The organism is Streptomyces sp. NBC_00012 (genome assembly GCF_045040875.1).
GTDB lineage: Bacteria > Actinomycetota > Actinomycetes > Streptomycetales > Streptomycetaceae > Streptomyces.
In genome coordinates this window covers 8,131,890-8,189,560 of the sequence record NZ_CP108309.1, presented here as the reverse complement: position 1 = coordinate 8,189,560, position 57,671 = coordinate 8,131,890, and the positions used below count along the sequence as shown (strand labels likewise).

The window sequence follows — 57,671 nt, the reverse complement described above, 5'->3', positions numbered from 1 at the left end:
CCGGCGCGCCGCGCATCGGTCGCGGGTATGACGATGCGGGCCGTCGCACAGTACGGCCCGCATCGCTGTGAGCGGGGAGGAGTTCCCGGCCGGTCAGCCGTCGGGAAGCCGCTCAGCCGTTGGGGAGGATGACCGCGCGGCCGTTGATCTTGCCGTGGTGCAGCCGCTCGTACGCCAACGGCGCCTCGTCCAGGGAGTACGTCTCCACGTGGACCTCGACCGCTCCGGCGTGGGCGAGGTCGAGCACCTCGGCGAGCTCGGAGCGCGATCCCCAGTACGGGGAGGTCACCGTCGTGTTGTACGGCAGCGAACCGAAGCCGACCGGCAGCGCACCGCCGCCGAGACCCACGATCGTGACGTCGGAGTCGATGGCGGCCGCGGCCCCGGCGGTGGCGACGGTGGGCGGCGCGCCCACGAAGTCGAGGATGACCTGTGCGCCGATCCCGCCGGTGAGCTCGCGGACCTTCGCCGCGGCGTCCTTGTCGGACAGCACGGTCTCGTGCGCACCGACGGCGCGGGCGAGGGCGAGCTTGTCCTCGGTGACGTCGAGGGCGATCACCCTGGCGGCCGTCATGGCGCGCAGCAGCTGGATCGCGACATGGCCCAGGCCGCCGGTGCCGATGACCACGGCGGTGGCACCCGGTACCAGCTTGGGCAGCGAGCGCTTGATCGCGTGGTAAGGGGTCAGGCCGGCGTCGGTGAGCGGCACGGCCTGGACCGGGTCGAGGCCGCCGAGGGGCACCAGGTGGCGCGGGTCGTCGACGATCATGTACTCGGCCATGGCGCCGGGCGCGCCGAGTCCGGGCGGGGCGATGCCGAGCTCCTTGGCGCGCAGGCAGTAGTTCTCCTTGCCCTCGGCGCACTTGACGCAGGTGCCACAGCCCCAGGGGCCGTAGACCGCGACGGACTCGCCGACCGTGAGCCCGCTCACTCCGTCACCGAGAGCGGCGACGGTGCCCACGCCCTCGTGGCCGAGGGTGAGCGGCAGCGGGAAGGGGATCTGGTGTGCGGGCCAGCTCATCACGGCGATGTCGGAGTGGCAGACACCCGCGGCGGTGACCTTCAGCATGACCTGGCCGGGGCCGGGCTCGGGGTCGGGCACGGTGACGACCTCGGGTGCCGCGCCCACGGTGCGGTACTGAACGGCCTTCATGGAATTCTCCTCACGTTCTCTGCTCCATTGGTCACCCCCGTTCCCCCGTCCGCCACTCAGGAGGCGGAGTAGCCGCCGTCCACGAGGTGGTAGCTGCCGTGGATGAAGGAAGCGCGGTCGGAGAGCAGGAAGGCGGCGAGTTCGGCCACTTCCTCCGCCTTGCCGAGGCGTCCGGCCGGGTGCAGCGAGATCAGGTGGTCACGGGCCACGCTGTCGGTGTTGCGCAGCAGCGGCGTGTCGATGAAGCCGGGGCCGACGGCGTTGACCCGGACGTTCCGGGCCGCGTATTCGAGGGCCGCCGTCTTGGTGAGGCCGACGACGCCGTGCTTGGCGGCCACGTAGGCGGGCGATCCGGCGAAGCCGTTGGTGCCGAGGATCGACGACATGTTCACGACGGCGCCGCCGCCGGCCGCGACGATGGCGGGAAGCTCGTAGCGCATCGAGTAGAAGACACCGCTGAGATTGGTGGCGACGACCCGGTTCCAGTCGTCGATCCCGTACTCACCGGTGGGGTTGCTGGGGCCGCCGATGCCCGCGTTGTTGACCGCGAGGTGCAGGGCGCCGAAGGTGTCGACGGCGAACCGGACGCCCGCCTCGACGGAGGCGGGGTCGGTCACGTCCATGGCGACCGCGGCGGCCTTGGCACCGGCGCTCTCCAGTCCGGCGACCGCCTCGCGGGCACTGGCCTCGTCGTAGTCGGCGACGACGACGGACGCGCCGCCCGCTGCAAGCCGGTGGGCCAGGGCCAGTCCGATGCCGGAGGCTCCGCCGGTGATGAGGGCGGTCTTGCCGGCGAACTCCTGGTCGGCGGGTGTGGGGGTGGTGCTCATGATTCCGTGCTTCCTTCCGTGGTGCTGTGCGGTGCCTGCCCGGCGGGGGGGCTGCGCGAGCAGCTCCCCGGCGAGGGCGTCGAATGCCTGCCCGATCAGCCGGGGCAGGTCGTCCGGTTGCCCGGCGCGTACCCAGGCGGCCTGGCCCGCGAGGAGTGCCCCGGCGCCCGCGGCGACCGTGACGGCGGGGCGGATGTCCCGTCGCGGGTCGACCCCGAGCCGGTTCGCGACGATGGCGACCGAGTCCTCCTGGGCGTCCACCCGGATGTGGTGGAACGCCGCGTAGAGGGTCGGTTCCTGTTCGGCGAGGACCAGCAGGTCGAAGATCCGCTCGCGCCGGTGCCAGGCCTGCGCTCCGGGGTCTTCGAGCCAGTCCTGGACGGCCCGGCGGTAGGCCGTGAGCGGGGGCTCGTCGGCGGGGCGGGCCCGCAGGGCGTCGTTGATCCGGTCGCCGTCGCCCCGGAGCGAGTCCAGGACCGCGGCTTCCTTGCTCGTGAAGTACCGGCTGAAGGTGCGCCGGTCGACGTCCGCGCGTTCCGCGATCTCCTCGACCGTCACATTCCTCAGACCCCGGTCGAGCACGAGCTCGAACGCGGCCTGCGCCAGTGCGTCCCGGGTTCTGCGGGCCTTACGGCTCCGCCGCTCCGGGGGCTTCCGTTCCGGATTCATAGGTGCACCGTACACCTGAAAATGTCCCGACGCGACATAAGTCTCGTCGGGACATTCGATCGAGGTGGTCCGTCCCGGCCGGTTACCGTCCGCTGAACGCGACGGCCGCCCGGCGGGCGCCGTGGTCCGCCGCCCCGGTCCGGTACGGGGTGCCGGCCGGGGCCCGGCGCAGTGCGAGTACGGCGATGTCGTCGCGCCGTACTCCGCCGGAGAACGTCTCCAGGTCCGCGTGGAGCGCCTCCAGGAGCTCGACCTGCCCCAGCTCCGCCCAGCGGCCCAGCCGGGTGTCCAGCGGGTAGAAGACGCCGGACGGGTCACGGGCCTCGGTCACCCCGTCGGTGCAGAGCAGGAGCGTGGCGTCGGCCGGGAAGTCCAGCAGTTCCGCGCCCCGCGCCTCGGGGTTGAGCTCCGCCATGCCCAGCGGGACGGAGGTGCGGCGCAGCGGGAGCGCGCGGACCACTCCCCGGTGCAGCAGCCGGGGCGACAGGTGGCCGCAGTTGACGGCCTGGACCTGGCTGCCCCCGTCGAAGCCGAGCACCAGGGCGGTGACGAAGCGTTCGATCTCGCCGGTCTGGGCGGCGAACGTGTTGTGCCGGGCGACCGCGTCCTCCAGGGCGTCGACCACCCCGGTCAGGTCGGGCTCCCGAATGGCCGCTTCCCGGAACGCTCCGAGCACGGCGAAGCCCACCCCGATCGCGGCGAGTCCCTTGCCCTGGACGTCCCCGATGATCACCCGGGTTCCGTAGGGCGATTCGACGACCTCGTAGATGTCGCCGCCGACCAGGCGGTCCTCCTCGATCGGGGTGTAGATGCCGTGGGCGAGGACCTGGTCGGTCAGGATCGGCAGTGGGCGCAGGATCTGACGCTGTAGCGCTCCGGCGGCGGAGCGCAGCCGGGCGATCTGGGTGGCGTGGCGGATCCGCAGCACGCAGGCGCCCACCCCCAGGAAACAGGCCAGCACGGTGAAGGCGACGCTGGTGGCGGTGTCCCAGAAGGTTCCGCCGTCCACCAGGCGTGAGCAGGCGACGACGACCGTGATCCAGCTGGCCACGCCGATGGTCTGCCGGACCGTTCCGAAGACGGAGACCAGGGCGGGGATGACCACCAGCAGGGGGATGAGGTGCAGGTCCTCCCCGGTCCGGAAATCCAGGAGGCCGACCAGTGCGGTCAGGAGTGCCAGCCCACCGAACAGCGCCGGGTTCCCGACCCGCTGCCTGCCCACGGCGGCCTCCCCCGGGTCCGTGGTGCCCGGAAGCGTCACTCCACGCATCACCCGTCGGCTCTGAAGCCCGATGGTCACGGCTGACCACTCCCATCCTCGGCCGACCCGGTGCCGACGTCCGGTTCCAGTCCACCCGGTTACCGGGCGGCGGATCACGAGGCTTACGGCCCGACGAGCACGGCCGAAGGTCCCCCGTGCGAAGCGGACGGGGACCTTCGGCCCGGATGTTCCGGGACGAAGGTCCCCACGGGGAACCGGGGCACGGCGCCCGGGTCAGCGCACGGCGGCCCGGCGGTCGCGGTCGCTGCGGACACCTGCCGGATCCGGCAGGCGCGCCGGCAGCGGCCGCGGTGCGAGCGCCGAGAGGAAGGACGTACGGCGGCGGAGCACGAATCCCAGGGATTCGTAGAGCCGGACGGCGTTGGTGTTGGAGGCGGCAGCGTGCAGGAACGGCGTCTCACCGCGCTGCCTGATCTCGTGGGCGACGGCGCGCACCAGCCCGGTGCCGAGCCCCTGGCCGCGTACGGACTCGTCCGTGCAGACGGCGCTGATCTCGGACCAGCCCGGAAGGTGCAGCCGTTCACCGGCCATCGCGACGAGCACACCGTCGCGCCGCACCCCGAGGTATGTGCCGAGTTCGACGGTACGGGGCAGGAACGGCCCCGGCCGGGTGCGCTCGACCAGTTCGAGCATGTCGGCCACATCGGCGGGTCCGAGCCGTACGGCCCCGGGGAAGGGCGCTGCCTCGACCCCGGCATCGACGAGCTGGACGCCCTCGGCCCGGAAGACGGTCTCCCAGTCGTCCGGCGGGGGCTCGCGGAAGGCAGTGATGGTGACGGCGCCGCCGGGTCCGACGAGCGCCGCCGCGTCGTCCCAGTCCCGGGCCCTCGGGGTGTCCGGGACCGCGACCCACGGGGCCACGTCCGGCCGGTACCGCAGGATGCGGCCACGGCGCTCGGCGAAATGGGCGTGCGGGCCGGTCAGTGCGGCGTGGACCGGGCTGTCCAGCGGGTGCACCCCACCGGCGCCGTCGGGCGCGCTCACGCGACCACCTCGATCACGATCTTGCCGAGGGTGTGGCCGCTCTCCACGGCGCGCAGCGCGTCTCCCGCCCCGGCGAGCGGGAAGGCCCGGTTCACATGGGGTCGCAGGGCGCCATTGACGACGAGGTGCGCCACCTCGTCGAGGACCGCCGCGGTGCGGGCCCGCTCGACGGCCGCACCGCCGAGCTCCACGGCCAGCGGCTTGCCCCCGGCACTGATCAGCGCGGCCGGATTTCCGAGCAGTGCGGCCGCGGCCCTCAGGGTGTCGCCGCCGACCAGGTCGAAGACCGCGTCCACGCCGTCGGGGGCCGCTGCCCGCACCCGGTCGGCGAGTCCGGGGCCGGATTCGACGTGCACCGCGCCGAGCGACTCGACGAAGTCCTTCTTGGCCGCGCCGGCGACACCGATGACCTGGATGCCCGCGTGCCGGGCGAGTTGCACCGCCGCGGCTCCCACCCCGCCCCCGGCGCCGGTGACCAGCAGGGTCGAGCCGGGCACGAGGCCGAGCTGGCGCACGCCGTCGTACGCGGTGGCCGCCGCGACCGGCAGTACCGCCGCGTCGGTGAACGACAGCCCGGCCGGCTTGTGCGCGGTCACGGCGACGGGCAACAGCGTGTACTCGGCGTACCCGCCGGTCACCGGGTTGCCGAAGACCTCGTCCCCGATCGCGAACCCTTCGACGTCCGGGCCGATGCCCTCGACGACCCCGGCGGCCTCACTGCCGAAAACGGTGGGGAAGGGCTGCAACTCACTGCCGGGCCTGATGTACCCCGTGCGCAGCTTCCAGTCGACCGGATTGACCCCGGCGGCCCGGACCGCGACAAGCAGCTCACCCGGTCCGGGCACCGGCACGTCCTGCTCGACGAGGGCCTCCACCTCCGGTCCGCCGTGGCGGGTGAACACGTACGCCTTGGGCATGAGCTCCCTCTCTCCTGCTGCACGGCACCGGCGGTCGGACGGTCGCCGGTCTCACAGCAGCAGGAAGGCGCTCGTCCGGGCACGTATTCCCCGGGCGACAGGGCGTTCATCGGACCGCAACGATCCGAATCATTCGGGGCCCGGTGATTCCGGGGTCAGCTCCTGAGGCCTTCCATCAGATCGCGCATGTCACTGATCAGCGCCGACCGGTACGGGGAGAGGTCGGAGGTGTCCGGTCCGTCGTCGGGCGGCGGTTCGCCCGCGTCGCTGTTGTACTGCGCGTAGGCGGTGAGACCCAGCGAGAGGACCGCACCGCCCTCCAGCACCCGCAGTTCCACGTTGCCGTCGTTCCGCGTCAGCACATACGAACTGTCGCCCAGGTTCGGAACCTTCTCCACCGTCACCTCGGCATCGGACCCGAAATCGGACACCCCGCGCATCGCCTCGAATTCGACCGCGGGGTCGGAACTCTTGTGCAGTGCCACGGTGATTCCGACGGAGTAGTCGGTGTACCAGCGGCTCCTGTCCGACTTCTTCGCAGCCGGTGGCTGAAGGGAGATGAAGCACGTCACCCGGTCCAGGGCCGGGTCGTTCAGGAGCTCCGGTGCGCGCCCGGGTGCGGCCTCCTTCGGTCCTATCGCCGCGCCCAGCGCCTTCAGGCGCACGGTCGGACACGGGTTCTCGTTCAGCCGGTAGCCGTGCATGTCCGGCTTCCGGTCGTCGGCCGGATTCAGGTACAACGCGCCCGCCCACACGGCCGAGGCCACCACTGCTCCGCCGACCGCCCACCACCACGGGCGGCGCGGCCGGGGTTCCCGGGCGGGCTTCCGGTCGAAGTGGCCCACCACCTCGCCCGACCCGACCGCACCGAACTCGTCCACCATCTCCGGCTCGGAAATCACCTGTGCCCCCTCGGCCGCGCCACCCGTCCACCACATGATGGTCCACAGGACCGCCGCAGAATGCGAGGGGGCGCACGGGAGCGGCTCGCCGTCCGTACGGACGCGCTGTCCGACAGCCTCCGCGGACCTGCGAAGATGTCGCGGCCCCACTGCTGCGCGTCGCCTGGGGCCGGGCTTCGGATGAAAGCGGACGAGCGGTGCGCGAGTGGGGGAAACACATGGGAGCGGCGGGCGCCGTGATGCTTCGCGGGCTGCTGTTCGGCATCAGGGCCGGGGCGATTCCGGCCGGGATCTGCGCGGTGCTGTGGGCGGCGACAGCACTGGCGGGACTGACCGGGGAGCCGCTGGACAGCACCTTCGAGAAGCCCGTGGCGGGATTGGTCGCCATGTTGGGTTCGCTCGCCGTGGGGGCGGCGCTGGGCCTGGCGACGGGCGCCGTACTGGCGGTCGCGCCTTCACGCATGCTCGGTTCCGCCCTCGTGCGTGGCCCGGCCTGCTTCCTGGTGGGGACCACGCTGGCCACGGGTGAGGTGGTGGTGATGGACGTGTCGTCCGAGGGCGGGTACGGGCCCGTGATCGTGGCCGTACTGGCGATGCCGGTGGTGGGGGCCGTCACGGCGGCGCGCAGCCGGTCCATCGCGGCCGCACGCCTCGGTGGCGGGGCCGTCGTCGGGTGCACGGACGGGGGGACGGGTCCGGGCGCGGACGGGTGCACGGGTCCGGGCGCGGGTTGAAGTTCGGATCGAGTCCTGGCGCGGGTCGAAACCCGAGGTCGGGCGCGGGCCGAAACCCGGGGCCGGGCGCGGGCCGAAACCCCGGGGCCGGGCGCGGGCCGAAACCCCGGGGGCGGCGTCATGAAGCCGCTCCTGGTCGAAGTTGCCGTCTTTCTCCCGAACGTGCGACATCAGCGTCGGAACACCGTCGATTTCAACTCAACTACCGCTGGATATGCGCCGGTCGGTCCTCATTGCCCCTCGGCTGTGGCAATCTGGTCAGCGACCGCCCCACCGGGCTCCCCCGTACCGGTGGGGCGGTTCTGCTCTTCTCACCTGCCCGGTTCGCGTGGATGCCGGGACATGACGGGGGATCACGACGAATCCCGGCCATTCGCCGCCGTGTGACGTGATCAACTCCCGCGGTCGCGCATGGGCATTCCCTCCTGGGGCATGCGCATACACCTCATGGGATACGACCTGGGGAGCGTGACGGGATGACGGCGCACACTGCGCGGACCGCCGGTACGGAGCGGGCCGGGGAGCCTCGCTCGACACCGGCGGACGTGCCGGCCGGGGACCTCGGCGGGCTGCCGTGGATCGAGGACGCGGGAAAGGTCGCCCCCGGTGACGCGCGCGAACTCTCCAGGCTCTTCTTCGGCCGTCTCCAGGCCCTGGAGGAGGGAACCGCCGCCCATCAGTACGCGCGCAACACCCTCATCGAGATGAACCTCTCCCTCGTGCGGTTCGCCGCGGGACGGTTCCGCAACCGCGGCGGCGGTGGCGACATGGAGGACATCGTCCAGGTCGGCACGATCGGGCTGATCAAGGCCATCGACCGGTTCGAGCTCTCCCGCGAGGTCGAGTTCACCTCCTTCGCGGTCCCCTACATCACCGGGGAGATCAAACGATTCTTCCGCGACACCACCTGGGCCGTTCATGTCCCGCGCCGGCTCCAGGAGTTGCGGGTCGACATCGCCAGGACCAAGGAGTCGCTCGTCACGGAGCTCGACCGTGACCCCACCGTCCCTGAGCTCGCCGAGCAGCTGGGGCTGAGCGAGGACGAGGTCACCGAGGGCATCGTGGCGGCCAACGGCTATGCGGCGGGCTCGCTGGACATGCCGGCCGATCCGTCGGAAGCAGGGCGGCGCCACGCCCCGGGGCGCACCTTCGCCGATGTCCTGGGCGGTCCGGATCCCGCCCTGGAGACGGTCGAGAATCTGCACACGCTCGCGCCGCTGCTGGGCTGTCTCGACGAACGCGAGCGTCGCATCATCGACATGCGTTTCGGCCAGGAGATGACCCAGGCCCGGATCGGCGCGGAACTCGGCATCTCGCAGATGCATGTGTCGCGGCTGATCAGCAGAATTCTGCGGAAGCTCCGCCACGGGATGCTCGTCGAGGAGTGACCCCGGACGGCCCGGTCCGGGGTCACCGCCGAACGAGGTCACCGGGCCGGCCCGTCGCGCACGCCCATGTGTCGCGGCGGCTGCGGCCGTACATTGCGGCCGAATGAATTCCCGCGCCGCCACCGAACCGCCAGGCAGCCCGTACCCGCCGGGCTCCGTACCACCGGACGAGCGTCGCCCGCGCCCAGGTCGGAGGCGGTTCGGCGGCGGAATCGAGCGCCGGCGTGACAGGTTCCGCTCGGCCGCGGCGGGCCCGGCGCCCGTACAGAGGTGCGGTTGACGCATGTGGGAGCCGCTGACACGCTCACCGCCATGCCCGCGACTTGGTCCTCGTCCCGCAGCTCCACGTCGATCCGGGACGCCTCGCGTCCGCCGCATGTCTCCGCAGTTCCCGCCGCGCCCCGCTCCGTCGAGCAGCAGAGCTGCACCGGATGTACGCATGGCCTACGAGACATGGGGCGCCGGGCACCGGACGGTTCCGACGCGGTGCTGGTGCTGCACGCCCTGACCGGTGACAGTCATGTCGCGGGGCCCGCGGGGCCCGGACGTCCCAGGGGCCGTCCGGTGGGACGCGCCGGTCGGCCCGGGGAAGGCGCTGGACACCGACCACTGGTTCGTCGTCGCGTCCAATGTGCTCGGTGGCTGCCAGGGCAGTCCGATGCGGACCGGTCCGGAATCATCCACGCGTCCCACGGGCACGACGGGTTCCTGAACGAGACCGGCCAGATCGGGTCCCTGGTACGGGAGTTGCTGTCCGTCCGGCCCGATGCCCGGGGCCGCTGATACGCCGTCGTCGTCCGGTCGTCCTCGCTCTCCTCTTCCCCTGGAGTTGTTCATGAGATCCGTACCGCCGTCCGAGGCCGCCTACGACGGGCTGCGGCTGCGTCAGTGGTCGCGTGGTGCCGCGCGGTCCGCCGGGATCGACCGGCGGGATCTGCTGCGGTTGCTGGCGGCCGCCTCGGCCGCCGGGCCCCTGGCCGGGCTCGCCGCTCCCGCGCAGGCGGCGCCCGCCGCCGCACCGTCCGTCCCCGGGATCGTGAAACCGCTGCCGCCCGAGGTGTTCACCGTGCGCGGCACCAACGCCGAGACGAATTTCGCGGCGCTGCGCCGGACCGGGCTGCTCACTCCTGCCGGCCGTTTCTTCGTGCGCAATCACACCGTCACCCCGCGGATCGACGCGGCGGCCTGGCGGCTGACCGTGTGGGGCAGTGGGCTGACGGGCCCCGCCGTGGAGTTCACCTACGACGAACTGCTCGCCCTGCCCCCGGTCACCCGCACCGCGTTCGTCGAGTGCGCGGGGAACGCCCGCAGCTTCTACGCGACCCAGCAGAACCAGCAGGTGAGCGGCACCGCCTGGACCCTGGGCGCGATCGGGACGGCCCGCTGGCGCGGGGCACGGCTCTCCGACGTGCTGCGGCGGGCCGGCATCGGCCGGGACGCGGTCGATGTGCTGCCGCGCGGCCTGGACGAGGAGGTGGTCAGCGACGGGATCCGGCTGGGCCGGGTGCGCAGGCCGCTGCCGGTGACGAAGGCGCTGGACGACGTGCTGCTCGCGTACGAGATGAACGGCCGGCCACTGCCGCCCGATCACGGCCATCCGGTGCGACTGGTCGTGCCGTCCTGGGTGGGCATCGCCAACATCAAGTGGGTCGGCGACATCGAGGTGAGTGCGGAGCCCCTGGTCTCCCCGTGGAACACCGGCCTCTACCGGCTGTTCGGCGCCGGCTATCCGCCGGAGGGCAGTGCGCCGCTGACCCGGCAGACGTTGAAGAGCGCGTTCGAGCTGGCGCCGGGGGCGTCGTTCCCGGCAGGCCGGCGCCAGGTGCTGACGGGGCGCTCGTGGTCGGGCGGGGCGCCCGTGCGCACGGTCGAGGTCAGCACCGACGGGGGTGTCCGGTGGCGGCGCGCCCGGCTCCGTGACCGGCCGAGGAGCGGGAGCTGGGTCCGCTGGTCGGCCGACTGGGTGCCGGGGGCCCCGGGGCCGGCCGTCCTGCTGGCACGGGCGACGGACCGGACGGGCCGTACCCAGCCCGAGGTCGCCGTCCACAACACTCAGGGCTATCTCTTCGATGCCGTGGTCCGGCACGAGGTGCGGGTCGTCTGACGGCTCCGGAGGCCGCCGCCCGTGGAACGCGTCGCACTCGGCCCGGCCCGCGGGTGGGGCGGCTCAGTCGCTGTCCCGCTCCGCGGCCCGGCCCGCGTAGTAGGTGGCGATCATGTCCTCGCCGCCGTGCCCGGCCGCCTCGGCTCGCACGAAGCGGTCGGCCGACGCCGCGACGAGGTCCAGCCGCACCCCCGACGCCTGCGCCGCGTCCAGGATGAGGTGGGTGTCCTTGAGCGCGGTGGACAGGGCGAAGCTCGGGGTCAGGTCACCGGAGAGCACGGCGGCGGACTTGCCCTGCAGATACGCGGAGTCCAGCGGGCCGCCCTTCATGACGTCGAGGAACGTCTGCGGATCGATGCCCAGCCCCTCCGCGAGGTTGAGGCATTCGGCGATGTTGTTGACCATGGTGATCACCCAGGTGTTGACCACGAGCTTCAGCCGCGAGGCCGCTCCCGGGACCTCACCGACCCAGACCGTGCGCTGCCCGATCGCGTCCAGCACCGGGTCGACCGCCGCGCGGACGGTGGACGGACCGGCGACGAAGACCGTCAACGCCCCCTGTTCCGCCGGCTGTTTGGTGCCGGAGACCGGTGCGTCGAGATAGACCAGGCCCAGGTCCGCGGCGCGCCGGGCGAGATCGGCGGTGGCGTCGAGCCCGACCGTCGAGCTCTGGAGCAGGATCTGGCCGTCACGCACTCCCCCGGACGCGGCGGCGAGCGCGGCGGCGACGGAGGGGCCGTCGCTGAGCATGGTGACGACGACATCCGCGCCGCGTACGGCTTCCTCGGCCGTCTCCGTGACCACGGCGCCGTCGGCGGCGAGCGGGGCCGCCCTGGACTGCGTACGGTTCCATGCGCGGACGTCGAGTCCGGCCCGCAACAGACTCCGGGCCATTGCCGATCCCATGATTCCGGTGCCGAGAACGGCGACGACCGGCCGTACCGCGGTGGCGTCCGCAGTGCTCGATGTCATGAGAGGGCTCCATTCGTCGGCCGCGCCCGGGGTCGGCTCGCGGCACTGTGGATTCTCAGGATTGCCGCAGCGCGCCTTCGAGGACGGCAGCGTGCACGGCCCTGGCGAGTCGCGCGCCCCACAGGGAGCGCGGTCCCGCGAAGGGTTCGGCGGGGCCGGGTCCCGGGGTGGGGGCGGCGATGCAGACGGCGTCGGTGGGGGTGCCCGAGCAGTCCAGGCCCGCGTCCAGAAGTGCCTGGACCTTGGCCTCGGTGGCGGTGGCGACGGCGTTGACGAGTGCGGCGTCGGAGAGCGGCACGGGGAGCGTGACGACGATGTTGACCGTGCCCGGTCCCGGCGGCCCCTCGGTGCCTTCCGCCGGGGCGGCGGCCCAGCCGCGTACGCCGAGTCCGCAGGTGGCGGTCGCCGTCACGCCCACGTCGGCCGCGACCGTGTACGCGGTGACGTCGGCGGCCGTCATCAGCCCGGCGCCGGGTCCGGTGAGGTGTTCGGCGGCGGCGATCTCGGCAAGATGCCGGTCGGGGTCCAGGCGCGGGTAGCCGCCGGGCACCTGGGCGTTGAGTATCCAGTCGCGCGGGCCGATTCCGCCGCCGAGCACGGCGCTGCCGCACACCCGCCACCCCGGCCCGAGCCGCCACACCAGGTGGTGCAGTTCCGCACCGTCCTCCTGCCGGGCCAGCAGTTCACCGCGCTGTTCGGGCAGGCGGATGCGTACGGAACTGATGGGGCACCCCCGGTGGCGCGGCAGGACGACGGCCGGCTCTCGGCCCGCCGATCAGTCGATCATATGTGCCGCCATATGTGCCGAGAGGGCGGGCCCACGCGTCCGGGCCGTCGTCATGCGCGTCCGGGGCGTGGCGGCACGTCCCAGGGGGTACGGGGCTCCGGCGCGGGAGCTACGGGCAAAGCCGCGCGGGGAGCCCCGTACCGTGCTGTTGCCGACGGAGCCCGGGTGGCGGGGGCATCGCGGTCTCCGTCGGCGGCGAGTTCGGGTTCCGGGAAGCGGCCGACCATTCGCAACGCCTTCCGTACGAAGAGGAGTTGGTGCGGGTACCGCTCGGTGCCGCACCCTTCTCCCCCGGTCGCCGATCACGCTCCCGGTGCGGCGGGGCAGGCCGTGCCGGTGCGTCGGGGGCCACCCGGCGCACCCCCTCCCCGCTTCACTCGAATGGCCCAATGCGGAGCCGGGGCGCCCACCTCCGTGGCGGGCGGTCACCACCGAACCGCCGAGCATGCGGCAGCCGGGCTCCGCGGCCCGGGAGGTTGCAGCCTCCATCCGGGTGAGGCGCGATGGAAGACGGACGCGCCTCCTCTGATGGCCTCAGCCACAGGACGCGCCCGGACGAGGAGGAATCGGTCATGGCAGCCGCTGACGGTTTCACGGATTCCGGAGAGCTCGACGGCCTGACGGTGTACGACACCGACGGCGAGAAGGTCGGCAGTGTGGGCCGGGTGTACGTCGACGACAACACCGGCCGACCGGACTGGATAACGGTGAGGACCGGCCTGTTCGGCATGAAGGAGAGTTTCGTTCCGCTCGCCGGCGCCCGCCGCGTCGGATCCGATCTGCACATCTCGCATCCGAAGGACCGCGTGAAGGACGCCCCCCGGGTGGACGCGGACGCGCATCTGTCCGTGGCGGAAGAGGAAGAGCTCTACAAGCACTACGGCCTCGCCAGGAACACCACCGCGAAGCTCGGTGACCGGCCGGGCACGGGCAGCCCGACGGCGTCCGGGACGGGCACCACGGCCATGGGAGCCGCGGGAGCCGCCGGAGCCGGGGCCACGGGCGCGTCCGGCGCCGGACGTACCACCGGGTCCGGCAGGACGGCCATGACCGGCACCACCGCCTCCGGTACGGGTACGGCCCGCACCACCTCCGCCGGGATGGCCGGCGCAGGGACCGGGACCGGCCAGGGCAGGCACCGCGACACCGGGACGGCCGGCACCTCGCGTCCTCTCGTCGGCGCCGGGGCGGGCTCCGAACGGTCCGCCGCCGACCTGGGCAGCAGGGAGGAGATGATCCGCTCCGAGGAGCAGCTCCACGTCGGCACCGAGGAGTACGAGAGCGGAACGGCCCGGCTGCACAAGTACGTCGTCACCGAGAACGTCACCAGGACCGTGCCGGTGACGCACGAAGAGGTGCGCCTGATCCGTGAACCCCTCCAGCCCGGCGAGAAGACGGCCGAACGGGCCGCCATCAGCGAGCAGGACATCGAGGTCACCCTGCACGCGGAGCGCCCGACCACGCGCAAGGAGACCGTGCCCGTCGAACGGGTGCGGATGGAGACCAAGAAGGTGACCGAGCAGAAGGAAGTCTCCGCCGAACTCCGCAAGGAGCAGATCGACTACGCGGACGACGCGGGCCTGGGTGGCAAGGACATCGGAGGCGACTTCGGCCCGGGACGCCGCCGCTGACCGCAGCCCACGCGCCGCGGTGAACCGCCGCACCCCGGAATCAAGGGCGGACCCATGCCGTGCCGGGTCCGCCCGCTCGCCGTCGCACCCCGTCCACGAGGCACCGGCCGCTCATCCGCCGGCCGCTGCCTCCCCGCCACAGCAGCACGATCCGGGTGCGCGCGACATGGACGCCGAGCGTGGTGGATTCCCTGACCCCTGCGTGGAGTTCGGCTGGCCCCGGCGAGCTGTCACACGCCTCTGCGCGGCTCACGGGCGGTGGTGGCCGGTGGTACGCCGGGCCGATTTCCCGTCGCACCACCTGCCTGCTGCCTGCGGAAAAGCCCTCAGGGACGCTGAAGGGCGATCACGGCGTTGTGGCCGCCGAATCCGAAGGAATGGCTCACGGCGCGCCTGATGGGCCGCCGCAGAGGTTGTTCGGTGACGCAGTCGATGTCGAACTCGGGCGCCGGGGCGTCCAGGTTGGCGATCGGAGGTACGACTCCGCGTTGGAGCGTGAGGACGGTCAGCCCGGCCTCGATCGCTCCGGCCGCCCCCATGCAGTGCCCCAGTACGCCCTTGGGTGCGGTGACGGGCGGCCGGTGCGGGTAGACCCGGGCGATGAGGGCGGCCTCGACGGCGTCGTTGACCGGGGTCGCCGTGCCGTGCGCGTTGACGTGCTCGACGTCCTCGGCCGCCCAGCCCGCGTCGCGCAGCGCGGCCTCCACCGCTGCCTGGGCGACCTTGCCGGAGGGACGAGGACTGATGGGGTGGTGGGCGTCGGTGGTGGCGCCGGTGCCGGCGAGCAGGGCCCGTGGGGCCGCGTCCCGGGCCCGGGCGTCGTCCGTCCGTTCCAGCACCATGACGGCCGCGCCCTCGCCCATGACCAGGCCCGCCCGGTCGGCCGCGAAGGGCCGGCACAGTCCGGCCGGGGCGCCGTCCCTCCGGGCCCCGGCCCCGGACCTGGCGAACGCGGCCATGGCTGCCGGGTAGACGATCGACTCGGTGGCGCCGGCGACCGCGACGTCGCACTGCCCGGTGACCAGCAGGTCGCGGGCGACGGACAGCGCGGTGGCGCCGGACGAGCAGGCGGTGCACGGCGCCATGCTGGGTCCGGTGGCCCGCAGCTGGATCGCGATCTCGGCGGCGGGCATGTTCGGGATGGTGAGCAGGATTCCCGACGGCGAGGTGGCTCCGGCGCCGAGCCGGTCGAGCACGACGGCCTGCTCGGTCAGCGAGGCGGAACCGCCGCTGCTGGTGCCGACGACCACCGCGACCCGGCTGCCCTCCCACCGGGCCGGGTCGAGCCCGGCGTCGGCGACCGCCTCCCGGGCGGCGAGCACGGCGAGTTTCACGTACTTCCCCATGCGGAAGGACGCCCGGCCGCCGATCGCGGCGTCCAGGTCGATGCCGTCGACCATGCAGGCGAAGTCGATCGCGCAGCCTTCGAGCTCGGCGACGGTGCGGGCCGGTGACACTCCCGCGCACACACCCTGCCAGGTGGACTCCGTGTCGTTGCCGACCGGGGTGATCATGCCCAGGCCGGTGACGGCGACGGCCGGCCTGTTCATCGGGCGTTGCTCATCGCTGCCCCGCCGCCCACCCGCGCCCCGCCGATGATTCGTGTGATGTCGGCCAGCGTGGCGTTCTTGGGGAGCTGGTCGAAGTCCCGGTCGCCGGCCGTCTCCCTGATGAGGACGGCGAACTCGGCGACGGCGAGGGAGTCCATCTCCAGGCTGTCCATCGTGGAGCCGGGGTGGATCTCCGCCGCGGGGACTTTGAAGGTGTGTGTCAGAACCTCGGTGATCTTGGGGTGAATCGCGCTCATCAGCTTTCTCTCCATCATTCGGTCCGGCTGTCGGGGCCGGCGGTGACACCGTCCCGACGCCGAATCAACTAGGAGGAGTGCCTCCAGTTACGCCTTGTGCCGAACCGATTCGGCACCGTGCTCCCCGCGCCCCCCGCACCACCGGGCCAGGACGGACGCCGTACCCCAGAAGGCCAGCAGGACAACGCGGACCCCGAGGGCGCCGGCTGCCTCTCCGATCCGACGGCTCCGCACGACTGTTCCCTTCCTCGTCGTGGCCCTCACCGCTCGCCCCGAGCCGCTTCCCGGCCCCCCTCGGTCTGCCAGAAAGCTCCCGGATCGTCATAGGCATCCACGTAGTCGGCGCCGGCGATGGGCCAGTCGGCGAGCAGTTCCGGCGGCAGCGCGAAGGACTCGACGAGTTCGGGCAGATGGGCGGCGACCTTGGTGATGAGCTCCTCCACCCTGTCCGGCAGGCCGTTGACCTGGCCGGCGGTGAGCAGCCCCGCCGCCAGCAGATCGCCGGCGTTGCGGGAGATCAGGTCCAGTGCGAAGAGCCGCTCCAGCTCGCCGAGCCGGTCGCGGGCGGGCCCCTCGGGCAGCGCTGCCACCGCCTCCGCGTACGCCTCGGCCGCCTGCCGCTGGGCGTGCGCCTCGACGCCCCGCAGGGCGGGCCCGGATGCCGCGTTCCACCGTGCCAGCGGGTCACCGTGCGGTGCGAGGCCCAGCCTCTCCCGGGCCCGTGCGAACCAGATCCGCTCCAGCTCCGCGAGCAGCCCGCCGAGGAAGCCGGGGTCGTCGAGGTCACCGGGGCCGCCGCCGGGGAAGGCACCGGGCCCGGCCGGTACGGCGGCGAAGAGCATTTCCGCGGCCGCCTTGGCATGGATGGCCAGATTGTCGCCCTCGGCGGTGATGGCGCCCTCCACCCCGGTGACCAGTTCGCTCATGCCGTTGTGCTCCAGGAGGGCCTGGGCACCGCAGCGTTCCCGGGATTCCACGATCACGGACCTGGCCTGCCAGGTGATCCATCCCTTGGCGACGGCGACCAGCCGCTCGGCCTCCTCCGGCCGCTCGCCCCGTTCCCAGCGGTCCAGGGCCCTGCGGTGCAGCAGGCTCATCGCGAAGACGGTGGCCATGGCCGAGGCGAGCGGTCCGTGGTGACTGCGGTGGGCGATCACCGGCACCCGGTGCGAACCCCGGGGGCCGGAGATGTACCGGTGGCCGCCGTAGCGGACGGCGACCGCGAGCGTCGCGCGCGCACAGCCGACCGCGCAGGCCGTCATCGAGATCTTGCCGGAGGTGACGCGCCCGATCGACGCGAGGAAGCGACGCCTGCGGTTGTCGACGGCGCTGCTGAACTCCCCGTCCGCACCGATCCGTCCGTGGTCCCCGTCGAGCAGTGCGGCGCGTCCCACGAAGACCTCGTCGAAGGAGGTCAGACAGTGGTCCACCGGGCTGCCCGTGCGGGTGGGGAGCCTGCGGATGTGTACCCCGGGCAGGGCCTGTACGGCGTCGGTGAGCGGTACGAGAAAGAGGAAGACCCCGTGGTCGGCACCGTCGACGAGCAGGCGCGCGGCCACCAGCCCGGTCTTGGGGCCGCCGGCCGGGCTGGTGTTGGGCATGAACTTCTGCGCACCGGCGTGCGGTGTGCGGAGCACGAAGCCGTCGCGCTCGCGGTCGTAATCGGCCGTGGTCTCGACGGCCGCGGCGTCGTTGCCGTGTGCCACCTCCGTACAGAGGAAGGTGCCGATGCGCCGCAGCCGCAGGAAGTCCGACAGATCACGGTGGCCGTCGTCCCCGTGGTCGAGGAGGCTGCCGAGGAAGAGGTTGTAGTGGATGCCCGCCACCGTGGTGAGTGCGGGGTCCACCGGTCCGAGCCATTCGTGCAGGGCCGCGAGGGCGCGGTGGTCGGCGGCCAGCCGGGCGCCGCTGTCCAGGCAGTCGTTGAGGACGCGCAGCCGCTGGTACGCGAGGGCCAGGCGCTCCTCGGCGGTGCGGTGCTCCGGGCGGCGGAAGGGTTCCGTACTGATCAGCCGTTGCCAGAAGCCGTGCTCCCGGCGGTGGTCGCCGCCGAGGAGCACACCGGTGAGGAGGTCCGTGGACCGTTCTGCGGAGGGGCTGTCGATCGTTGCGGTCATGGAAAATAAAACGATCAAGCAACGGCGAGGACACCCGGATCCGTCCGCGGCGGGCCGTCCGTGCCGGTCCGCTGGAAGGCGAGTACGACATTGTGTCCGCCGAAGCCGAAGGAGTGGCTCAGCGCCCGCTCGACCGGCTGGATCCGGGGTTCCTTGACCACACAGTCGAGGTCGAACCCGTCGGGCAGCGAGTCCAGGTTGGCGATCGGCGGTACGAGCCCGTGTTCCAGAGTCAGTACGGTGGCCACCGCCTCGATCGCCCCGGACGCCGCGAGGGTGTGCCCGAGGACGCCCTTCGGCGCGGTCACCGACGGGCGGTGCGGGAAGATCTCGGAGATCAGCCCGGTCTCCATCGCGTCGTTGAGCGGCGTCGACGTGCCGTGCGCATTGATGTGGTCGACCTCGTGGGCCGCCCAGCCCGCCTCGCGCAGCGCGGCCTCGACGGCCTTGCGCGCGCCGCCGCCGTCCGGGTCCGGGGCCGTGGGGTGGTGGGCGTCGGTGGCGGAGCCCGCACCGGTCAGCAGGGCGCGGGCCCGTCCGCCCCGGGCGTACGCGTCGGCCGTCCGTTCCAGTACGAGCACGGCGGCCCCCTCGCCGATCACGAACCCGTCCCGGTCCGCGGCGAACGGCCGCGACGCCCCGGCCGGATCGCCGGTGCGCAGCGAGAGCGCGCCCATTCCCGCGAAGGCACTCACCACCAGCGGGGTGAGTACGGCCTCCGCACCGCCCGCCACCACCACGTCGCACCGGTCGCTCAGCAGCAGGTCGCGGGCGACGGCGATGGCCGTCGCCCCGGACGCGCAGGCGGTCGCCGGGGCCAGGCTGGGGCCGTGGGCCCGCAGGGCGATGGCCACCTCCCCGGCGGCCGCGTTGGGCATCATCATCGGGACCAGCAGCGGTGACACCGCGTCCGCTCCGCCGTCGTCGAGCCGGCGCACGTTGTCGACGAGCACGGACACCCCGCCCACCCCGACGCCGAGCACCACGGCGACCCGGTCGCCGTCCCACCGCTCCGGCGACAGACCGGCGTCCGCCACGGCCTGGCGGGCGGCGACCAGCGCCATCTTCACGAACCGTGCCATCCGCCACACCGAACGCCCGCCGACCGCCGCGTCCAGGTCGATCCCGTCCACCGGACAGCCGAAGTCGACCGGCAGCCCGGCCAGTTCCTCGTAGCCACGGGCCGTGGACACACCGGCGCACAGCCTCTCCCAGAAGGTGTGCTCGTCAGCGCCCGCCGGAGTCACCAGCCCCAGCCCGGTCACCGCGACACTCCTGTCGGCCTTCGTCATGTCCGCCCCCTCCTCCGTAATCGACCACGCCTACTGGTTGTCGAACGGCCGTAGCCCCGGCAAGGATGCGCCCAATGAGCCGAAAGGGTCATCGACACCTCCGGCAGGCCCAACCGTGCCGCACGCCACGGTGATCGTGTTCACCCGTCCACAGCAGTCCGCCGCGCCGTGCGCGGCGCAGAGCCGTCCCCTGGGGGAATGGCACCGGACCACGATCAAGCGGACCACGATCATTCGAAGCCTGCGGGCGACCATGCCGAGATGGAGGCACTGCGCACCAGGGTGGCGGTACTGGAGGCCCGTTCCCCGGCCCGGCACCGCCCTCGGGCCCGTTCGTTCCTCGCCGTGCTGCTCATCGTCGTCGCGGCCGTCCTCACACCGCTGAGCATCGTGTCCACCTGGGCGAAGAACCAGATCGGCGACACCGACAACTACGTGGCGATGATGGCGCCGCTCGCCTCCGACCCCGATGTACAGACCGCGGTGGCCGATCGCGTCACCGGCGCGGTCATGGCTCACCTGGATGTGAAGACCCTGCTGGCCGATGTGTCCCCCGCGGACCGTCCGGTGCTCGACAAGGCGTTGTCGAAGCTGAGCGGCCCCCTCACCACGGGCATTTCGAACTTCGTGCGCGGGACCACGGAGAAATTCGTCTCCGGTGACGCCTTCGCGAAAATCTGGACCGACCTCAACCGGTCCGCCCAGTCCGCAGTGCTGAAGGCACTGTCCGGAAGCGGTGGCGGGGCGGTGAAGCTCACCGGCGACACCGTCACCATCGACCTCGCACCCGTCATCGACCGGGTGAAACAGCGCCTCGTCGACCGGGGGCTGGGCGTCGCGGCGAAGATCCCCGAGATCCACACCGATTTCACGGTGCTGACCTCCGACTCGGTCGGCAAGGCCAAGAAGTGGTTCCGGGCGCTCCAGATCATCGGGTTCTGGCTGCCGTTGGCCGCTCTGGCGCTGGCCGCGGGCGGGGTGCTCCTCGCGGTGCGCCGCCGCCGCGCACTGGTCACGACGGCGCTCGCGGTCGCGGCCGGTGCCGCGGTGCTCGGCCTGGCCATGTGGGTGGGCCGCGCGTTCTATCTGGACAGCCTGCCGTCCGCGGTGTCCCAGCCGGCGGCCGGTACGGTCTTCGACGCCCTGGTCGACCCGATGCGTGCTCTGGTCCGCATGGTCGTCACGCTCGGCATCGTGGTGGCCCTCGCCGCCTGGCTCACGGGGGGCGGCCGCGCCCCCGGCCGCGTCATGGCGATGTGGAGCGGCGGCATCGGTGCCGTGCGGGACGCGGCCGGATTCACCGGCGGCCCGGTCGGCCGCTGGGTGCACCGCGCCAGGCGCCCGCTGAACTGGACGGTCGTCGTGGTGGCCGCCGCGGTCCTGGTGGTGTGGGACCGGCCGACCGCCCTGGTCACGGTGTGGATCGCGCTCTGTGCGCTGATCGTCCTGGCCGTCGTCGAGTTCCTCGACGACGACAGCAGCCCGCATCTGGCAGTGCCCGGGTGATGCCGGCTCCCGGGCGCGCCCTTCCCCGGCCGGGGCGTGTTCAGCTCCGGCCAAGTGCCGCCTTCAGCTCCGCCCCGTCCGGCGGGTTGGCGCCGGCCCGGGCCACGGTCACCGCGGCGGAGGCCGCCGCGTGCCGCAGGACGTCGGCCGTCCGGGCCCGGTCCAGCGAGCGGAGCCGCGCCCGGCCGTCCGCGCCGAGCAGCCCGTGCGCGGCGAGGGCATGCAGGGCGCCCGACATGAAGGCGTCGCCCGCCCCCACCGTGTCGACGACGTCGACGGGCAGCGCGTCGGCCGTCACCCGGCCCTCGGGCAGTACGGCCAGCGCACCGTCGCCGCCCCGGGTGACGAGGACGACCGCCGGGCCGGTGCCCAGCCACCGCTCGGCGACCCGCTCCGGATCCTGGCCCGGATACAGCCACTCCAGGTCCTCGTCGCTGGCCTTGACCACATCGCTGAGCGCAACGCACCGCTCGACCCTGCGGACTGCCGAGTCGTGGTCCCCCATCAGTTCGGGCCGCACATTGGGGTCGTAGCTGACGGTCGCGGACGCCCGCAGCGACTCCACGGCGCCGAGCACGGCGGCCGCCCCGGGTTCCATCACCGCTGCGATGGAACCGGTGTGCACATGGCGGGGCCGCCGGTCCAGGGAAACCGGGCCGAGCGTCCAGGTGATCTCGAAGGTGTACTCGGCCCGGCCCGCGCCGTCCAGGGTGACGGCGGCGGACGGGGTGGGCGCCGTAACGTCGTCGGTGCGGACCTCGACCCCGGCACCGGCGAGATGATCCCTGATCAGCCGGCCGTTGTCGTCGGGGCCGAGCTGGGTGAGCAGGGCGGTGCCGTGCCCGAGCCGGGCCAGGCCGTACGCGACGTTGGCCGGGCTGCCGCCCGGGTGGACCTGATCGGCCGCACCCGGCAGCCGGACGATGTCGGCGACGCATTCGCCGATGACCAGCAGGTCGAGTCTGTCGAGCATGGGGGTGGGGTCTCCTAGAGTGCGGTGACGAAGGTGTCCTGGTAGGCGGCGCGGCCTCCGAACACATTGAGCCCGATCCTGCCGCGTGTGTGGTGGGTGTCGGTCACATCGATGACCGGCAGGCCGTCGACGAACGCCTCGATCCGCCCGCCCCGGGCCCTGATCCGCAGTGGAATGCTGACTCCTGCCCGGATCAGCAGGGGTGCCTCGGCGAGCACGGTCGTGCGCCCGGCGTCCTTGCGGAAGAGCCTGACCGTCCGCAGGTTCGGGTCGAGGTTGAGGGCGTACCCGTCGGCCGTGTCGGGCGAGGCGCGCAGCAGTACCGATCCGGCGCCGCCGGTCCCGTCTGGGCCGCCGAGGCGGACGAGGGAGGTCATTTCCAGGTCGGTGTACTCGGTGCTGGAGACGGCGGTCGAGTCCCGGTCGAAGACTCCGGTACGGCCGGCGCCGGTGGTCGTCCAGTGCCCGGCCGGCACGACGGTGAGTTCGCCGAGCCCGCCGCTGCGGAAGGTGCCGCCCGGCGGGTTCGCGGCCGGTCCGGGGTCGCCGTCGGTCACCCGGAAGATGCCACGGAGCCGGTGGACGGTCAGGGTGACGATGCGGGCCGCTCCCCCGTCGGCGTAGAACGCCATGCCCTGGTCGTCCGGCCCGGGGAAGAGCAGGCTGCTGATCGTGACCCGGCCGTCCCCGCCGAACACCTCGACCGAGGAGGTGTCCATGAACAGCCGGATCCGCAGCCGCCGTTCGCCGTCGGCGGTGGTGGTGAGGGGCAGTACCGCCTCCGTGCGTCCGGCGAAGTGCTCGGTGAAGTCGTCTGCGCCCGAGGCACTGCGGTCGACGAAGAGCTTCCCTGTGCCGGTGTCGTAGCCGACGAGGGTGTGCCGGTCTCCCCCGGTGCGGAGCCGGAAGCCGAAGGCGGTCGCGGCCTCCGTGCCCGGCAGGGCGATCTCGGCCTCGATCTCGTAGGACCGGCCGCGCAGTGCGGAGAGCGGGTTGGCGGAGCCGGGGCGCACCGTGACGTCCTCGATCGTGGTGCTGCTGGTGCGCAGCGTCTCGATCTCGGCGGCGGGCCGCTGGACAAGTCCCCCGGCGGTCAGGGTCAGTTCGCGTGCGATGCTCAGCTGGCCGTTCCACTCGCCGGTCGGGGCGCTGAACGCGTAGTCCCAGTTGCTGAGCCAGCCGAGCTGGACGCGGCGGCCGTCCGGCAGTCCGTAGAAGGTCATGGCGGCGTAGTAGTCACGGCCGGCCTCGGCGCGCAGCGGGGTGCCGGCCCGGTTGGTGGTGGTGAAGGCGGTGCCGTCCCAGTCGCCGAGGAAGTACTCGGCCGCCGAGCCGTCGGTGCTGCGGACCGCGCCGGTGGACAGCGCGAGCACCCAGCGCACCCGCTCCGGGTCGCCGTCGACGGGCAGCGGGAACAGGTCGGGGCACTCCCAGACGCCGCCGGTCACCCAGTCGCCGTATCCGAAGGAGGAGCGGTACGTCCAGTTCAGCAGGTCGGTGGAGGTGAGGAAGCGGACGTGGTCGCCGCCGGAGACCACCATCACCCACTGGTCGCGGTCGGTGTCGCGGACGATCTTCGGGTCGCGGAAGTCCCAACTTCCGTCCGGGCCACCGGGGTTCTGCACCACGGGGTCGGTGCCGAGCCACTGCCAGGAGCGGCCCCGGTCCTTGCTGAAGGCGACGCGCACGCACTGGTTCCCTCCGGGCCTGTCCGGGTGGTAGCTGGTGTAGAAGGCGATCAGCCCCGGCCGGCCGCCGAAGAGCCCGCTGGTGTCGTCGGGGTCCACCACGCACGAGCCGGACCAGGTGTGGCCGAAGTCGGAGACCGGGAGGGCGACGGGCAGCGCGCGCCAGTGCAGGAGGTCGGTGGAGACGGCGTGCGCCCACTGCCCGGAGTCCTGGTGGAAGAGGTGGTACTCGCCCTCGTGGTAGACCAGTCCGTTGGGGTCGCTGGTGTGCGAGGCGAGTTGGGTGTAGTGGTACGCCGGCCGGTGGGTGTCCGTGTAGTACGCCTGCGGAGCGCGGGCCCTGACCTCCTGGAAGTGGGCCGTGCCGCCGGTCGCGGCGAGCCCGGTGGCCTTCCCGCCGGTACGGGACACGGTGGCGGTGAGGACCTCGACGCCGTCCACCGTCACGGTGACGGTGGTGCCGAGGGCCCGCACCTCGGCCCGGTAGGTGCCGCCCGCCGCGAAGGGCCGGACGGGTGGTGCGGCGCGGCCGAGCCCGGTGCCGTCGGTGCGGTCCAGCAGGTGGACGCCCGTGGCGTCGAGCCGTGCCTCGTAGCCGCCCGCACCGGCCGCGTCCGCGCGGACCACGAGTCCCGCGCCGGTCGCCCCGGCGAGCCCGATGTCGGCGCTGATCAGCACGTCGCCGCCGGGGAACGGTGCGATGCGCAGTGCCTCGGCGCCCTCTCCCCGCAGCCCGCGCAGATCGGGGGTCCAGGCACCGGACACCGTCGACCAGCCCTGAAGGTCCGTCACCAGGCCCGTGGTGACGATCCCTTCGAAGCGGACGGCCCCGTTGTACGCCAGGACGCCGAGCAGTCCCGACCCGTGCGTGGCGTCCTGTGCGGTGATGACCGGGGCGTAGCCGTCGGGGGTGATGAAGTCGCTCTGCCAGCGCACCCTGAGCCGCGGCCCGTCCGCCTCGACGCGGATCCGGTACACCTTGTCGGCGTCGATGGCGGTGCTGTGTGTGCCGAGGGTGATGTCGCCGTCGATCCGGTAGAGCCGCAGCCGGTTCAGGTTCGGGTCGATCTGGACCCCGTAACCGGCCGTTGCCTGTGCGTCGGTACGCAGCAGCAGGGCGGCGACCGCGTACGGATCGGTGATCCTCACGTCGGCCTGGTAGACCGTGTCGTGCACCCGGGTGGCGGACACGGCACGGCAGTTGGTGCCGGCGGGGGCCTGTGCGTTCCAGCCGAGCGAGGTGGCCGTCCAGGTGCCGCCGTCGGTGGCCCATCCGGTGGCGTCGGTGGTGACGGAGCACACTCCGGGCGGCCCGAAGACGACGGTGCCGTTGTAGGCGTGCAGCCCGGCGGCACCGTGCTCGTACGTGGTGTCCCGGGCGGCGAGCACCTGCTTGCCGCCCAGGGTGACGGTCAACTCCGGTCCGTCCACCGCGACTTCGAGGAGGTAGGTGGTGCCAGGTGCGAGGGTGGCGGTGGCCGGTGGTGCCAGGTCGCGTCCGGTCGCCAGGTCGTGGAGGCGGACGCGGCGCAGGTTGGGGTCGATGCTCGCCGCGTATCCGGCCGATCCGTCGTCGGTGGCGCGTACCACCAGCGAACCGACCGCGTAGGGCGATCCGGCGTCGATGGTGATCCGGGCCGCGTATCCGGCGACGGCCGCGATGCGCTGCTCGGACAGGGCCACGGCATTGCGTTCGGCTCCGGTCACGACCCGCTGTCCGCCGTCGGCGGTGCGGGACCAGGTGCCGGTGAGGCCCAGCGGGTCGGGTATCGGCGCGAGGTCACGGGCCGACGGAGCCGCTCGACGGCCGGCCGGGGCCGGGGGCGCGGCCGACGCCCGGCCGGCCCCCGCGAGGGGGGCCAGCAGCGTCAGACCGGCCGAGGACAGGAGTGCACGCCGGGAAATGGACATGATCGTCTCCTCAGGGTGGGGGGAAGGGCGGGCCGTTCAGGGCCAGAGCGGGCGGGGGCCGTCGAAGACCGGGGCCATCCGCCAGGCGTCGAGCCGTTCCACCGCGACCGGGCCGGTGGCCTCGATCCCGACGGCCAGGGCGTCGGCCCTCGTCGGGTAGATCCGGGCGGCCAGTGCCCGCCCGTTCGCGAAGATCTCCAGCGCGGAGTGGTCGACGAGGACCCGCAGCTCCACGACGCCCTCGCCGTTCAACGGGATTTCGCCGTACCGGGGTTCGCTGTCGGCGGCCGGGTCGAGACTGCTCGCGCCGCGGTGCAGCCGCAGTGTGCCGACGCCGCCGTCCGCGGGGCGCGACACCTCGATCACGGTCCGCTCCGAACCGTCCTCGCTCTCGCGCACCACCAGGCGGGCCGAGGCTCCGGGGACCAGCCGCAGGGTCGTCTCGATGTCGAGCTGGTCGCCGTGCACGCCGTCGAGCCGCAGACAGCTCCCGTCGGTCACGGTGAACGCACCGGTGCGCACCGCCTCGCGGCGCAGCCGGGCGAGTTCCGGGACGGGTGCCTGGGCGAGCCGGCCGTCGGCGCCGAGGGTGACGACGCGCGGCAGGGACATCACGCCGCACCAGCCGGCCTCGGCGACGGCGTCCTCGTCCCGGCCCTCCTGGAGCCAGCCGAAGAGGATGCGCCGGCCGAGTGCGTCGCGGGTGGACTGCGGGGCGTAGAAGTAGCGCTGCCCGTAGTCGAGCCGGTGGAGTCCGTCGGCGGTGAAGGTGTCGCCCTCGTAGCGCCCGGTCCAGTACAGCGGGTAGTGGGTGGCGCCCTCGTCCCAGGCGGAGAAGGCGAGGACGTCGGTGCCGTCGATCCGGAACAGGTCGACGCACTCCCACATGGTGCCGGTCCAGTCGAGGTCGGCCGCGGTGCCGGTGCCCGCGTCGCCGGTGAGCAGCGGGCCCACGTAACGCCAGTCGTGCAGGTCCTCGGACTCGTAGAGGAACGCGGTGCCGCCGACGCCCCGGATGCCGGAACCGACGAGCTGGCGCCACTTCCCGTTCTCGCGCCAGACGCAGTGGTCGCGGAAGGCGGTGGTGTCGTCCCGCGGCGGGGCGGCGATCACCGGGTTGGCGGGGTCTTTGCGCCAGCTGCGCAGATCGGGCGATCCGGTGGCGACACAGGGGAGTTCACGCTCGCCGTGCCGGCCGGAGTAGACGAGGGTGGGGGTGCCGCCGTCGTCGACGAGGACGCCGGACCAGCAGCCGTCCCGGTCGGGGCCGTCGGTGCCGGGGACGAGCGCGACCGGTTCGTCTCTCCAGTGGACCAGGTCGCGGCTGGTGGCGTGGCCCCAGTGGATGCGGTGGTGGGCGGCGGCGAGCGGGTTGTACTGGTAGAAGAGGTGGTAGACGCCGTCCCAATGGGCGAGCCCGTTGGGGTCGTTGAGCCAGCCGCCGGGGGCGGTGAAGTGGAAGCGGGGGCGGTGCGGGTCGAGGTCGGCCCGTTCGGCCAGGCCCTTCGGCGCGTCCTCGGGGCGGGCGCGGGGCAGGGTGAGGTCGTGGGTCATGATCAGACGTTCTCGGCTTTCGGGGTGGCCGCGGTCAGTACGCGGCGCGCGGTGGGGGTGGCGGGGGCGTAGAGGTGGCAGCGCACCCAGTGTGGCTGTCCTTCGTCCTCGCCGATGACATGGCGGACGGGCTCGGTGGGGCTGCACCTGCCCTCGTCCTCGTACGGGCATGACTCGGGCGTCAGCACGGCGGCGCGCAGCGCGGCCCGCTCGACGGGGTCGTAGCCGTGGTCGCGCTCCGGGTCGGGGACGGCGGAGAGCAGGAGCCGGGTGTAGGGGTGGGCGGGGCGGTCCATCAGGGCGAGCGAGTCGCCGCCCTCGACGAGTTCGCCGGCGAACAGCACCTGGGTGGTGTCGGCGACGTAGCGGGCCGACGCCAGGTCGTGGGTGATGTACAGCATGGAGATGCCGTGCTCGTCGCGCAGCCGCCGCATCAGGTTGAGGATGCCGATGCGTACGGAGACGTCGAGCATCGAGGTCGGTTCGTCGGCGAGGACGAGGCGGGGGTCGACGGCGAGGGCGCGGGCGATGGCGACGCGCTGGCGCTGTCCGCCGGAGAGTTCGTGCGGGTAGGACTGGAGCATGTCCTCGCTCAGCCCGACCGTGGTGATGAGTTCGCGCAGTTCGTCCTCGCCCGCGGGCCGGCCGTGCACCAGCAGGGCGCGGCGCAGGAAGTGCTCGACGCGGTGGACGGGGTTGAGGGAGCCGAAGGGGTCCTGGAACACCATCTGTACGGTGCCCCGGTAGGCGCGGGAGGCGCTGCGCCGCTGGGTCCGCAGCACGTCCCGGCCGTCGAGCAGGAGCTGCCCGGAGGTGGGCTGTTCGAGCCGGGCGAGGCAGCGGGCGAGGGTGGATTTGCCGCTGCCGGACTCGCCGACGAGGGCAACGATCCTGCCGTGCGGAATGTCGAGGTCGACGGCGTTCAGGGCCCGGTGGCGGTCGCGGGAGAACAGCCCGCCCATCCGGAAGTCCTTGGTGAGTCCGCGCACGCTCATCAGCGGGGTGCGGGTTGTGGTGGTGGCCCGGTCCGTCACCGCGCGCCTCCGCTCGTACGGGCGACGAATCGGCCGGCGGCCACCTCGCGCAGATCGGGGATGTTCATGGAGCAGTCCGACCGGTCGTCGGGGCAGTGGGCGTGGAATCCGCAGCTCGTTCCCGTGCGCGGGAGGTCGGCGAGGCCGGTGAGGTGGACGCGGGGTCCGGTGAGCGGCGGGAAGGCGTTCATGAGCGCCTGGGTGTACGGGTGAAGCGGGTCGGCGAACAGCTCTTTGGCGGGGGCGAGTTCGACGAGTCGTCCGCCGTACATCACGCCCATCCGGTGGGAGAGTTCGACCATCAGGGACATGTCGTGGGTGATGAAGAGGACGGAGAAGCCCAGCTCGCGCTGGAGGTCGCCGATCTGCGCCATGATCTCCTGCTGGACCACCACGTCGAGTGCGGTGGTCGGCTCGTCCATGATGAGCAGCGCCGGTTTCAGGGCGACCGCCATGGCGATGACGACGCGCTGGCGCATGCCGCCGGAGAGCTGGTGCGGGTACGACTTCAGCCTGGCGGGGTCGATGCCGACGAGTTCGAGAAGTTCACCGGAGCGCGCCCTGGCCTGCCGCTTCCTCATCCGCTCATGGGTGGTGAAGATGTCGCCGATCTGCTCGCCGATGGTCAGGACCGGGTTGAGCGAGTTCATCGCGGACTGGAACACCATGGCGATCTCGCGCCAGCGGAAGGCCCGCAGTTCGCGCGGGTCCATGGCGAGTACGTCGCGCCCCTTGAACGTGACCGATCCGGCGGTGATCCGGGCAGGCGGTTTGAGGAGGCGCATCAGGGCGTTGGCGACGGTCGACTTGCCGCAGCCGGACTCCCCGGCGAGGCCGAAGACCTCACCGGCGCCGATGGTGAAGGAGACGTCGTCGGCGCCGATGACAGCGCGGCCGTCGCCGCCGTACTCGACGCGCAGGTTCCGTACGTCGAGCACGGAGTCCTGGGCGGGGGCGGGTGTCCGGGCGGGCACGGGGTTCTGAGAGGGCGTGGCCATCGTTCAGCCCTTCCGGTTGCGGTTCTTGGTGCGGCGGGCGCGCAGTCGCGGGTTGGTAATCTCGTCGACGGCGTAGTTGACCATCGCGAGGGCGAAGGCGACGAGGGCGATGCAGAGGCCGGAGGGCACGAACACCCACCAGGCGCCGGTCATCAGCGCGCCGTCGTTGCCGGCCCAGTAGAGGTTGGTGCCCCAGCTGACGACGGAGGCGTCGCCGAGGCCGAGGAATTCCAGGCCCGCCTGGGCGCCGATCCCGAAGATGACGCAGCCCAGCAGGGTCGTCATGACGACCGATGCCATGTTGGGCAGGATCTCCCGGAACATGATCCGGATCGCGCGTTCACCGGTGACAACGGACGCGGCGACGAAGTCCTTGCCGCGGATCGACTTGGCCTGGGCGCGCAGCACCCGGGCGGAGCCGGCCCAGCCGGTGACCACCAGGACGAGGACGACAGTCGCCGTTCCGGGCGGCATGAACGCGGCGAGGATGACGAGCAGCGGCACTCCGGGCACCAGCAGGAAGATGTTGGTGACGAGGGAGAGAACGTCGTCGACGATCCGCCCGAAGTAGGCGCAGGCCATGCCGACGAGCACGGCGAGGGCGGTCGCGGCGAGCCCGACGCAGAATCCGACCAGCAGCGAGCTGCGCGCGCCCCACAGGGTCAGGGCGAGGACGTCCTGTCCCTTGGCCGTGGTGCCGAGCAGGTGGGAGCCGGACGGGGCCGAGGCGCCCAGGCTGTTGATCTTCGAGGGGTCGCCCGGGGCGAGCAGCGGTGCCAGCAGGGCGAGCAGCGCGAACAGCACCAGGACGACGGCTCCGAACAGGGCCTTGCGGTTGGCGAGCAGGGACCGCAGCAGTCCGGCGCGGGCGCGACGGGGCTTCGGGGTTCCGGTGGCCGGTGCGACAGGCTCCGTGCGGGAGTCGAGGGCACTCATGGGTCTTCTCCTTGTCCGGCCGCTCAGAGGACGCGCACACGCGGGTCGAGTCGGACGTAGACGAGGTCGACGAGGAAGTTGGCGACCAGTACGGCGGCGGTGATGGTGAGGAAGATCCCCTGCATCAGCGGGTAGTCGAGGCCCTGGACGGCGGCGAGCAGCTGGAAGCCGACGCCGGGGTAGGCGAAGACGACCTCGGTGAGCAGCGCGCCGCCGACCACGAATCCGAGCGCCATGCCGAAGTTGGTGACGGACGGGAGCATCGCGTTGCGTGCCGCGTACCGGAACATGATCCGGCTCGGGCTGAGACCTTTGGCCTCGGCCATCGTGATGTAGTCCTCGGCGACCGTGGCGATCATGGTGTTGCGCATGCCGAGCATCCAGCCGCCGATGGACACCAGGACGATGGTCAGCGCGGGCAGGAAGAGGTGCGAGGCCGCGTTGGAGACGAAGCCCCAGGACAGTTCGGGGCTGAGGCCCACGTCGAAGGCGTGCCGCATGGGGAACCAGCCGAGCGTCATCCCGAAGAGGTAGAGCGCGCCCATGGCGAGCCAGAAGTACGGAAACGAGCCGGCGAAGACGAGCAGCGGCGGGAACACCGAGTCGAGCAGGCCGCCGCGCCGCCAGGCGGCGATGATGCCCAGCAGGTTGCCGATGACGACGGCGATGACGAGGGCGGTACCGCCGAGCAGCAGCGTCCAGCCGATCTGGGAGGCGATGACCTCGGAGACGGGGGTCGGGAAGCGGGAGATGGAGATCCCCATGTTCCCGGTGCAGATGTCCTTGATGTAGTCGATGTACTGCTGCCACATCGGGCGGTGGTCGAGGCCGAACAGCCGGCGGAGCTGGTCAATCTGCTCCGGCTGCATCTGGCTCTGCGAGCGGGCGAACATCCGGGAGACGGGGTCGCCCGGCATGAAGCGGGGCAGCATGAAGTTCAGGGTGATGGAGGCCCAGAAGGCGAGCAGGTAGAAGCCCAGGTTGCGCAGGATGTAACGCACTGGTCCCTCTCCGAATCTATGAGGGCCGGCGGCCCGTCCGTGGGGTCGGCGCGGGCGGGCCACCGGAGTGGCGGGGTGTCAGTGCGGTCAGTTCTTGACGGGCTTCAGGCTGGTCAGGACGAGGACGGTGGTGTCGCCGCGGTTGGTGAGCGTGGCGTAGGGGTTGTCCTCGGTGGGCCAGCCGGTGAACCGGGCGTCGGTGTAGGCGCCCCACTCCGGGCCGGGGAAGAGCGGCACGACGGGCGCTTCGTCGGCGAACAGCTTCTGCAGTCCGTCGATCGCGTCGCGCTGTCCGGCCTCATCGGTGGCCGCGGCGAAGCGGTCGAGCAGGGCGTCGGCCTTCTTGTCGCCGAAGCGGTGGTAGTTGCTGACCGTCTTGGTGCCGGCGGGCTCGACCGAATCGGTGCCCATGGTGGTCCGGTAGAACTGGAACGGTGTGGCGCCGTTGTCGCTCCAGACGATTCCGGTGTCGTAGTCGCCGGTCTCGTAGTCGCTGACGACGGCGGCCCAGTCCGGGGACTTGACCTTCGCGGTGACGCCGATCCCGGCGAGGTTCTGCTTGATGATGTTGGCGACGGACAGCCAGTCGGAGGACGCGGAGCCGACCGAGATGTCGAAGGTGAACGGCTTGCCGTTCTTGAGCTTCCGCTTGCCGTCGGAGCCCTTCTTGTACCCGGCGTCGTCGAGCGCCTTCGCCGCCGCGGCGGCGTCGTGCTTCGTCCAGGTGCACGAGTCGGCGAGGGTCTTGTCGCGCCACTTGTCGTAACCACCGGACAGGCCCGTGCAGTCGGCGGGCCGGGTGTAGCCGTTCATGCCGACCTCGGTCACGCTCTCGCGGTCGACGGCCAGGCTGAGCGCCTTGCGCACCTTCACGTCGTCGAACGGTGCCCTGGTGGTGTTCATGGTCCAGTCGACCATCGAACCGGTCTTCGGGTACCAGTACTTGTTGTGCTCCGGGTCCTTGGCGACGAAGCTCTTGTCCACCTCGGGGATGAACGACTGCGTCCAGTCCGCCTCACCGTTGACGAAGGCCAGGTTGGCGCTGTCGTTGCCGGAGAAGCCCAGCACCCGGATCCCGTCGATGCGCTGCTTCTTCGGCTGCCAGTACTCGGGGTTCTTCCGCAGCTCGTACGACTGGCTCTGGAAGTTGGCTACTTGGGTGTACGGGCCGGATCCGACCGGATCGGGGTTGGTGTCCTTGGCCGGGTCCTTCACCTTCGCCCAGATGTGCTCGGGCACGATGATCTGCTTGCCCAGCTCGAACAGGCCGGGCGAGTAGGGCTTGGTGAGGGAGAAGACCACCTTGTCGGTGCCTTCGGCCTTCACGGCGCGCAGGTACTCGTAGCCGCCGAGCAGCTTCTTCTGGAGCCCGAAGGTGTACGCGACGTCCGCGGCGGTCAGCGGCTTCCCGTCGGACCATTCGACGCCGTGGCGCAGGGTGAACGTGACGGTCCTGCCGTCCTTCGAGGTCTCCCAGGAGGTGGCCAGCCAGGGGGTGGCCTTCCCGTTCGCCGGGTTGTAGACGAGCATCGCCTCGTAGATCGCCTGAGTGGTCATCGGGGCGACCACCTGGCCGGGGGCGAACGGGTTGAAGTTCCGGGTGAAGGTGGCGAAGTCCTCGCGGGGGACGGTCAGGAGCTGATGACCGGAGGTGTCCCCCGCGGTGTTCGTACCGGTGCCGCTGCAGCCCGTGAGCAGCAGGGCCGCGGCGGCGACCGGGGCGGCGAGCGCTGCGGGCCGGAGGCGCCGGGCACGTATCGACGGTGCCATAATGTGGTTTCTTCTCTCTCTTCAATGGCCGAAGACGGGTGAGGATTCCCGTCGGGCTGATTCGCAGTCAGACCGACGAGCGTTCGATCAGCGGGCAGTCGACCTTCATCTGTGTGGTGTCGAGCGGCTGTCCCGCTGTGAGAGCGCCGAGCATGTCGACGCCCTTGGCTCCCATGAACTCGAACGGCAGGGCCACCGTGGTGAGGCCGGGCCGCAGATAGGCGGCGATGAGTTCCTGGTTGTCGAATCCGATGACGGCGATGTCGTCCGGGATCCGCAGTCCGCGTTCCTTGATGGCGTCGTAAGCACCCATCGCCATGCGGTCGTTGCCGCAGAACAGGGCAGTGGGGCGGTCGTCCTCGCGGTCGAGGAGTTCGCAGGCCGCGGCGTATCCGCCGTCGGCGGTGGCATGTCCCGGTACGACGAGGCTGTCGTCGATGTCCAGTCCGGCCTCGCGCAGCGCCTGTTCGTACCCCTGGCGCCGTCCGACGGCGGCCGGGATACCGGTGTCGAGGTTGATGAATCCGATGCGCCGGTGTCCCGCGTCGAGCAGCCGGCGGGTCGCGGTGTGGCCGCCCGCCACCTCGTCGGGCACCACGGACGGCAGGGCGCCGTCCGCGTCGAAGCAGTTCACCAGCACGACCGGCACCTCGCGGGCGGCGGGCGGCAGGGTCACCGCACGGTGCCAGGTGGTGGCGTACAGCAGCCCTTCGGCACGCTGTTCCAGGAGCTTGTCGAAGGCGGCGGCCTCCATGGCCCGGTCCCGGTCCCCCGCCGTGATGAGCAGGAACTTCCCGTCGGCCCAGGCCCGGTCCTGCGCCCCCTTGATCACGTCCACGGCGAACGGCGCGGTGACGATCTCGGTGATCAGCCCGTACCACTCGCTGCGCTTGGCGGCGAGCGCCCGCGCCCCGGCGTTGGGCCGGTAGCCGAGCTCCTCGATGGAGGCCCGGATTCGCAGCCGGGTCTCTTCGGGGATGCCGGCGTCGGCGCGCTCGTTCAGGACGAAGGAGACGGTGGTGCGCGAGACTCCGGCATGGCGGGCGACATCGCTCATCGTCACGCGTCGCGCCTTGTTCGTGGCCACTTCGGTTACCCCCTGCGTCCCGCGGGCAGCGGGCCGTGCTCTGGTTACGCGCTTTAGTAACGCGCGTTAGTACGATGTTGCAGGCAAGTTACGAGGGGTTGGCCAACGGTGTCAAGAGGGGTGACGGAGCAAGTCCCCCGCCCCTTCGGACAAGGGCGGGGGACTCGGGTCCGTACGCGGGTCAGGAGGCGTCCTCGCCCCCGTACCGGCGCTCGAACTTGGCGACCTGCCCCTCCGAGTCGACGACGCGCGCCTTCCCGGTGAAGAAGGGGTGGCTCTCGGCGGAGATCTCCACATCGATGACGGGGTAGCTGTTGCCGTCGTCCCAGTCGATCGTCTGCTCGCTCGACGCGGTGGACCGGGTCAGAAAGGCGTAGCCCGCCGAACGGTCACGGAAGACGACGGGACGGTAGGAAGGGTGCTTGTCCTGCTGCATGCCTGCTCCTGGGGACGTACGGGGTCGGCGCGGGGACGGTCCCGACCAGCCTGGCGAACCGGTACGGCCCGCGCGATCGGACACGTCCGTACGGGCGTCGTCGCGCGGGCGTACCGGTTCGGGATCCCCACCGCCCGGCATGCGGCAATCCCTGCTGCGTGCCGGGCGTGCGTCGCCGCCCGTGCTCAGCGTCCGGCCGCCTCCACCGCGTCGGCCACCAGGTCCAGGAAGGCGGCGTGGGCCCGTGCGCTGCACACCGGCTCCGGGTTCCACGGCACCACCCGGGCGGCCCCCTCGATCGCCGCCCAGTCGGCGTTGGTCCGCAACTCGTCCAGCGGTGTGGCGTTGGCCCGGATGTCGGCGAGCACCACCGCCGGGCGCAGCGCCGCCGCTTCCGCCCAGCCGGCCGTGGACCAGTTCGCGCCAGGGCCCTCGGGCGGCTCCACGAGGTCGACGCCGAGTTCGGCCAGCACCCGCAGTTCCGGCCACATCCGGGGGCGGGCGAGGTGGGTCTGTTCCTGGCCGGCCGGGGAGAGCGCGACCGCCCGGGGCCCGTCCGCACCGGCGACGAGTGTGCTCAGCCGATGCCGGGCGGCGTCCAGGTCCTGGGTCGCCGCCTCCGGCTCCTCGGCCCCGAGCGAGCGGGCGAGCAGGGCGAACCGGTCGCCGATCTCGGCGAGGGTGCGCGCCTGCCCCACGTCGATGACGACGACCGGGACGTGCTCCTCCAGATGCTTGGCGGTCTCGGCGGCGAGCCCGTAGACATGGCCGCCGCCGTAGCTGACCGCCACGACGAGGTCCGGCTCACCGCTCAGCAGGGTGTCCACGCCCAGGGTGCTGCCCGCGCCGAGGTAACCGACCTCGGTCAAGGGCAGCGAACCGGTCTTCGCCGCGTCCGGCACGGCCCGGTCGTCGTGATCGGAGCCGAATATCGCGCCGGGGCGTATCCCGTGGTCCCACAGGGTCGCTCCGGCCTGGACATAGGCGAGCACCCGCGCCGGGCGCCGCTCGGCCGTCGACAACTGTCCACGATCGTCGGAGAACTGCCACACGGTCTGCTCCCTCACGTCACACGCCCCTCGCCACCGGTCGCCGCACCCCGCTTCCCGGGGTCGTACACCAGTACCTGCCCAGCAAACTCCGGTGACACCCCATCCGTCGGCCGGCCGCCGGGGATGGCGCGAAGTCGCCCGCGCACGAACGGTCGGCGCGATCGGCGGACGGCTTCTCAGCTCGGGTCCGCCATCTGCCGGGAGAGCCAGGCCAGGGCCGGCGGCATCCGGTATTCGACGGCGTGGTGCCCTCCGTCGAACAGCTCGAAGCGTATGACCACGTCGTCCACCCCGGCCTCGGCCAGGGCGTCACGGAAGGCCTGCGCCCCCAGGTCGAGGAACCATTCGTCGCGGGTGCCCGCGTCGATCCAGATCGCCCGCTGGGACCGCAGCGCCTCGGCGTGCGCCGGCGCCATCCGTACCGGGTCCCAATCCAGCCAGCGCTGCCAGATCTCCGGCAGGAGCGCGCCCGTTCGCGGGTCGAAGGGCAACTGCGGGGTGCCGTCCGCGGCGGGCGAGAAGCAGGACGAGACACCGAGCAGTTCGAGCAGCCGCAGGTCCTCGTCCCTGGTGAAGGCCACGCGTGAGCGGAAGTCGTCCCACCAGCGGAAGATGTCGCCGTCGTAGGCCCTCAAGTGCCGTGCCGCCATGAGGAAATGGGGGATGTACTGGGCCTGCGACAGCGAGTCGCCGGAGTGGGTCGCGAACGCGCCGAACAGGTCGGGCCGGAGCATCGGTGTGATCATCGCGCCGAGTCCGCCGCTCGACTTCCCCGCCAGCGCCCGGTGGTCGCGGTCGGCGACCGTGCGGTAGCGGGCGTCGACCCACGGCACGATTTCCTCGCAGAGGTACGAGTGGTAGCGGCCGGTGCCCGGCGAGTCGATGTACTGGCTGCCGCCGTACGTGGTCCAGGCGTCCACGAACACCAGCACCATCGGCGGGGCCTCGCCGCGGGCGAAGATCCCGTCCACGAGTTCGGGCACCGGCTGACGGTAGGGGGTGCGGTTGCGCCAGACGGGGAGCGTTCCGGCGTAGCCGAGCAGGAGGTACGTGACGGGATACCGGCGCCCGGGATCGGTGTCGTAGCCGGGCGGGGTGTAGACCCACAGCGGCCGCTGCGCCGGGTCGCCCAGCGGGTTGTCGCGCAACAGTGCGCTGTCGATGACGTGCTCGTCGATGCGGCCTGCGAGCGCGGTGGGCCATGGGGCCATTGGAACCTCCTCGGAGCGGGAAGCCGATGCTACTACGATTTCAAAATATATGAATTGGAATTACTTCTGCCGGGTCCACTGCCGTCCGGACACGCCGGGACGGGCTCAGCGGTCGGCGGGCGCCTGGGGCGAGGCCAGAGGGTGCTGTTGTGCGAGCCTTCCCAACTCCGGTAGTTTCGCGGCTGTTTCTTCGTCGGACGGCAGGCACGAGACCAGGGTGACCCCCGGTGCGTCCACCACCGCCAGCTTCACGTAGTCGAACGTCAGCCTGCCCAGCCGGGGATGGTCGAACGTCCTGCGCGCGGAACGGAAGTCGGCGACGTCGTGTGTGTCCCACCAGGTGCGGAACTCGCCGCTCTCCCGGTACAGGTCGGCGGTCAGGCCCTCGAATGCCGGGTCGCCGGCATGCCGGTCGGCTCCGGCCCGGCACTGCTCCAGCAGCGCCCGTGCCTGTCCAGGCCAGTCGACCAGGAGCGTTCGGATCCTGGGCCGGGTGAACACCAGGCGGAGCAGATTGTGTTCGGGCACACGGCCGTCGGCGGGGTCCCCGATAAGGCCGGTCTCGGACCGGTTCCGGGCCAGCAGATCCCAGTTGGGCGCGAGCAGATACGCCGGATGCGGGTCGAGCGCGTCCACCAGGCGCTGCAACACCCGTACGTCGAAGTCGGCGCCGGTGGAGCGGGGCAGCGCGTGGCCCGCCAGCTCGAACAGATGGCGGGTCTCGGCCGGGGAGAGCCGCAGCACCCCGGCCAGGCTGTGCAGCACCTGGCTGTCGGCTCTCCTGTGCCTGCTCCCGCGGGCGGAGAAACCCGGCCACTGAGCCGTCCCCCGGTCACCCGGACGGAACGCCTTCGCCGGTCACGGACCCGGGATCCACCCCGAGCCCCGTGAGGAACGCCGCGGCGGCCGGGGTGGGGCGGAAGCGGCTCCAGACCAGGCGCTCGGTGCGCGCGGGGGCATCGCGGACGGAGAGCACGTGTACGCCGGTCAGCTCCGCCGCGAAGGCGGCCGGCAGCATGGCGATGCCGAGCCCGCTGCGTACCAGCCGGACGATGAAGTCGGTGCCGCTGACCTCGAAGGCCACCTCGCGGGTGAGTCCCATCGCCGCGAACGCCTCCTCCGACTGCGCCCGGGCTGCGGTGCCGTCCGGGTGGTCGACGAACATCTCCTGTGCCAGCCGGTCGAGGCCCACCTCCGCCTGCCCGGCCAGGGCGTGGGTGGGCGCCACGACGGCGACCAGTTCGCCCGTGGCGAGCTCGTGATCGCTCACGCCCTTGGGCCGGTAGCTGGGCAGCACCCCCAGGAACGCCACGTCGAGCGTCCCGTCCCGTACCTCCTGGGCCAGGTCCTTGCTCGCTCCGTCCCGCAGCACGATGTGCACCTTCGGGTGGCGGAGGTGGAAGGCCCGCAGCGCGGCCGGGATGTCGACCGCGGAGACGGTCGGGATGGAGCCGACCGCGAGACGGCCGCGGACCTCCCCCGCCGCCGCGGCGACCTCGGCGCGGGCCCGCTCCGCCGCGTCCAGCGCCTGCCGGGCCTCCGGCAGGAACACCTCGCCCGCCGCGGTGAGCCGTACCCGGCGGCTGGTGCGGTCGAAGAGCCTGGCCCCCAGCTCCTTCTCCAGCCGGGCGATCTGATGGCTCAACGCGGACTGGACGACCAGGCACCGCTTCGCGGCGCGGGTGAAGCTGCCCAGTTCCGCCACCGCGACGACGTACCGCATCTGCTGAAGTTCCATCCATCCATCGTGAACCACGATCGATGGAATGAAAAACATGTGTTGGACTCATGGATGGCCGGTCCATGAGGCTGGGACACATGGCTCACACCACTCACGAAACCCGTAGCAGGGCCGTGCCCCGCACCATGTCCCCGCAGCCCACGCTCGGCCGCGGTCTGGTTCTGCTGATGGCTCTCGCCGCCGCTCTCTCCTGCGCCGGGAACTACTTCGCACAGCCGCTCCTCGACCTCATCGAGGGGAATCTGCACATAGGTGTCACCGCGGCGGGTCTGATCGTGACCGCCGCCCAGGCCGGGTACGCGCTGGGGCTGATCCTGCTCGTCCCGCTCGGGGACGTCGTGGACCGGCGGCGGCTCGCCGTGGGCCTGTTCGCCCTGACCGCCTTCTTCCTCCTGGCGACGGCCGCCGCCCCCACCGGACCGCTGCTGATCGCCGGCACGCTGCTGACCGCGCTGACCTCCGTCGGGGCCCAGGTCGTGGTGCCGTTCGCGGCGGCCCTCGCGGCTCCGGCCGAACGCGGCAGGATCGTCGGCGTCGTCATGTCCGGCGTGCTGCTGGGCGGGCTGTTCGGACGGCTGGCCGCCGGTGCGCTCTCCGAGTTCGGCGGCTGGCGGACCGTGTACTGGGTCAACGCGCTGCTCATGGCCGTCATGGCGGTAATCCTGTACAAGCGCCTCCCCCGCCTGCCCCGGCCGGGCGACGCCGCCGCCATGTCGTACACCGGGCTGCTGCGCTCCACGCTGGCCCTGCTGCGACAGGAGCCCCTGCTGCGCCGGCGGGCGGCCATCGGCGCGTTCTCCATGGCCTCGTACAGCGTGCAGCTGACCGCGCTGACGTTCCTGCTGACCCGGCCGCCCTTCGGGTGGAACGCGGCCGCCATCGGGCTCTTCGGTCTGGTAGGCGTCATCGGCGTGGTGGGCATGAACATCGGGGCCCGGCTGAGCGACCGCGGCCGGGTGCAGGCCGTGTCGGGAACGGCGGCCGCGCTCCTCACGCTCGCCTGGCTGCCGCTGCTGGCCGGTGAACGGTCGCTGCTGTGGCTGACGGTCGGCGTGATCCTGCTGAACATCGCCCAGCAGGCGGGGCTCAACAGCAGCCAGAACGTGATCTACGCGTTGCGCCCGGAGGCCCGCAACCGCATCAACTCCGCCTTCATGACCCTCTTCTTCATGGGCGGGGCGGTCGGCGCGGCGCTCGCCTCGGTGGTCTGGTCCCGGGCCGGCTGGAGCGGCATCTGCCTCCTGGGCGGCGCCCTCGCCGCCGGCAGCCTCGTGCTGTGGGTGCTGGAGCGCACCCGGACCGCCTCCGCCGCGCGCCCCGGCAACGGGGCCGGGTCCGGGTCCGGCACCGTCAGTCGTTGACGGCGGTCAGCAGCACCACGGCGTCCTCCAGCGCCAGCAGCCCGTGCCGCTCCTGCGGGATCGGGTGGAGCCCTCCGACCCCCAGCTCCACATCGCCCGAGGCCGCCGTGAGCCGGACCCTGCCGCGCAGCACCTGGAGGGAGGCCGCGGCGGGGGCGTTGTGCTCGTCGAGGGCGGAACCCGAGGTGAGGGCGATGACGGTCTGCCTCAGGGGTCCCTCGTGCAGCAGGCGGTGGGCGCTGCGGCCGTGCGCGGAGGCCCGAGCCGCGGCCAGATGCTCGTCGGCGAGGGCATTCAGATCGTCCATGTGCCCACTGTGCCGCAGTGCCCGTCACCCCGCGATCCTGGCGGCGGCCCGGCCAGGCGGATCATCCGTCCGACCGACCGGACGGCCCTACGGCCGCAACCAGGCCGCGGTGTCCCGCGGGAGCCGCCCCTGCCCGTCCAGCGGTCCGCTGAGGAGAAGGGTGTCCGTGTGTTCGGGCAGCTCCACGGGCCCCTCCCCCAGATTGACCACACAGACCGGTCCGCCGGTCCGGGCGAAGGCGAGCACACCGGGTGCGGAGGGCAACCAGGTCAGCTGCCGGCCCCCGGCCCCCGCCGTGCGGAAGCCGGGCTCGGTCCGGCGCAGCCGCAGCGCCTCGCGGTAGAGGCTGAGCATCGACTCGGGGTCGGTGCGCTGCCGGTCGGCGGCGTACGAGCTCCAGTCGGCTGGCTGCGGAAGCCATGGCTCCGTGGTGCAGCCGAATCCGGCGTACGGTGCCCGCGCGGACCACGGCAGCGGTACCCGGCATCCGTCCCGTCCCGGGTCGGTGCCGCCCGAGCGCAGGTGCATCGGGTCCTGGATCCGGTCGCGCGGGATGTCGGCCTCCGGAAGTCCCAGTTCCTCGCCCTGGTAGAGGTAGACCACGCCGGGCAGGGCGAGCGACAGCAGTGCCGCGGCCCGGGCCCGTCGGCCGCCCAGCGCCAGGTCCGCCGGCGTGCCGAAGGTTTTGGTGTGGAAGGCGAATCCGGTGTCCTCACGGCCATACCTGGTGGCGGTCCGGGTCACGTCGTGGTTGCACAGGACCCAGGTGGCAGGGGCACCGACCGCGGCGTGTTCGGCGAGCGTGTCGTCGATCGTGGAGCGCAGCCGCCCGGCGTCCCAGGGGCAGGCCAGGAAGTTGAGGTTGAAGGCGGTGTGCAGTTCGTCCGGGCGCAGATAGCGGGCGAAGCGCTCGCTGTCCGGGAGCCAGACCTCACCGACAAAGACCGCCCCGTACTCGTCGGCGATGGCCCGCCAGGAGCGGTAGATGTCATGGAGTTCGTCTCGGTCGGAGAACGGGTGCGGGTCGCGGCCCTCGACGAAGTCGGGCAGCGCGGGGTCCTTGGCGAGCAGGGCCGCCGAGTCGATCCGTACGCCCGACACACCCCGCTCGAACCAGAAGCGGATCACGTCCTCGTGTTCCTGGCGGACCCTCGGGTGTGCCCAGTTGAGGTCGGGCTGCTGCGCGGCGAACAGGTGCAGGTACCACTCGCCGTCCGCGAGCCTGGTCCATGGGACGCCGCCGAATTCGGAGACCCAGTCGTTGGGCGGCAGTTCGCCGTCCGGGCCGCGCCCGGTCCGGAAGTGGAACAGTTCCCGCTCGGGGCTGCCCGGCCCGGCGGCGAGGGCCGCGCGGAACCACGCGTGCTGGTCGGAGACATGGTTGGGGACGATGTCGACAATCGTTCGGATGCCCAGTTCACGGGCGTCCGCGATCAGTCCCTCGGCCTCGGTGAGGCTGCCGAACGCGGGATCGATGGCGCGGTAGTCGGCCACGTCGTATCCGCCGTCGGCGAGCGGCGACAGATACCAGGGGGTGAACCAGATCGCGTCCACGCCCAGTTCGACGAGGTGGGGCAGCTTGGCGCGTACTCCCGCGAGATCGCCGGTTCCGTCACCGTCACCGTCGGCGAAGCTGCGTACGTAGATCTGGTAGATGGCGGCGTCCCGCCACCAGTCCACGGTGACCTGGGGCGCGGGGCCGGCTGCCACGTGGGCCTTCCTTTCGCGGGGAGTTGGCACAGAGTCCTCGGCCGGAACTCCGCCGGCGCGTGCCACACTCAACCACCGCACACGGTGGAGATCAACGTCTCGCGTGGATCACGCGCGATCGGCCGTCCACCGGTACCGGACGTCCGGTACCCGCTCCTCGTTGCGGCTGCCGTCGTCGAACTCGACGGCGGTGAACCCATGCCGCTCGTAGAAGGCCCTGGCGTCCGTATTGCGCTGGAAGACGTACAGCGTGAGCTCACCGGCCGCGAGCCGGCGCGCCTCGGCCAGGAGCAGTGAGCCGATGCCCCGGCGCCGGGCGTCGGGGCGCAGGTACAGGTGTTCCAGCTCGGTTCCGTCGAGGGAGGCGAAGCCCAGCAGTTCCCCGGTGCCGGTCTCGGCGATCCGCACCGTCGTGCCGGGCAGCACCACATGGGTCATCCAGGCGAGTGTGTCGTCGTCGCTGTGGACCTTCGGCAGATACGGCATCGACGCGGCGCGCGAGTCGAGGAAGAGCCGGGTCAGCGGCCCGGCGTCCTCGGCGGTGGCCTCGCGCAGCAGCACCCGGCCGTCCGGCCCGAAATCGTCTCGTGACATCTCGTCTCTCCTGGTCCGGCCGGAAACCCGCCGTCGTACGCGATCCGCGGTGAACCGCTGGTGGTCGCGGACGAACCTATGCCGGGGCCCTGCCCGGCCGCCAGCGGAATTCGGCGGGGCAGTCACGGACCGGTGCGGGCCACCCGCGAAAATGTGACGGGGGACGACCGAAACGACCGACCGATACGGAGGAGTGGGCAGATGCCGCACGAACGAGCTGGACAGCCGGCCCGGCCGGAGGATCTCATCGATGTGTCCCGGCTGGTGACGGCGTATTACTCGCTGCACCCGGACCCGGCCGAGCCGGACCAGCGGGTGGCGTTCGGCACCTCCGGTCACCGCGGGTCGTCCACGGCCACCGCGTTCAACGAGGACCACATCGCCGCCACCAGCCAGGCCATCAGCGAGTACCGGGCGATGCGGGGCACCGAGGGGCCGCTCTTCCTCGGCGCCGACACCCATGCGCTGTCGGAGCCGGCCCGGGTCACCGCCATCGAGGTGTTCGCCGCCAACGACGTGACGGTGCTCATCGATCCGGCCGACGGCTACACCCCGACCCCGGCGGTCTCGCACGCGATCCTCGGCCACAACCGGGGCCGGACGGCACAGCTCGCCGACGGTGTGGTGGTCACCCCGTCCCACAACCCGCCCGGCGACGGCGGGTTCAAGTACAACCCGCCGAACGGCGGCCCGGCCGGGTCCGATGCCACGGGCTGGATCCAGGAGCGGGCCAACGAGATCATCGCCGCCGGGATGAAGGACGTGCGCCGGCTGCCGTACGCCCGTGCACGTGCGGCGTCGACCACCGGGACGTACGACTTCCTCGGCAACTACGTGACCGACCTGCCGTCCGTGCTCGACCTGGACGCGATCCGCGCGGCCGAAGTGCGCATCGGGGCCGACCCGTTGGGCGGCGCCTCGGTCGCGTACTGGGGCCGGATCGCCGAACAGCACCGGCTCGACCTGACGGTCGTCAATCCGCTGACCGACCCCACCTGGCGGTTCATGACGCTGGACTGGGACGGAAAGATCCGGATGGACTGCTCGTCGCCGTACGCGATGGCCTCGCTGATCGGGCAGCGCGACCGGTACCGGATCGCGACGGGGAACGACGCCGACGCCGACCGGCACGGCATCGTGACACCGGACGCCGGGCTGATGAACCCGAACCACTACCTCGCCGTCGCCATCGACTACCTGTACGCCCACCGGGAGCAGTGGCCGGCGGCCGCGGGGGTCGGCAAGACGCTGGTCTCGTCGGGAATGATCGACCGGGTCGCCGCCGGTCTCGGCCGTGAGCTGGTCGAGGTGCCGGTCGGCTTCAAGTGGTTCGTGGACGGCCTGGCCGACGGCTCGCTCGGGTTCGGCGGCGAGGAGTCCGCCGGGGCCTCGTTCCTGCGCCGCGACGGTTCGGTGTGGACGACCGACAAGGACGGCATCATTATGGCGCTGCTCGCCTCGGAGATCCTCGCGGTGACCGGCAAGTCCCCCTCCGAGCACTACACGGCGCTCACCGCCCGCTTCGGTGAGCCCGCGTACGCCCGGATCGACGCTCCCGCCGACCGCACGCAGAAGGCGGTGCTCGCGCGCCTCTCCCCCGAGCAGGTCACGGCCGACACGCTGGCCGGTGAACCGGTCACGGCCGTGCTGACCGAGGCGCCCGGCAACGGCGCGCCGATCGGCGGCATCAAGGTGACCACCGAGAACGCCTGGTTCGCGGCGCGCCCCTCGGGCACCGAGGACGTGTACAAGATCTACGCGGAGTCCTTCCTGGGCACCGGCCATCTCGGCCGGGTGCAGGAGGAGGCCAGGGACGTGGTCTCCGCGGCGCTGAAGGGCTGAGGCTCCGGCCGGGGCGGTCGTCGGGCCGCCCCGGCCGTCCGCGCGGGCTCAGCGCACGACGTCCACGAAGACCGGGTTGGTGTAGAACCAGGTGTCCAGCCAGGGGTTTCCCCGACCCGGCTCGTGCGGCAGCGGGCCGTGCGGGTCGATCGCCGCGCCGAGGAATCCCGCCCCGTGGCGCTTGCCGTCGCTGCCGCGCAGCCGCAGGTAGAACGGCTCGTCGGCGCGCCCGACCGGGATGCGCAGGGTGTACGTGCCCCGGCGGCCCGAGACGTCGGCGGTGTGGGCGAGCCGGGTGTCGGGGGCGTGCCAGTCGTCGCGGTCGGCTGCCGGGCCGCGGACCGCGCCGCGGATGACGTCGACGTGCTCCAGGCGCGGCAGCACACCGTACGGGTTGCGGCGGGAGGCGGCGGTCACCGTGACGGTGAGGGTGAGCCGTTCGCCGCGCCGGGCGCGCAGCCGGCCGCCGAGCGTGGCGCTGTTGCCGTGCTCGCCGCGCACCTTGACGTCGATGCCGTCGATGAGGTGGCCGTGGTCGACCCAGACCCGGCCGGCCCGCAGCCCCTCCATCACGTTCCGGTAGCCGTACCGGGTGACGCCGACATGCGTACGGCTGAACTGGCCGGGCCAGAAGTCGCCGCCGGGCTGCGGTTCGGTGGTGTTGTACGGGTCGGGGAGGCGGCCGGTGTTGTCGAAGTCCCGGCCGGGCGGCCACTCGCCGTTGACCCAGGTGTCCTGGGCGACGCGGTGGACGTCGGAGTTGGAGGTGATCGTGAAGAGCTTGCCCTCCGCCAGCATCGCGTCCCACAGTCCGCCGACGGTCGCGGTCGCCCAGTCGAAGCCGCCGTAGGTGACGTATGCCTCGCGCGGGTAGCCGGGCCAGGAGTCGGCGGACGGCGAATTCGTGTACTCACCGCGGACGTTGGTGTCCGGGTGCCAGCCCGGTATCGCCCCGGCCTGGGCTCCGGGTGCGCCCTCCATGCCGATCATGATCCCCGGTGCGGCGTCGCGCCAGCCGCGCATCTCGTGCGGGGAGTCGATGCCCAGGCGCATGGGGTGGTTGGCGAGGACGAGGACGTCGTCGACGTAGCGGGTGCGGCGCTGTTCGGCCAGCCACTTGAGGGCCTTGACCGCGTGCGCCTCGTTGCGCGGGGTGTCGGGGTGCGTCGGGGCGCCGGCCGTGTAGCCGAGCAGTTTGCCGTCGAAGGCCTTTTCGAAGCGGGTGAGGAGGTCGACCTCGTGCCGTCCGGGCGGCGAGAAGACGGTGCAGTGCTCGGCGCCGGGGATGTACCACTCCAGCCCCTGGAAGATGAGCATGCGCTTGTTGTCGGCGCGGGCCCTGAGGATCTCCCGGTGCTCCCGCGCGGCGCCGAACTCGGCGTGGCCGATGTTGCTGTGCTCGGTGAAGACCATCCAGTCGAGGCCGAACTTCTGTCCTGCCGAGGCGAGTTGGGAGAACGTGTACTTGGCGTCGTGGCTGTAGACGGAGTGGTTGTGGTGGTCGCCGACCAGATAGACGAGCTCCGGGGCGTTTCCGTGCCCGTGCCCGTGGGACCGGCCTCCCCGGCTGTCGGCCAGCGCGGGCAGCGGCAGCGAGGCGGCTGCGAAGGCCGCACCGAACAGACCGGCGCGGCGCATCAGCCCCCGGCGGCTGAGGCCCTGGGCGTCGAGCTGCTCCGCGGGAACCTGGGGGTCGGCCCATTCGGGCACGGGGTGGGACATGGCGCGTCGTTCTCCTTCGTGCGGGCGGCGACGGTCCGGGACCGGACCGCGGGGCCGCCGACAGAAGGATTTCTTGATTCCGGAACCGTCCGGTGAACCAGGGGCGAAGTGCGGGAGTCACGCCGGTGGCACCCGGGCGGGGTTCACCACCGGGTGGCGGTGTTCACGGCGTGACGATGGCGAAATCGGGGTCGGACCCGGCGAGGTGGCCGAGCAGTTCGTTCACCTTCGCGAGATCGCCCTCGGCCTTCGCCCTCCCCTGCTGCACCAGATCGGCGACGGGTGTCTCGCCGAGGAGCACCGCGCGCAGGGCGTCCTCGTCGAGTGTCACCTCGACGTCCGGCTCGCAGCCGGCGGGACCGCGGCCCGTCACGTGGGTGAGCACACCGTTGCGCAGCCGCATCCCGACGGGTTCCCCGTCCTTCACGTTCCAGCACACGCAGATGTCGGCGTCCCAGCTGCGCGGTCCGTCGACGCGTACGGCGAGGGCGTCGAAGAGCTGGTCGAGCGTAAGGGCGCGCAGGAGGTCGGGGGCCGCGGTGGTGGTCGGGGTGCCGACCGGACCGTGGCGCAGCTCCAGCGCACCGGTGAGGTAGAAGTTGCGCCAGGTGCCGTTCTCGCTGCCGTAGCCGAGCTGCTCCAGAGCGTCGGCCTGCAGGTCACGGGCCTCGGCGTTGTCCGGGTCGGCGAACACCACATGGTTGACGACCTGGACCACCCAGCGGAAGTCCCCGGCCGCGAAGGACTCGCGTGCCCGGCGCAGCACCTCGTCGGCGCCGCCCATGAACTCGACGTACCTTTCTGCGCTCTCCGCCGGCGGGTGCTCCCACAGATGCGCGGGGTTTCCGTCGAACCAGCCCATGTACCGCTGGTAGACGGCCTTCGTGTTGTGGCTGACCGATCCGTAGTAGCCGTGCGTGTGCCAGGCCCGTTCCAGGGCGGGAGGCATCTCCATCGCCTCCGCGATCTCCAGCGGGGTGTGCCCCTGGTTGAGCATGCGCAGGGTCTGGTCGTGCAGATAGGCGTAGACGTCGCGCTGTTCGGTGAGGAACTCGACGGCGCGCTCGCGGCCCCGTACCGGCCAGTGGTGGGAGGCGAAGGCGACGTCGGTGCTGTCGCCGAAGAGGGTGACGGCCTCCGTCAGGTACCGGGCCCACTCCCTCGGGTCGCGCACCTCGGCGCCGCGCAGCGTCAGCAGGTTGTGCAGATTGTGGGTGGCGTTCTCCGCCATGCAGAGCGCCGCGTGGTCGGGGAAGTGGATGTTCAGTTCGGCGGGGGCCTCGGTGCCGGGCGTCATCTGGAAGACCATCCGGATGCCGTCCACCGTCTCCGTCTGACCGGTGCGGGTGACGTCAAGCGTGGGCGGGATCAGTCCGACGGAGCCCGTCGATGTCGTCTGGCCGAGCCCCGCTCCGATCTGGCCCCGTTCGCCCTTCGGCAGCGCGGCACCGTACATGTAGGCGGCGCGGCGGGCCATCGCCGTACCGGCGTAGACGTTCTCGCTGACGGCGTGCGCCAGGAACCCCCTGGGGGCGATGACCGGCACCCCGCCCTCGATGTCGGCGTCGGTCACCACGCCCCGTACGCCGCCGAAGTGATCGACGTGGCTGTGGGTGTACAGGACGCCGGTCACCGTGCGGTCGCCCCGGTGTTCGCGGTACAGGGCGAGGGCGGCGGCAGCGGTCTCCGCGGAGATGAGGGGGTCGATCACCAGAACGCCCCGGTCCCCCTCCACCACCGTCATGTTGGACAGGTCGAAGCCGCGGATCTGGTAGATGCCCTCGACCACTTCGAACAGGCCGTGGCCGGCCGTGAGGCGGCTCTGGCGCCACAGGCTCGGGTTCGCCGTCCCGGGGCAGTCCCCGGTCAGGAACCCGTAGGCCCCGAGGTCCCAGACCGTGCGGCCCCCGGCGTCACGGATCACCGTCTCGGCGGCGGTCCCCATGAATCCCCGGCTCGCGTCGTCGAGGTCCCGGGTGTCGTCGAAGGGGAATCGCCGCAGGATCTCGGTATTGCCCTCCACTGTCGACTGCTGTGCGGGCTTGGAGTCCGGGTTCCGGGTCATCGCTTCGATCTCCCTCTCGCGTGATCCTGCCGGCCCGCGTGCGCGGACGCGTCCGGCCACCCTCCTCCGCCGTGCGTCGCGGCACGATCGGGCCTGCTCCGAACGGGGGACGCCAAGGGCTGTCCACTGATCACGAGCAGCCCTCGGCCCGGTACCGGAACCCCGTGCCGCACCGTGCTCCGTCGCCCGCCCGGAGCATCGCGGCTTGTGGGACCCGCGGCGGAGTTCCACGATGGCGGTCCCGGAAGCGAAGACACCGGGGACGGACACCGGGAACAGGAGAGGCATGAGCAGCGCCGCACCCCCGCCCCGCCCCGCGCGCTCCCCGCACGTCCCACGATGACGCCGCCCGCCCGCGCGCGGGCCCCCCGCCGCAGCAGCGGGTCCCACCGGGCCCGCAACGTGCGCAGCCGCGGTGCGGCCGTTCTCCTGGTCCTGCTCGGCGCCTTCCTCGGGTGGGCCGTACCCAGCTGGGAGCGGCATCTTCCGTCCACGGGACTGGGGTTCGACGCGTCCACGGCGCAGGCGACCCTCGCCGCCATCGCCGGCGGCATGATCACACTCGCCGGCTTCATCGTCACGGCGATCACGCTCGTGATCCAGACCGTTCAGTCGATGTCTCCCCGGCTGGTCTCGGCGCTGGGACACTTCAGCCGGTATCTCGTGCTCTTCGGGCTCCTGATCGGCACCGCCCTGTACGCGCTCGTGGCCCTCAGTCAGGTGCAGGAGGCCCACGTCCCCCGGGGAGGCGTCACCCTCGCCGTGGGGCTCGTGCTGGTCGACTCCGTCGTGGTGCTCCGCCTTCTGGGTTCCCTGCGGCATGCAGTGACCGGCGGCGGCCTGTCGCGCGCGGTCGGGGAACGGCTCCGCACCGTCATCGACCAGACGTACCCGCCGGGGCCCGCGGTGCCCGCGCCACCCACCGCCGACGATGCCCACCGCGCCCCTCGCGTCCCCGTCGTCCACGGGGGCCGGCCGGCCGTGCTGCTCTCCGTCGACGAACCGAAGCTCGTGCGGATCGCCGCCCGCCACGGTCTCCGGATCCGCTTCGTCCACGCCATCGGGGACTTCGTGGGGGCGCACGGGACCATCGCGTTCCTGGAGCCGGTACACGACCTGGGCGGCAAGGGTACCCGTCTGGCGAAGCGCGTCGCCGGCTGTGTCCGGTACGGCCCCAGCCGCACCGTGGAGCAGGACGCCCCGTACGGGTTCCGGCTCCTGGCCGACATCACGGTCAGGGCCCTGTCACCGGCCGTGAACGACCCGACGACGGCGGTGCAGTCCCTGGACCAGATCGAGGACGCGCTCCTGAGACTGTCGCGGCGCTCCCTGGGCGACGCCTGGCTGCTCGACGCCACCGGCACTCCCCGGGTGTCGTACCCCTCGCCCGGATGGGAGGACTTCGTCTCCCTCGCGCTGGACGAGACGCTCATGTACGGGTCGTCCAACCCGCAGGTCGTCCGGCGCCTGCGGGCGTTGCTGGAACGGGTGACCACCGCGGCGCCGCAGCCGCGCGGGCAGGCACTCGCCCGGCGCACGGCCGCGTTGGAGCGCTTGTCCTCGGCGGCCCTCGCCGATCCTCTGCTGTCGGCGGTGGCCGAAGTGCCCGACCGCCAGGGCCTGGGCGGATCGGCGCCCCGGGGCGATGCCCTCGACTGAGGGCGGACGATCGCCCTTGACCGGCTCGGGCTCGTCCCCGCCGGGCCGGTCCGTTGCCTGCGGATCACGGAGCCACCGGCCGGCTGTCGCCCTCCGTGGCGTCGTCCGGGGCCAGGGAACGGATGCGGGGTATCGGCGAGGGCAGCAGCCAGAGCAGCGACAGGGCTCCGCCGACGGCCGCGACGAGGAGGGTCGCCCGCAGACCGATGAAAGTGGCGAGCAGCCCGCCGGCCACGGCGCCGACGGGGCGTACGCCGTAGTTGATCGTGCTGTACGCGCCGGCCACACGGCTGCGCATGGCGTCCGGGATCACCGAGGCCTGGAGGGAGTTGAGGTTGACGTCGAACAGCATGACACCGAAGCCCGAGAGGAACTGGGCCGCTGCCAGGGCCCCTGCGCGGAGCCAGAGCGGACCGTCCGCGGCAGCGGCGATGGCGATCGGCGCCGGGAACAGCACCGAGCCCATGGCTATGCCCCGCCCCAGGCCGAAGCGTCGCGAGATCCTCGGGGCGAGCGCGGCACCGAGGAGGCCACCGGTCGCGCCGGTCCCGAACGCGATGCCGATCACCCCGGCGGACAGTCCGAGGCTCCGGTCGGCGTACAGCACGAACAGCCCACTGCCCGCCACGAAGGTGAAGAAGTTGACGGTTGCCGCGCAGCCGAGGCCGGCCCGCAGTACCGGGTGCCGGACGACGAAGGTCAGGCCGTCCCTGGCACGCCGCAGCAGCGAGGGCCCCGCCGTGGCGGCGGCCGGTGCTTCGGCGACCGGAACCCTGCTGATCAGGATCGCTGACACCAGGAAGGTCAGGGCGTCCACCACGATGGCCACGGGCGCGGTGAGCACCTGGACCAGTGGGCCGCCGATGGCCGGGCCGGCGACGTGCGACGCGGACCGCGCGGCGCTGAGCTTGCTGTTGGCGTCGAGGTAGGCCGTACGCGGCACGAGGCGCACGAAGAAGGGCGGCCAGGCGGTGTTGAACAGCACTCCGGCGGCGCCGGTCAGCAGCGCCACCACGTACAGCTGCCCCAGTGTCACCGCGTCCAGGAGGTAGGCCGCCGGGAGGCTGAGCAGCACCGCCGCCCGTACCAGGTCGGCGATGATCATCAGACGGCGCTTGCGGGCCCGCTGGTCGACCCAGGCCCCCAGAACCATGGCGAGCAGGTTCGGGGTCCAGATGAGCGCGGTCAGCCACGCCACCTGGTTGGCCGTGGCGTTCAGGGCGCCGACGGCGATCAGGGGCAGGGCCAGTTCGGTGATCCGGTCACCGAACTGGGAGACCGACTGGCCTGCCCAGAAGCGGCGGAACCGCCGGTCCCGCCACAGCGATGCCGTGACGCCGCGGTCCGGGTCGGTCACGGTGTCTCCCCGGTCTGCTCCTCGGCACCTTCCGGCAGGACGTAGCGCAGCAGCCGGACGCCGCGGGCTCCGGTGGGCCGCTCGGCCGGGTCACGGGTGACGTACGGCGCGAGAACGCGCTCGATCCCGTCCTCGATGGCCGCGAGTTCCTCGGCGGAGACGACCACGCGGGTGTTGGCCAGGCCGGCCTGGCCGAGCCATGCCGTTTCGAGTGCGGGTTCGACCTCGGCGGCCCATCGGCCCGGGAGGTCGGCGCAGCGCCGGAACATCTCCTGCGACAGCACCCGCGAGGCCGACCGGCCCTCCTCGTCGGCCGGGTCCTGCGGCGTACTGAACCGGAAGCCGCCGGCCGCCGCCTCCCACCGCCGTTGGCGGCGGTCCGGGCCCGGCTCGCTGTCGCGGACCAGTCCGAAGCCTGCCAGGTGGCGCAGATGCCAACTGGTCACCGATGGCGTCGCGCCCACGTCGGGCGCGAGCTGCGTGGCGGTCGCGGGCCCGTGCCGCCGGAGGTGGTCGAGGATCGCCAGCCGCACTGGATGCGCCAGCGCCCGCATGGCCTGCGGATCGGTGATCTCGATATCGCCCAGGCGATTATTGGAATCCATGATGTGAGAGCTTCCTCTCATAATTTATGAGAGTCAACTCCCATATCGCGGGAATGGCCTCGGGCAGTCCCCCGGTGGCGAAGTCCGCAGGGTGCACCGACGCTTGTCCCTACCTGACCTGCCGATCCGGGCAGGAGCGGAACCCGATGGGGGTGAATCCGTGTCGGACGCCGGTGCACCGGCCCCCGCGTCGGCGGGGGACGACGGTATGGGTGCGGCGATCCTGCACACCCTGTTCGCCCAGTCCGCCGTGGGGCTGCATGTACTGGACACACAGTTGCGGGTGGTCCGGGCGAACGCCCTGACCGACGGCGTCCCGGCCGAGCGTCTCGCGGGGCAGTACTTCACCGACGCGTACCGGCTGGAGCGGCCGCACGAGGCGGAGCGGATGCTGCGCGGCGTTCTGGACAGCGGGGAGGCCGTGCGCGGCCTCGTGGTCCGCAGCCGGCTCGCGGACGGGCCCGGCCCCGATCGCAGCCTCAAGGTGTCCGTCCACCGGCTGGACGACGCGCGGGGGCGGACGCTCGGACTGCTGGCCACCGTCGTCGACGTCGACGAGCAGGAGAAGGCGCGCACCCGGGCCGCGTGCCTGGCTGCGGTGCGGACCCGGGTGGGCAGGTCGCTCGATGTGACGGCCACCTGCGAGGGGCTGGTCGCGGCCGTGGTGCCGGTCTTCGCCGACCTGGCCGTCGTCGAGGTGGTGGACGAGGTGCTGCGGGGGGCGGACCCGCCGCCGGGTCCGCTGGGGCACGACGTGCCGCTGCGCCGTGTGGCCCTGCGGGGGCACGGTGCGGACGGCCACCGGGACGGCCTCGTCGGCGAGATGCGCCGGCTGCCCGCCCGTACGCCCTACGCGCTGAGCGTTTCGGACCTCCGGCCCCGCCTGGTCCGGATCGGCGCCCGTACGCCCTGGCTCGGCACGGCCCCCGAGAGCGCGCGGCTGATCGAGGCGACCGGGGCCCACTCCATGATCGTGGCGCCGCTGAAACTGCACGGCGCGGTCCTCGGACTGGTGAGTCTTTACCGGTGCCGGGAGTCGGAGCCCTTCGAGGAGGACGATCTCCCGCTGACGCTCACGGCCGCCGCCCATGTCGCCCTCAGCATCGACAACGCACGGCAGTACGAGCGCGACCATGTGATCGCGTCCACGGTCCAGCGCCGGCTCCTGCCGCAGGGCCACGACGACACCGTCGCCGTGGAGACCGCCCATGTCCTGCTGCCCGGACGCAACAGCGGCTCCTGGTTCGACACCATCGGCCTCTCCGGTGCCCGCACCGCCCTGGTCGTCGGCGCCGTCGACGGACCGGGGCTCCAGACGGCCATCACCATGGGCCAGCTGCGGACCGCCCTGCACGCGCTGGCCGGACTCGACCTGGAGCCCGACGAGGTGCTGGCCAGGCTGACCGACACCGCCGAACGCCTCGCCAGGGAACGGGAGGCACTGCCGCCCGCAGACCGGCTGCTCGGACAGTCCCTCACGGCCACGTGCATGTACGCCGTCCACGACCCGTTCTCCGGCACCTGCACCATCGCGCGGGCGGGGAACGCGACAGCGGGCCTCATCGCCCCCGACGGCACCACGGCGCCCCTGGACGTACCCGAGGGGCCCCGGCTCTTCTCCTGCGACAGCGCCCCCTGCGCCACCGCCACCTTCGCCCTGGACGAAGGCAGCGTCCTGGCGTTCTTCTCCGGCACCCCCATACCCGAAGGCCGGCAGCCGGCCGGCCTGCGCGAGGCCCTCGCCGACCCCGGCCGCAGCCTTCAGGACCTGTGCGACGACGTGGTGTACAACCTGCCGGCCGACGCACACCCCGAGGGCGCCGCGCTGCTCCTCGCCCGCACCGGCGTCGTTCCGCCGGACCGGTTCTCGACCTGGGAGCTGCCCAGCGACCAGACCTCCCCCTCTGTCGCCCGCACGCTCGTGCGCGACCGGCTCGACGGCTGGCACCTCGACGAGGAGACGATCGAGGCGACCGAACTCATCGTGAGCGAACTGGTCACCAACGCGGTCCGTTACGGCGCACCTCCGCTGCGGCTCCGGCTGATCCTGGACCGCACGCTCACCTGCGAAGTGCACGACGGCAGCCCCGTCGCTCCCCATCTGCACCACGCCCGCATCGCCGACGAGGGCGGGCGCGGGCTGTACATCGTCTCCCAGCTCGCCGCCCACTGGGGCACCCGGTACGGCGCCGGCGGCAAGACCCTGTGGACCGAGCAGGAGATCGGTTCCGCCACCGACGATCACTGACCGGCCCCGGACGGCCGCGCGCGAGGCGGCCGTCCGGGGAACGATTGCGCGCCGGGCCATTGCCCCCGGAGAACAACAGTGGTTGGCTGGCGAAAGAAGATATGAATCGGGGTTCATACCATGGCCTACCGACCCACCGCCCGCACCGAGGCGACCCGGCTCGCCAACCGCGAACGGCTGCTCGACGCCGCGCGGGAGCTGCTGGCGGAGGGCGGATACCCGGCGGCCAGCATCTCCGCGCTCGCCCGGCGGGCCGGCGTGGCCACCGGCAGTGTGTACAACCACTTCGCCTCCAAGCAGGAACTGCTCGCCGCGGTCTTCCGCCATGTCGCGGGCCACGAGCTCGGGGCGGTACGGGAGGCCGTGCAGGCGCGGCACGGCGCCACCGAGCAGTTGCGCGCGCTCGTCGAGGCCTTCTCGTACCGTGCGCTGCGCAGCCCGCGTACGGCCTGGGCACTGCTGGCCGAACCGGTCGACCCGCTCGTCGAGGAGGAGCGGCTCACCTACCGGCGCGGCTACCACATGCTCGCCGAGACGATCATCGTCGCCGGTATCTCGACAGGCGAACTCCCCCGGCAGAACGCTCAGTTGTCGGCCGCCGCCGTCATCGGTGCGGTCGGAGAGGCACTGCTCGGCCCGCTCTCGCCGGTCGGCGCGCGTACCGACCCGGGACCCGTCGTGGAGAGCATCACCGCGCTGTGCCTCAGAGCGGTCGGGGCCGGGAGTTCCTGAACCCGGGCCGCCCACCCGCCGTAACGGCTCCCCCGATTCATTTCCCTCGCCGCCCCGACCGTCCACCAGAACAGGATCACCGTCATGACCGTCACTCAGCACCGGACCGGCCTGCGGCCCGGGGCCCCCGCACCGCACCCGACCCACGAGGTCACCAACCAGTCACCGCCCCGCAAGGACCTCGACGAGTACGGCACCAACCTGCCGCTCGCCGAGGCCGTCCGCACCTTCGGGGCGGCCTGGCACGAGCCGGAGCTGCACGAGATCGGCACGCTGGTCGGGGCCGAGCACTTCCAGACCTCCGCGGAGCTCGCCCACGACTCGCCGCCCGTGCTGCGCACCCACGACCGGTACGGCAACCGCGTCGACGAGATCGAGTTCCACCCCGCGTACCACGAGATCATCGGCGGGGCCGTGTACTACGGCACGCACACCGCGGGCTGGGCCGACCCGAAGCCCGGAGCGGCGGTGGCACGGGCGGCGTCCTTCATGCTGTTCGCCCAGATCGAGCCTGGCCACGCCTGCCCGATGTCCATGTCGCATGCCGTGGTCCCGGTCCTCCAGCGCGACCCGGAGGTGGGCCGGGACTGGCTGCCGGGGCTGCTCAGCCGCGCGTACGACCCCCGCCTGATCGCCCCGGGCGAGAAGTCCGGGCTCACCTTCGGCATGGGGATGACGGAGAAGCAGGGCGGCTCCGACGTACGCGCCAACACCACGCGGGCCGTCCCGCTGGCCTCCGACCCCGAGGGCCGGGCCCATCTGCTGACCGGTCACAAGTGGTTCTTCTCCGCCCCGCAGTCGGACGCCTTCCTGGTGCTGGCCCAGGCCGAGGCCGGGCTCACCTGCTTCCTCGTGCCGCGGGTCCTGGCCGACGGCACCCGCAACACGGTCCGGATCCAGCGGCTGAAGAACAAGCTCGGCAACAAGTCCAACGCCTCCTCCGAAGTGGAGTTCGACGGCACCTGGGCGGTACGGGTCGGCGAGCCCGGCCGCGGTGTCCCGACCATCATCGAGATGGTCAACCACACCCGGCTCGACTGCGTCCTGGGCACCACCGCGGGCATGCGGCAGTCGGTGTCCGAGGCGATCTGGCACGCCCGGCACCGCAGCGCCTTCGGTGCCCGGCTGGCCGACCAGCCGGCCATGACGGCGGTCCTCGCCGACCTGGCGCTGGAGACGGAGGCCGCGACCTGGACCTCGCTGCGCCTGGCCCACGCGTACGAGAGCGACAGCGGCGAGTCCGAGGAGATGTTCCGCCGGCTGGCCACCGCGGTGTCCAAGTACTGGATCTGCAAGCGCGGACCGCACCACGCCTACGAGGCGCTGGAATGCCTGGGGGGCAACGGCTACACCGAGGACTGGCCGCTGGCCCGGCGCTACCGCGAGCAGCCGGTGATGGCGGTGTGGGAGGGCTCCGGCAACGTCATCGCCCTCGACGTGCTGCGGGGCATCGGACGCACACCTCAGTCGCTGGACGCCTTCTGGACCGAGCTGGAGACCACGGCCGGTGCCAGTTCCGTACTGGACGCGCATGTCCGCCGGGTGCGCCGGGAACTGGCCGAGGACCTGCGCGACCCGCTCGCGGCGCAGACCCGGGCGCGGGCGTCGGTCGAGGGCATGGCTCTGGCCCTGCAGGCCTCGCTGATGCTCCGTCACGCTCCTGCCGCCTCTGCCGAGGCGTTCGTGGCCGCCCGGCTCGGTGAGGGCCGCGGCCACCAGTACGGCATCCTGCCGCGCGGCACCGACGCCGCCGCGATCGTGGACCGGCACTTCGGCGCCGAGGGCTGAGCCGTCGGGTTGTGCGCGCCGGACGGGTGGGCCGGGGCTTCGGCTCCCGCCCGCCCGTCGTCGCCGCCGGGCGCGGCCGGCCGGTTGCGCGTTAGGTTGGCCGCATGGAGTCGAGACCCCGCACCCTGTGGCTGCGTACCGAGCCCCTCCACACAGTGATCTACTTCGACGAGGAGTGCCGGGGCATCGGGAGGTCCGTCGGCCTCAAGGGCTTCTGGATGGGGTACTTCGCCACCCGTACGGCCCCCATGGGGCGGATCCGCCCCGAGGCCGCCACCGCCGTCCTGGGCGTCTTCGCGCCGGGCATGGTGGCCCGTGCGCTGCCCGACGCGTGGCGGGTCGTCACCCCCGAGAAGCTCATCGACCTGCGCGCCCGGCTCGCCGCGAGCGCCCTGCGCCGGCTGGTGCCGGAAATCGACGCCCTCGCCGGCCGGCTCACCCCGCCGCTCGCCGCGATGGTGGCCGACGCCTCCCCGCAGGCCCGCCCGCTGTTCGCCGCCAACCGCCCGCTGTGCGACCGCACCGACCCGGTGGAGAGCCTGTGGCAACTCACCACCGCGCTACGGGAATTCCGGGGCGACGCGCATACCGCCGCGCTCGCCGACCACGGTCTCGACGCGCCCGAGGCCCTCGTGCTGGCCGCTGCCACGGGCCGTGTCCCGCGCGAGGGCATCCGGCGCGACCGGGGCTGGAGCGAGGCGGAGTGGGCGGACGCCGAGGAACGGCTCCGCTCCCGCGGCCTGATCGACGCGGACTCGGCTGCCACGCCACGCGGCCGCCGGGAACGGGAGCTCGTCGAGGACACCACCGACCGGCTGGCCGCCCGGCTGCTGCGCCCCCTCGCCGAGAGCGCTGTGGACGAGCTGCTCGCCGGCCTGGAGCTGCCGGCCCGGCAGGTGCTGGCGGCGGATCTGCTGCCGTTCCCCAACCCGATCGGCCTGCCCCGCACGGTCTAGGGCCTCTCGTTTGGATCATGCCGGGGTCGCGGGGTCCTGGCGGGGCCGGGCGAGCAGGATCACCGAACACACCGCCGCGAAGGCGCACCACGTCGAGACGAACTCCAGCCGCCACAGTGCCGCACAGACGGCGGCCCCCACCGCGGCCAGTACGCCGAGCCCCCCTCAGCACCGGGTCCCCTGCCAGGAGCAGGGCACCGACCGTGGCCAGGAGGTATCCGCCGACGAGGAGTCCGGGGCAGGTCGAGGGCGTAGCCG

Annotated in this window: 45 protein-coding genes and 3 pseudogenes (1 of these 48 only partly in view); 13 read left to right on the top strand and 35 right to left on the bottom strand. The window is 72.2% G+C overall.

From position 1 onward, the window contains the following. Nucleotides 1–112: 112 nt before the first annotated feature. The 7 genes and pseudogenes from OHA19_RS36850 to OHA19_RS36820 form a co-directional block, all read right to left on the bottom strand. On the bottom strand, nt 113–1,153 hold the full coding sequence (locus OHA19_RS36850; RefSeq protein ID WP_405753035.1) for an NAD(P)-dependent alcohol dehydrogenase: 1,041 nt from the start codon (nt 1,151–1,153) through the stop codon (nt 113–115). A 56-nt stretch (nt 1,154–1,209) separates the two neighbouring features. Next, the gene (locus tag OHA19_RS36845; RefSeq protein WP_405708934.1) at nt 1,210–1,983 is read right to left on the bottom strand and encodes an SDR family NAD(P)-dependent oxidoreductase; all 774 of its coding nucleotides are present in this window, start codon (nt 1,981–1,983) and stop codon (nt 1,210–1,212) included. 42 nt (nt 1,984–2,025) lie between these two features. Continuing rightward, nucleotides 2,026–2,652 (bottom strand): annotated as a pseudogene (locus OHA19_RS36840) (TetR family transcriptional regulator); the annotation flags it as partial. A gap of 82 nt (nt 2,653–2,734) precedes the next feature. After that, on the bottom strand, nt 2,735–3,952 hold the full coding sequence (locus OHA19_RS36835) for a PP2C family protein-serine/threonine phosphatase (protein WP_405708939.1): 1,218 nt from the start codon (nt 3,950–3,952) through the stop codon (nt 2,735–2,737). Between the two features lie 195 nt (nt 3,953–4,147). Further along, nucleotides 4,148–4,918 (bottom strand): GNAT family N-acetyltransferase, encoded by a 771-nt coding sequence (locus OHA19_RS36830; RefSeq protein WP_405708942.1) that lies wholly within the window; start codon nt 4,916–4,918, stop codon nt 4,148–4,150. Next, a complete protein-coding gene (locus OHA19_RS36825; protein WP_405708945.1) occupies nt 4,915–5,835 on the bottom strand; it encodes an NADP-dependent oxidoreductase in 921 nt (306 codons plus the stop codon). The genes OHA19_RS36830 and OHA19_RS36825 overlap by 4 nt, the downstream gene beginning before the upstream one ends. Before the next feature lie 155 nt (nt 5,836–5,990). Continuing rightward, nucleotides 5,991–6,737 (bottom strand): hypothetical protein, encoded by a 747-nt coding sequence (locus OHA19_RS36820; RefSeq protein ID WP_405708948.1) that lies wholly within the window; start codon nt 6,735–6,737, stop codon nt 5,991–5,993. Between the two features lie 218 nt (nt 6,738–6,955). Here OHA19_RS36820 and OHA19_RS36815 point away from each other — a divergent pair, with 218 nt between their 5' ends. The 4 genes and pseudogenes from OHA19_RS36815 to OHA19_RS36800 all read left to right on the top strand — a co-directional run bounded on the left by OHA19_RS36815 (nt 6,956) and on the right by OHA19_RS36800 (nt 10,963). Continuing rightward, entirely contained in the window at nt 6,956–7,471 is a 516-nt protein-coding gene (locus OHA19_RS36815; protein ID WP_405708950.1) for a hypothetical protein, read from the top strand. A 476-nt stretch (nt 7,472–7,947) separates the two neighbouring features. Then, the gene (locus tag OHA19_RS36810) at nt 7,948–8,859 is read left to right on the top strand and encodes a SigB/SigF/SigG family RNA polymerase sigma factor (protein WP_405708953.1); all 912 of its coding nucleotides are present in this window, start codon (nt 7,948–7,950) and stop codon (nt 8,857–8,859) included. Nucleotides 8,860–9,235: 376 nt separating this feature from the next. Beyond that, nucleotides 9,236–9,556, top strand: a pseudogene (locus OHA19_RS36805) (homoserine O-acetyltransferase); the annotation flags it as partial. A gap of 138 nt (nt 9,557–9,694) precedes the next feature. Then, the gene (locus tag OHA19_RS36800; protein WP_405708956.1) at nt 9,695–10,963 is read left to right on the top strand and encodes a sulfite oxidase; all 1,269 of its coding nucleotides are present in this window, start codon (nt 9,695–9,697) and stop codon (nt 10,961–10,963) included. Between the two features lie 63 nt (nt 10,964–11,026). Here the strand turns inward: OHA19_RS36800 and OHA19_RS36795 are convergent, their stop codons facing one another. Together OHA19_RS36795 and OHA19_RS36790 are read right to left on the bottom strand one after the other, a co-directional pair. After that, nucleotides 11,027–11,935 (bottom strand): NAD(P)-dependent oxidoreductase, encoded by a 909-nt coding sequence (locus OHA19_RS36795; RefSeq protein WP_405708959.1) that lies wholly within the window; start codon nt 11,933–11,935, stop codon nt 11,027–11,029. Between the two features lie 55 nt (nt 11,936–11,990). Continuing rightward, nucleotides 11,991–12,644 carry an adenosylcobinamide amidohydrolase gene (locus tag OHA19_RS36790; RefSeq protein WP_405721198.1) on the bottom strand — a complete coding sequence of 218 codons (654 nt, stop codon included), beginning with the start codon at nt 12,642–12,644 and terminating at the stop codon, nt 11,991–11,993. 650 nt (nt 12,645–13,294) lie between these two features. Between OHA19_RS36790 and OHA19_RS36785 the strand changes: the two genes are divergently transcribed. Next, the gene (locus OHA19_RS36785) at nt 13,295–14,353 is read left to right on the top strand and encodes a DUF2382 domain-containing protein (protein WP_405708962.1); all 1,059 of its coding nucleotides are present in this window, start codon (nt 13,295–13,297) and stop codon (nt 14,351–14,353) included. 326 nt (nt 14,354–14,679) lie between these two features. On the opposite strand, the gene OHA19_RS36780 is transcribed toward OHA19_RS36785, so the two are convergent. From OHA19_RS36780 to OHA19_RS36765, 4 genes are all read right to left on the bottom strand, one after another. Continuing rightward, nucleotides 14,680–15,903, bottom strand: coding sequence for a beta-ketoacyl-[acyl-carrier-protein] synthase family protein (locus OHA19_RS36780; protein ID WP_405708964.1), 1,224 nt, complete (start codon nt 15,901–15,903; stop codon nt 14,680–14,682). After that, entirely contained in the window at nt 15,900–16,160 is a 261-nt protein-coding gene (locus OHA19_RS36775; protein WP_405708967.1) for a phosphopantetheine-binding protein, read from the bottom strand. The genes OHA19_RS36780 and OHA19_RS36775 overlap by 4 nt, the downstream gene beginning before the upstream one ends. Nucleotides 16,161–16,420: 260 nt before the next feature. Further along, nucleotides 16,421–18,277: an acyl-CoA dehydrogenase gene (locus OHA19_RS36770; protein WP_405708970.1), complete on the bottom strand. Its 1,857-nt coding sequence runs from the start codon at nt 18,275–18,277 to the stop codon at nt 16,421–16,423. A 14-nt stretch (nt 18,278–18,291) separates the two neighbouring features. Continuing rightward, the gene (locus OHA19_RS36765; RefSeq protein WP_405708973.1) at nt 18,292–19,569 is read right to left on the bottom strand and encodes a beta-ketoacyl-[acyl-carrier-protein] synthase family protein; all 1,278 of its coding nucleotides are present in this window, start codon (nt 19,567–19,569) and stop codon (nt 18,292–18,294) included. 261 nt (nt 19,570–19,830) lie between these two features. Here OHA19_RS36765 and OHA19_RS36760 point away from each other — a divergent pair, with 261 nt between their 5' ends. Continuing rightward, on the top strand, nt 19,831–21,075 hold the full coding sequence (locus tag OHA19_RS36760) for a hypothetical protein (RefSeq protein ID WP_405708976.1): 1,245 nt from the start codon (nt 19,831–19,833) through the stop codon (nt 21,073–21,075). 40 nt (nt 21,076–21,115) lie between these two features. Here the strand turns inward: OHA19_RS36760 and OHA19_RS36755 are convergent, their stop codons facing one another. From OHA19_RS36755 to OHA19_RS36690, 14 genes are all read right to left on the bottom strand, one after another. Beyond that, nucleotides 21,116–22,048 carry a carbohydrate kinase gene (locus OHA19_RS36755; RefSeq protein WP_405708980.1) on the bottom strand — a complete coding sequence of 311 codons (933 nt, stop codon included), beginning with the start codon at nt 22,046–22,048 and terminating at the stop codon, nt 21,116–21,118. 14 nt (nt 22,049–22,062) lie between these two features. Further along, nucleotides 22,063–25,647, bottom strand: a complete 3,585-nt coding sequence (locus OHA19_RS36750) for a GH32 C-terminal domain-containing protein (protein WP_405753033.1) — start codon at nt 25,645–25,647, stop codon at nt 22,063–22,065. 36 nt (nt 25,648–25,683) lie between these two features. Then, nucleotides 25,684–27,201: a glycoside hydrolase family 32 protein gene (locus tag OHA19_RS36745; RefSeq protein ID WP_405753030.1), complete on the bottom strand. Its 1,518-nt coding sequence runs from the start codon at nt 27,199–27,201 to the stop codon at nt 25,684–25,686. A gap of 2 nt (nt 27,202–27,203) precedes the next feature. After that, nucleotides 27,204–28,235, bottom strand: a complete 1,032-nt coding sequence (locus tag OHA19_RS36740) for an ATP-binding cassette domain-containing protein (RefSeq protein ID WP_405753027.1) — start codon at nt 28,233–28,235, stop codon at nt 27,204–27,206. Then, nucleotides 28,232–29,233, bottom strand: a complete 1,002-nt coding sequence (locus OHA19_RS36735; RefSeq protein WP_405753025.1) for an ABC transporter ATP-binding protein — start codon at nt 29,231–29,233, stop codon at nt 28,232–28,234. Before OHA19_RS36735 ends, OHA19_RS36740 begins: the two co-directional genes overlap by 4 nt. Before the next feature lie 3 nt (nt 29,234–29,236). Beyond that, nucleotides 29,237–30,169, bottom strand: a complete 933-nt coding sequence (locus OHA19_RS36730) for an ABC transporter permease (protein ID WP_405708995.1) — start codon at nt 30,167–30,169, stop codon at nt 29,237–29,239. 23 nt (nt 30,170–30,192) lie between these two features. Next, a complete protein-coding gene (locus tag OHA19_RS36725; RefSeq protein ID WP_405753023.1) occupies nt 30,193–31,170 on the bottom strand; it encodes an ABC transporter permease in 978 nt (325 codons plus the stop codon). Between the two features lie 87 nt (nt 31,171–31,257). Further along, nucleotides 31,258–32,940: an ABC transporter substrate-binding protein gene (locus tag OHA19_RS36720; RefSeq protein ID WP_405708998.1), complete on the bottom strand. Its 1,683-nt coding sequence runs from the start codon at nt 32,938–32,940 to the stop codon at nt 31,258–31,260. 67 nt (nt 32,941–33,007) lie between these two features. Then, complete coding sequence (locus OHA19_RS36715) at nt 33,008–34,027, bottom strand: LacI family DNA-binding transcriptional regulator (protein WP_405709001.1); 1,020 nt, start codon at nt 34,025–34,027, stop codon at nt 33,008–33,010. A 181-nt stretch (nt 34,028–34,208) separates the two neighbouring features. Next, entirely contained in the window at nt 34,209–34,463 is a 255-nt protein-coding gene (locus tag OHA19_RS36710; protein WP_093540855.1) for a type B 50S ribosomal protein L31, read from the bottom strand. Nucleotides 34,464–34,648: 185 nt separating this feature from the next. Continuing rightward, nucleotides 34,649–35,530 (bottom strand): ABC transporter substrate-binding protein, encoded by an 882-nt coding sequence (locus tag OHA19_RS36705; RefSeq protein WP_405709005.1) that lies wholly within the window; start codon nt 35,528–35,530, stop codon nt 34,649–34,651. A gap of 161 nt (nt 35,531–35,691) precedes the next feature. Then, entirely contained in the window at nt 35,692–36,726 is a 1,035-nt protein-coding gene (locus tag OHA19_RS36700; RefSeq protein WP_405709008.1) for an alpha/beta hydrolase, read from the bottom strand. A 105-nt stretch (nt 36,727–36,831) separates the two neighbouring features. Then, nucleotides 36,832–37,491, bottom strand: coding sequence for an XRE family transcriptional regulator (locus OHA19_RS36695; protein ID WP_405709011.1), 660 nt, complete (start codon nt 37,489–37,491; stop codon nt 36,832–36,834). A gap of 67 nt (nt 37,492–37,558) precedes the next feature. Continuing rightward, a complete protein-coding gene (locus OHA19_RS36690) occupies nt 37,559–38,464 on the bottom strand; it encodes a LysR family transcriptional regulator (RefSeq protein ID WP_405709014.1) in 906 nt (301 codons plus the stop codon). Between the two features lie 80 nt (nt 38,465–38,544). Between OHA19_RS36690 and OHA19_RS36685 the strand changes: the two genes are divergently transcribed. Beyond that, nucleotides 38,545–39,828 (top strand): MFS transporter, encoded by a 1,284-nt coding sequence (locus tag OHA19_RS36685; RefSeq protein WP_405709017.1) that lies wholly within the window; start codon nt 38,545–38,547, stop codon nt 39,826–39,828. Here OHA19_RS36685 and OHA19_RS36680 read toward each other — a convergent pair. From OHA19_RS36680 to OHA19_RS36670, 3 genes are all read right to left on the bottom strand, one after another. After that, nucleotides 39,818–40,135, bottom strand: a complete 318-nt coding sequence (locus OHA19_RS36680; protein WP_405709019.1) for a cupin — start codon at nt 40,133–40,135, stop codon at nt 39,818–39,820. The two genes, OHA19_RS36685 and OHA19_RS36680, sit on opposite strands and share 11 nt — an antisense overlap. A gap of 87 nt (nt 40,136–40,222) precedes the next feature. Further along, nucleotides 40,223–41,845: a glycoside hydrolase family 13 protein gene (locus tag OHA19_RS36675; RefSeq protein ID WP_405709022.1), complete on the bottom strand. Its 1,623-nt coding sequence runs from the start codon at nt 41,843–41,845 to the stop codon at nt 40,223–40,225. Nucleotides 41,846–41,953: 108 nt separating this feature from the next. Continuing rightward, the gene (locus OHA19_RS36670) at nt 41,954–42,439 is read right to left on the bottom strand and encodes a GNAT family N-acetyltransferase (RefSeq protein WP_405709025.1); all 486 of its coding nucleotides are present in this window, start codon (nt 42,437–42,439) and stop codon (nt 41,954–41,956) included. 201 nt (nt 42,440–42,640) lie between these two features. On the opposite strand from OHA19_RS36670, the gene pgm reads away from it, so the two are divergent. Next, on the top strand, nt 42,641–44,281 hold the full coding sequence (gene pgm, locus OHA19_RS36665) for a phosphoglucomutase (alpha-D-glucose-1,6-bisphosphate-dependent) (protein ID WP_405709028.1): 1,641 nt from the start codon (nt 42,641–42,643) through the stop codon (nt 44,279–44,281). Between the two features lie 48 nt (nt 44,282–44,329). Here pgm and OHA19_RS36660 read toward each other — a convergent pair whose 3' ends face one another. Together OHA19_RS36660 and OHA19_RS36655 are read right to left on the bottom strand one after the other, a co-directional pair. Beyond that, nucleotides 44,330–46,003 carry a PHP domain-containing protein gene (locus OHA19_RS36660; protein ID WP_405709031.1) on the bottom strand — a complete coding sequence of 558 codons (1,674 nt, stop codon included), beginning with the start codon at nt 46,001–46,003 and terminating at the stop codon, nt 44,330–44,332. 163 nt (nt 46,004–46,166) lie between these two features. Further along, a complete protein-coding gene (locus OHA19_RS36655) occupies nt 46,167–48,068 on the bottom strand; it encodes an alkyl/aryl-sulfatase (RefSeq protein ID WP_405709034.1) in 1,902 nt (633 codons plus the stop codon). A gap of 339 nt (nt 48,069–48,407) precedes the next feature. Between OHA19_RS36655 and OHA19_RS36650 the strand changes: the two genes are divergently transcribed. Next, nucleotides 48,408–49,727 (top strand): DUF2254 family protein, encoded by a 1,320-nt coding sequence (locus OHA19_RS36650; protein ID WP_405753020.1) that lies wholly within the window; start codon nt 48,408–48,410, stop codon nt 49,725–49,727. Between the two features lie 64 nt (nt 49,728–49,791). On the opposite strand, the gene OHA19_RS36645 is transcribed toward OHA19_RS36650, so the two are convergent. Next, nucleotides 49,792–51,084, bottom strand: a complete 1,293-nt coding sequence (locus OHA19_RS36645) for an MFS transporter (protein WP_405709040.1) — start codon at nt 51,082–51,084, stop codon at nt 49,792–49,794. Then, a complete protein-coding gene (locus tag OHA19_RS36640) occupies nt 51,081–51,689 on the bottom strand; it encodes an ArsR/SmtB family transcription factor (RefSeq protein WP_405709043.1) in 609 nt (202 codons plus the stop codon). Before OHA19_RS36640 ends, OHA19_RS36645 begins: the two co-directional genes overlap by 4 nt. Before the next feature lie 160 nt (nt 51,690–51,849). Here OHA19_RS36640 and OHA19_RS36635 point away from each other — a divergent pair, with 160 nt between their 5' ends. The 4 genes from OHA19_RS36635 to OHA19_RS36620 all read left to right on the top strand — a co-directional run bounded on the left by OHA19_RS36635 (nt 51,850) and on the right by OHA19_RS36620 (nt 57,413). Beyond that, entirely contained in the window at nt 51,850–53,937 is a 2,088-nt protein-coding gene (locus OHA19_RS36635) for a SpoIIE family protein phosphatase (RefSeq protein WP_405709045.1), read from the top strand. A gap of 120 nt (nt 53,938–54,057) precedes the next feature. Beyond that, entirely contained in the window at nt 54,058–54,669 is a 612-nt protein-coding gene (locus tag OHA19_RS36630) for a TetR/AcrR family transcriptional regulator (protein ID WP_405709048.1), read from the top strand. An 84-nt stretch (nt 54,670–54,753) separates the two neighbouring features. Then, nucleotides 54,754–56,457, top strand: a complete 1,704-nt coding sequence (locus tag OHA19_RS36625; protein WP_405753017.1) for an acyl-CoA dehydrogenase family protein — start codon at nt 54,754–54,756, stop codon at nt 56,455–56,457. Nucleotides 56,458–56,561: 104 nt separating this feature from the next. Further along, on the top strand, nt 56,562–57,413 hold the full coding sequence (locus OHA19_RS36620; protein WP_405709055.1) for an SCO6745 family protein: 852 nt from the start codon (nt 56,562–56,564) through the stop codon (nt 57,411–57,413). Nucleotides 57,414–57,428: 15 nt separating this feature from the next. Here the strand turns inward: OHA19_RS36620 and OHA19_RS36615 are convergent. Then, nucleotides 57,429–57,671 (bottom strand): annotated as a pseudogene (locus tag OHA19_RS36615) (DUF6629 family protein) (it continues 374 nt past the right edge of the window).

Excerpts from the sequence above, each read along its gene's own strand:
- OHA19_RS36850 (WP_405753035.1), bottom strand. The coding sequence starts at position 1,153 with ATGAAGGCCGTTCAGTACCGCACCGTGGGCGCGGCACCCGAGGTCGTC.
- OHA19_RS36845 (WP_405708934.1), bottom strand. The coding sequence starts at position 1,983 with ATGAGCACCACCCCCACACCCGCCGACCAGGAGTTCGCCGGCAAGACC.
- OHA19_RS36825 (WP_405708945.1), bottom strand. The coding sequence starts at position 5,835 with ATGCCCAAGGCGTACGTGTTCACCCGCCACGGCGGACCGGAGGTGGAG.
- OHA19_RS36815 (WP_405708950.1), top strand. The coding sequence starts at position 6,956 with ATGGGAGCGGCGGGCGCCGTGATGCTTCGCGGGCTGCTGTTCGGCATC.
- OHA19_RS36810 (WP_405708953.1), top strand. The coding sequence starts at position 7,948 with ATGACGGCGCACACTGCGCGGACCGCCGGTACGGAGCGGGCCGGGGAG.
- OHA19_RS36800 (WP_405708956.1), top strand. The coding sequence starts at position 9,695 with ATGAGATCCGTACCGCCGTCCGAGGCCGCCTACGACGGGCTGCGGCTG.
- OHA19_RS36795 (WP_405708959.1), bottom strand. The coding sequence starts at position 11,935 with ATGACATCGAGCACTGCGGACGCCACCGCGGTACGGCCGGTCGTCGCC.
- OHA19_RS36785 (WP_405708962.1), top strand. The coding sequence starts at position 13,295 with ATGGCAGCCGCTGACGGTTTCACGGATTCCGGAGAGCTCGACGGCCTG.
- OHA19_RS36780 (WP_405708964.1), bottom strand. The coding sequence starts at position 15,903 with ATGAACAGGCCGGCCGTCGCCGTCACCGGCCTGGGCATGATCACCCCG.
- OHA19_RS36775 (WP_405708967.1), bottom strand. The coding sequence starts at position 16,160 with ATGAGCGCGATTCACCCCAAGATCACCGAGGTTCTGACACACACCTTC.
- OHA19_RS36770 (WP_405708970.1), bottom strand. The coding sequence starts at position 18,277 with ATGACCGCAACGATCGACAGCCCCTCCGCAGAACGGTCCACGGACCTC.
- OHA19_RS36765 (WP_405708973.1), bottom strand. The coding sequence starts at position 19,569 with ATGACGAAGGCCGACAGGAGTGTCGCGGTGACCGGGCTGGGGCTGGTG.
- OHA19_RS36760 (WP_405708976.1), top strand. The coding sequence starts at position 19,831 with ATGGAGGCACTGCGCACCAGGGTGGCGGTACTGGAGGCCCGTTCCCCG.
- OHA19_RS36755 (WP_405708980.1), bottom strand. The coding sequence starts at position 22,048 with ATGCTCGACAGACTCGACCTGCTGGTCATCGGCGAATGCGTCGCCGAC.
- OHA19_RS36750 (WP_405753033.1), bottom strand. The coding sequence starts at position 25,647 with ATGTCCATTTCCCGGCGTGCACTCCTGTCCTCGGCCGGTCTGACGCTG.
- OHA19_RS36745 (WP_405753030.1), bottom strand. The coding sequence starts at position 27,201 with ATGACCCACGACCTCACCCTGCCCCGCGCCCGCCCCGAGGACGCGCCG.
- OHA19_RS36735 (WP_405753025.1), bottom strand. The coding sequence starts at position 29,233 with ATGGCCACGCCCTCTCAGAACCCCGTGCCCGCCCGGACACCCGCCCCC.
- OHA19_RS36730 (WP_405708995.1), bottom strand. The coding sequence starts at position 30,169 with ATGAGTGCCCTCGACTCCCGCACGGAGCCTGTCGCACCGGCCACCGGA.
- OHA19_RS36720 (WP_405708998.1), bottom strand. The coding sequence starts at position 32,940 with ATGGCACCGTCGATACGTGCCCGGCGCCTCCGGCCCGCAGCGCTCGCC.
- OHA19_RS36710 (WP_093540855.1), bottom strand. The coding sequence starts at position 34,463 with ATGCAGCAGGACAAGCACCCTTCCTACCGTCCCGTCGTCTTCCGTGAC.
- OHA19_RS36700 (WP_405709008.1), bottom strand. The coding sequence starts at position 36,726 with ATGGCCCCATGGCCCACCGCGCTCGCAGGCCGCATCGACGAGCACGTC.
- OHA19_RS36690 (WP_405709014.1), bottom strand. The coding sequence starts at position 38,464 with ATGGAACTTCAGCAGATGCGGTACGTCGTCGCGGTGGCGGAACTGGGC.
- OHA19_RS36685 (WP_405709017.1), top strand. The coding sequence starts at position 38,545 with ATGGCTCACACCACTCACGAAACCCGTAGCAGGGCCGTGCCCCGCACC.
- OHA19_RS36680 (WP_405709019.1), bottom strand. The coding sequence starts at position 40,135 with ATGGACGATCTGAATGCCCTCGCCGACGAGCATCTGGCCGCGGCTCGG.
- OHA19_RS36670 (WP_405709025.1), bottom strand. The coding sequence starts at position 42,439 with ATGTCACGAGACGATTTCGGGCCGGACGGCCGGGTGCTGCTGCGCGAG.
- pgm (WP_405709028.1), top strand. The coding sequence starts at position 42,641 with ATGCCGCACGAACGAGCTGGACAGCCGGCCCGGCCGGAGGATCTCATC.
- OHA19_RS36660 (WP_405709031.1), bottom strand. The coding sequence starts at position 46,003 with ATGTCCCACCCCGTGCCCGAATGGGCCGACCCCCAGGTTCCCGCGGAG.
- OHA19_RS36655 (WP_405709034.1), bottom strand. The coding sequence starts at position 48,068 with ATGACCCGGAACCCGGACTCCAAGCCCGCACAGCAGTCGACAGTGGAG.
- OHA19_RS36650 (WP_405753020.1), top strand. The coding sequence starts at position 48,408 with ATGACGCCGCCCGCCCGCGCGCGGGCCCCCCGCCGCAGCAGCGGGTCC.
- OHA19_RS36640 (WP_405709043.1), bottom strand. The coding sequence starts at position 51,689 with ATGGATTCCAATAATCGCCTGGGCGATATCGAGATCACCGATCCGCAG.
- OHA19_RS36630 (WP_405709048.1), top strand. The coding sequence starts at position 54,058 with ATGGCCTACCGACCCACCGCCCGCACCGAGGCGACCCGGCTCGCCAAC.
- OHA19_RS36625 (WP_405753017.1), top strand. The coding sequence starts at position 54,754 with ATGACCGTCACTCAGCACCGGACCGGCCTGCGGCCCGGGGCCCCCGCA.
- OHA19_RS36620 (WP_405709055.1), top strand. The coding sequence starts at position 56,562 with ATGGAGTCGAGACCCCGCACCCTGTGGCTGCGTACCGAGCCCCTCCAC.